The following is a 57,671-nucleotide window of genomic DNA, read 5'->3' on the forward strand; positions in this document are numbered from 1 at the left end:
GCCGTCGCCCGAAGTGGGGTAAAATATGATCAAAAATTAGCCTTACCTATTGTTTCTTAACACAGTTCATCCCGACGAAGGAGGGATCTTTGGGTAAGCCTGTAAAATTGCCATCACCCAAAGATCCCTCCTTCGTCGGGATGACAAAAACGCTATCAAATCAAAAGTTTAAACAGGTTCATTTTGAAAAAACGGTGCACGCCCAAGCCTGCACCGTTTTTTAGTTTGATCGGCTCCAACGCCACAAAGGATGGGCACACCGCAATCTATACAGGGAGTTCCTTAACGACCGCTTATAGCCGCGTTGGTCAATAGACTTGTTGTATCCATTTACTCTTTACTGATCAGATTCATTACGTCTTCGGAGATGCCGGTCATGGAGAAGCCACCGTCATGGAAAAGGTTTTGCATCGTTACCATACGTGTTAGATCGGAGAACAACGTAATAACGTAGTCGGCACACTGGTCGGCGGTAGCATTGCCGAGGGGAGCCGTTTTATCGGCAAAATCATAGAACTTGTCGAATCCGCCAATGCCGCCACCAGCCGTTGTTGGCGTTGGCGACTGCGAAACCGTATTGACACGTACTTTGTGTGACTTCCCGTAGCGATAACCAAAACTGCGGGCAATCGACTCCAGCACTGCTTTGGCATCTGCCATATCGGTATAGAACGGAAAAGTTCGCTGAGCAGCCATATAGGTTAAAGCAACGACCGAGCCCCACTCGCTGATGGCATCCAGCTTATACGCCGTCTGCAACATCTTATGAAACGATAGAGCTGAAATATCAATACTTTGCTTGAACCAGTCGTAATTCAGGTCCGTATACGCTTTGCCTTTCCGGATGTTCGGACTCATGCCAATGCTATGCAGCACGAAATCGACTTTACCACCAAGCACTTCCTGCGATTTTGTAAACAGATTTTCCAGATCCTCAACCGACGTAGCATCGGCCGGGATGATTTCGGCGTCGCACTGCTCAGCCAGTTGCTTGATCGCGCCCATCCGCATCGCAATCGGTGCGTTGGTAAGTGTGAAGGTGGCGCCTTCTTCTTTCGCTTTCAGAGCGACTTTCCAGGCGATTGATTTTTCGTCTAAGGCACCGGAAATGATGCCGCGTTTTCCGTTCAGTAATCCGTAAGCCATATAGTTTAGTGAAGAATGTAGAGTGAAAAGTGAAGAATAAAAAACAAAGAATAGTAGACTCAGATAGCTAAACTATTCTTCACTTTTCACTCTACGTTCTTCACTCATCGCCCCAAAGTTAGGTTATTTTTTCGTCGGATCGTCGTTGCGACGGAGAGCCACTACCGAAGTCGGTTCTGGAGCGGGTGGTAATTTCAATACGTCTCGCATAAATTTTTCGGTATGCTGATAAACACCACTTACGTCATCGGATGTAAAGTGCGAAGCAATCACGTGGGCGCCTGCATTCGGGAAATCGACTTTTTCTTTTTTGCTGGCTGGTGTGCCTAACTGGTCGAACATCTCCAGCATAGCCGGTACGGATACTACGTTGTCCTGATGCTCTTCGTCCTTATAATAGTAGCCCATAAAAACGGGCTGTTTCACTTGCTGAAATTGCTCCGGTGTCATGAATTCGTCAAGCATGGTTTGCAACGTAATCAGACCATTGCTATGGTATTTCGGCAACCAGTAGCGAATACGCCCTGGTTTATCATACGAATTAACAACGTGTTCGCCAGGAAATACCTGATCGAGAATTTGCTTACCCCATGGTTTCGTGACAAGCTTCATAGCTGGATTCGCTACAGCAATACAGGGGGAATAAAGAACCAAACCGTCAATCTCGGGATGATGAGCCGCCAGATATAGCGCTAACATACCCCCGGCTGATGTACCCATGACAATCACTTTCTCACCCAGCGATTTTCCAATGGCTAAGGCTCGTTCAGCCGAGGCAGCGTAGCTGGACGGGGTCAGTTCTTTGAGCGCATCTGGCGAATCGACACCATGTTCAGCCGTTCGGGCCAGGTAAAGATTACACCCGAAGTGCCTGGCAATCTGCTTATGCACCGGATCACCCTCGGCCCAGGTCGCTGAAAATCCGGGAATGTAAACGATACTATACGGCGTTTTGATTTTACGCAGGCTGTCGGCCCAAACGATTCGGGCTTCGTTGTCGGGCCGTAACCCTGCGTTACGTTCCGATTCGTCAAGGCTGGCTTCCAGCTTCACCAAATCGGGATCGAGGGTGATGGGTTCATTTTTTATAGCATCAGAATGCGCAGAGGGACCCAGCAGATAGCCAACTCCCATAACGGCCACTAACAGACCAGTGATGATAAAAAACCGCTTCATACGTACTCTTTAATGTCCATCCGGATACGCCAATCTTTTGGCAGGTAATTGTTAACCCGATTGCCAACGCCTTTCACCCAACCTAAATTTAACCCGTTGTATTGGGCTAACAACCAGCCTTTAACGGGTTCATCGAACACCAGGTTTTCTTTCTTAAAGAACCGTAACGCATCTTCCTTACTCAACGGCAAGGCCGGCAATGTTTGATTGATGGCCGTACTAAGTGCCAGTGCGTGCGAAGGAATAAAATCCTGCCCTTTAAACTGACCCATTTCGAGGCCAAAACCTTTGTTACGGATCGCGCTATCCAGAAACAGGAACGTTTTTTCTAATGACTTCGGCAAAGCCATTACGTCGCCATTGGGTTTTTCCCAGAACGAAAAATCGGTTGGACTCTGGAGCCATTTCGCAGCGGATGCAGCCTCGCGGGGACGTAACGCCCGAATGCTTCGGAACGTACGCGCGTCTAATTTCACCGAAGCGGTAAACGATGTTTTCTGAAAAACGCTGATAAAAAAGCCCTCACCCCGCACCCGATGCGGATAGCACTGGTAACCAACAGCATCGCCCGTCTTTTTTTCTACTACGTTCCAGTGAGGAGGTAAATCGAGCGAGCGATTCCGAAATCCGTTTTCTATCAGATATTGAACATTCTCGGTATTCTCGGCGTCATTATAGGTGCAGGTGCTGTAAATCAGTATACCTCCTTCATCCAGTAACGGCGAAGCAGCGGCCAGGATCCGTTTTTGCCGAGCTGAACAAAGCTGCACGTTGGCTTCTGACCACTCCTGAACCGCATCCGGATCTTTGCGAAACAGACCTTCACCTGAACAAGGCGCATCGACGACAACGACATCAAAAAAACCAGCCAGTTTGTCCATCTCTTCCGGATCATGGTTACTGATCACTACGTTCGGATAGCCCCATTTATCCATGTTTTCGCGAAGAACAGCGACGCGGCTCCGAATCACCTCGTTACAAATCAACAAACTATCGGGTGATAGGGCCGAAGCCAGCAAGGTACTTTTCCCGCCTGGCGCGGCACATAAGTCAAGAACCCGCACCGGACGGTTGAGGTTAACGGTTTGCTTCAGCGCTACGTTCAGCAGCATAGACGAAGCCTCCTGGACGTAATAAGCACCAGCTTGAAACAGCGGATCGAGGGTAAAACTGGGCCGTTCGGGTAAATAAAAACCGTCTGAGCACCAGGGAACCTGTTGCAGATTAGACGTATCATAATCGGCTTTACGTGGGTTCACACGAACACTTACGGGAGTGGGCTGCGTCAAGGCAGTTTCGAACTCGGGGAGAGCTGCACCCAACTGGGCTTGCATCTGCACCTGGAATGCGTCGGGCAATTCAGCCCTGGACAGGTTGCTGGGATTCATTTAGCAAAAATACGGAACAGTCGGGCCGTTTTCACTAAACTTGCAGCATGGCAGCACAACAAGACCAATTCAGGCAGATAAAGACCTTTATTTTTGATGTGGATGGCGTCCTGACCGACGGAAGTGTCAATCTGTTAGCGACAGGTGAACGATTCCGAACCGTTTACATTCGGGACACGTATGCTATCGAACAAGCTTTAAAAGCAGGATTCCGGGTAGGTATTGTCTCGTCTTCAAATGCAGATGGTGTTCGTAACTGGCTGATGAACATGAACGTAAAGGATATTTTCATGGGTGGCCCTTCTGATCAGAAAATCAATGCCTATCTTGGCTATATTGCCCGCGATGGTTTAAACGAATCCGAAACCCTGTACATGGGTGACGACCTTCCTGACTATCCCATTCTGAATCGCCCGGACGTATTGAGCACCTGCCCTGCCGATGCCGTCGATGAAATTCAGGCGATCTGCCGTTACGTATCGCCTAAATCAGGTGGCCGTGGTGCCGTTCGCGACGTAATTGAGCAAGTAATGCGAGCCCAGGATAAATGGACCCTCTAAAGCATTGCATTGGAGCTAAATTCAACGCATGCAGACCAAACATCACTAGAATCTATTTCTTGAATGAATACATTAGCAGAACGTGATCAGGCCGTAATCTGGCATCCATTCACGCAAATGCAGACAGCGCCATTACCCATACCAATTGTCAGGGGGAACGGTTCAGTGCTATACGGAGCCGACGGCCGTGAGTATTTGGATATGGTTTCGTCCTGGTGGGTAAATCTGCATGGACATGCGCATCCCTACATCGCCCAGCGCGTATCGGAACAACTAAATACGCTCGAACACGTCATTTTTGCCGGCTTTACCCATCAGCCAGCCGTTGAGCTAGCCGAGCGTTTACTCAAGATTCTTCCTCAAAATCAAGCGAAGGTTTTCTATTCGGATAATGGTTCAACGGCGGTTGAGGTAGCGCTGAAAATGTCGTTTCAATATTGGCATAATCTTGGCAAGCCACGTCGTAAAGTTGTTGCTTTAGAGAATGCTTACCACGGCGATACGTTCGGCGCAATGGCCGTTGGAGAACGTAATGCGTTTACCGCTCCGTTCGTACCCTTTCTGTTCGATGTTGATTATTTGCCGACACCACTAACCGGCCAGGAAACCGATGTTCTGAAACTGGCAGAGACCTTATTTACAGACGACGTAGCAGCGTTCATCATCGAACCCCTGGTTCAGGGAGCGGGGGGTATGATTATGTATGAACCTGACGTACTCGACCAGCTCATTCAACTGGCCAGACGTAACGGCATACTCATTATTGCGGATGAGGTAATGACTGGTTTCGGCCGAACAGGGCGTTTGTTTGCCTCTGATTATTTGCAGCAGAAACCAGATTTGATGTGCTTATCGAAGGGCATAACAGGCGGAACAATGGCCTTAGGCGTTACGACCTGCACGCAGGCTATTTACGACGTTTTTCTGTCTGACAATAAGCACAAAACTCTCTTTCACGGCCACTCCTTTACGGCAAACCCACTTGCCTGCGCAGCTGCGCTCGCCAGTATGGACTTGTTGTTGCTCCCCGAAACCCAATCGAATATCCAGCGTATTGCCGAGCAGCACGCTCAATTTGCGGGTCGGTTGGCGAATTGGGCAAACGTCTCATCAATACGTCAACGGGGCACGTTACTCGCCTTCGATTTAAAGGTCGGTGAGCAAACATCCTATTTCAATAGCATTCGCGACGTTGCTTATGCGTTTCTTTTGGAACGAGGAGTTTTGATGCGACCTTTGGGCAACACCCTGTACCTTATGCCTCCTTACTGCACAACCAACGAGCAATTGCTGTATTCATATCAGCAGGTAGACGAATTGGTAAACACCATCCCGTTCTAAATATCTTGACATTTTAAGTTTAATCATTCACCTTTGTTTTCCTAAGCGGGAGTAGCTCAGTTGGTAGAGCGGCAGCTTCCCAAGCTGCAGGCCGTGGGTTCGAGACCCATTTCCCGCTCATTGATTATCAGGCACTTATCCACAACGATAGGTGCCTTTTTCTTTAACAGTTTACACATTGGTTTACACATCTCTACAGCTACAATAAGCCGCTTCTAAGCCATTTGGAGCGGTATATATTAGGGCCGAGAATTGGCTGTACGATTTAAAAATTATTTTTTCGGCAAATAATCAATTCTACGACCACATATATACCTTGATTTGGGTGGTAATTGTAAAGGCCCTATATAGGAGTTTACCACCTTACCACCCAAGATCTGGTCTATTTCGAGCCTGACAACAACGAGTGTAAAACTTACCCATGAAGCAAATCCTACGACTGTCTATTGGCTTGCTATTAATTCTCTCGCTCGACCAGTGTAAGCAGCCCTCGGTTGATGTTCCCAGTAACACCACACCAACCAGAGACGATAACGTAGCCCTTGGTAATCCCGACGGAGCCAGGACCAGTGAGAACAGCCCGAACGCGTACCTGATCACCCGCCCTACTTATTCGCTTTCTTTCAACAACTCGACTGGTATTGCCAATTGGTGCAGCTGGCATCTGAGCGCAGCCTGGAAAGGATCAGCCACGCGGTACGCGGGTAATTTTATTCCGGAAACCCTATTGCCAACAGGCTGGTATGTAGCCAAGCACGCAGACTATACTAATACCGGTTTTGACCGTGGGCACCTCTGCCCTTCGGATGACCGGGACAGTACGGCCGATTATGGGCTCATCATGGCCTGCAATACTCCAACTTCTCCAACGCCTTCGCCCCGCGCTGTTCTTAACCAGGCCTACGTGGCTAGCACGTCCGATGCCGAGCTGCTCAGGCACTACGAAAACTATCGTGATGCGTTGATGCAGGTAGTCACGGCCGGGAGTGATCCATATGCTTATCAGGATTCACTGCGACTCATTAAAAACGTCGCGGTTACGGAAGCGGAAACATTAGCCCTGCTGGGTGGAGACGAAACCAGGTTAAGAGAGCTGATCCAGCTCAGCTATGAGCTGCTGCCACCCGATCTTTTTCAGGAGTAGACCGCTTGCCGAATTGACAGCAGTTAATCACGCTGATAGTGAGAATGTCATTAATTCAAACTAGCCAGTAGCTGCTCCTGCTGAATCCGAAATCGTTGCTCCACCAGCGTTCTATTTTCGGCTAACAGGAATCGGTTAGTACGCTGCAAATCCTCTAACTGATAGCGTTGTTTCTGGATAAGAAGCTTTAACTCATATTCAGCCTTACTCTGCCGGTTCAGTCCAGCTTGAAAGTGATTAGCTACCGCAGTGGCTACGATTAGCAGGCTTGATAGAACCAGCAAAAGGAGAAGCACAATAAATTCCATGAGATACTAGTCAGTTGAGCCTTAAACCGTGTGTGCAGGTCGTATTGTTTTCGCTACGCCCCCAGCCTATTTATTTATTTTGAAAACGCCTAGACGCCTACCCTACAAAACCTACAAAAGAGGGTATTATCCAGGGCGCGCAACACACTTCCTATGAAGCTAAAAATAGCTTACAGGTTCTGTCACCTGTTGATTGACAATAGGTACACCTGTCGATAAATCTACCGTTTAATCAATTACGTAGGTACTATTTAGACTGGCACACCAATGCTACTCTTGCCAGTCCGATTGAATAGATCACCCTAAATAGGAATATAGCACATGAGCTTCCTATTTTTTGTTTGTGTGGTGGTTGTCCTTACCACTGGCAAAGAGTCTGCCCCAAAACACCCTTCATGTTCTTGGTGCATAAGAGTAAAAAAGAATGTTGAGCCTGCACATGCTGCACTTCTTACACGTATTAAGAAAAAACCGGGTCATTGCCTGAAAGTATGACCTTCCGTCCGGTTCGTAGCCAAATTTGTACAAAGAACAACCGCTTTCACCCCCGGGTGGGACAAATCTTCGAGTATTTGGGTGAAATCTCCGAGTCACTCCCTGGATAAATCCCTAATCTTGCCCCGGTGATCAAGGGAGCCTTTAGCATCGCTACGCCTTGTGCACTTAAACGCAAAAGCTATGTTTTCACAAACCGCAATGACCAATCGTCGTAACTTTCTGGAACGCTCGATGTGGGGCTTTGGCAGTGCCTTTCTACTACCCAGCCTGCTGACGGGCTGCACCGATCACCTCATTTCCCCTACCGGTTCACCGGTTGAGCCTCCACCGGTTAGCGATTCAGATATTGATTGGAATGATGACGCGAAAGCACTCGTTGCTGCCGGGATTGGCACGATACCTGTAGCTGGTGGAGTTCTTGCCGCTTTACTTCGTATTCTTTGGCCCAGCACTCAGCAAGACATATGGGCCCAAATAAAAGCGCAGGTGGAAGCACTAATAAACCAAAAAATCAGTGATCTTGTCTACCAGCAGGTATCCGACGATCTGGGAGGCTTACAGAAGGTGCTCGTTCTTTATCTGGATGAACTCGAGGCCTATAATGATTCCGTCACGGAATACCAAAAGGATCCAACCAAACCTAAACCAGATCCAACTGACCTCCGATCGCAATGGATTGCCACGAGGACAGTTTTTGCTCAAGCGCTGCCCCATTTTCAATCCAAAGGATACGAGTCGCTGCTGTTGCCTTTATTCGCGCAATTTGTCAACATGTACCTGTCTGTGTTACGCGATGCGGTACTCGACGGGAAAAGCTGGGGTAGGAGCGATGCTGAACAGCAGCAGGACATTACCGACTTGAAACAGGCGATCAGTGACTTTACCTCTTACACCGATGTCACGTATACGAACGATTTGATTAATCTAGATAATGCTACACCGTTAGATCCCATCCTTTGTGAGCCTGATCGATCCCTTATTCGGTATACACGCCAGATGACGTTCACAGTACTTGACTTTGCGACTACCTGGGCGTACTATGATGTCACGGTATACCCTTCTGGACACAAGGTCGAGTTTACCCGCGAAATTTTCTCTGACCCTATTGGCGTCAACTCTACGGGCAGAAGAATAATTTTTCCATCTACTTTTCCATCTACGCCGGAGCAGTTCCCTACTCAGATAACCGTATGGGCTAATAGCGTTGTTACTGCTACTTCGGCCGTTCAGGTAACCTATCCGGCCGGTGGGGGACCTGGTGGTGTAACGACAACGCCCATAATGCCTCCGGGGGGCGATCAACGTGGCAGTCTTTATCCTCCTCATGGTGGTACAGTTACTTTTCCGCCTGCGGCCACTAACCCGATAGTTAAGTTCGGAGTGGGTATCCACCCCAGTGGGGCTGTCGCTGCTCTCTATTTTTACTATTATGACGGCACACACTCACCTGAGCTTGGCTACCCAGGTGTTGATTCGGGTAGGATCGGTTTCACCAATGAAGCACTGTGCCGTGTTCACATTAACGGAGCATACGAGATCATTGTACCCAATTATTACACCCGTATTGCCGATTGTGTGGTGTTTGGCTTTAAACACTGGCAAACGCCGGCATCAGCCTTGCGAGCCATTGGTACCCTCTACATAACAAGCCCCAAAGAGCGATCGGCGGCTGAGTTTGCCCCCGTCCTGCCAGCTCTTGCCAGCTTTTCGATCACCGACGAATTAAAGGCGGCTCGCGCTGCGCACTGGGCGAGTATTAAAGAGCAGGCTAAAGCGCTCAAATAGCCTGCCTTGTTTTAGGGGGCGTTTACAAGCCCGCTCAAAAAGTCGCGGCTCGAACCAACCCATACGCCGTAGTCCGAACGTCGGTCCGGCGGCATTCCGGCGCGGGACATTTAGCTAACCGGGCGGCCGATGCGGACCGATTTTTGAGCGTGGCTGTTCTCCCCGGCAATCCAAGCCATCAGAATTGGTTGTCGCTAACCCGACCTGGATTAAATCACCTATAACAAAAAGACCGGGCCCGATGAACGTAACCGCCGAATATAGGTATACTACTTGACTAAAATAAAAGGATTGTTTTTAGACCTGCACTTCCTGCACGGCTTATAGCTGCTAATTGTCCAGCCCATTGCCCAATAACTTTGCAACCAACGAAGGCCGTATAGTAAATATCCTGTTTATTTTTTGTTACGCAGTTGCCCCGTGAGAGTCTAACTAAGTAGATACATATCCGTATCTGATCCTTACTTATATAACCTACGTGAGAAAAGTAACGCCTGACGAGCAGATTATCGATCAATATCTGAGCCAGCAGCCCAATCATTGTTTCGAAGAACTCTACAAAAAGTACGTCGACAAGGTTTACCAGCGGTGTTTGTTCATGACTAAAGACGCTGACCAGGCTCAGGACTTCACCCAGGACGTGTTCATCAAAGCTTTCGGTAAGATGAACGACTTTGAGAACCGCTCCAGTTTCTCCACCTGGATCAACGCCATTGCCTACAACTACTGCGCCGATCAGCTACGCCTGGCGAAACGTCTACCGACTACCCCAATCGATGAGCGGCTGGAAGACTCCCTGGGCGATTCGGGTGAAGCCCGGGCCCAGGAGGAGAGTCAGGATCTGGCCCGTCAGGCACTGGCTAGTCTACCTATGAATGAGCAATTATTGCTGCGTCAAAAATACGAGCAAGGGTTAAGTCTGGAGGAGTTAGCCCAGATCTACCAGATCAAGCTGAGTGCGGTCAAGATGCGGCTCAAGCGGAGTCGGGAAAAGATTCAGCAGTATTACGCTCAGCAACAGGCCAGGTAAAGCTCGACTCGTGATCGTTACCGGGGTGTTTGTGGGTATACGTCAACCACGGACTCAACCCTTCGCTGCCATTTTAATCGTCGGTAAGCAAAAGCCAGGTCAATAGCAAAGCGACACCGATAAACAGCAGCGCGTACAAGCCAGCCCTGAGCCGAAGCCAGAAGGCTTGGTTTACGAAAGTCTCTCGAACAAAGGTGCTGGCCACTGTCAGCTGTACGAGTATGGTCAAACTCACCAGGAGGGTTGATCTCAAAATTAATGGAGTGATCGTGATAGGATTAGTAAACGTCCCGTTCCAACAGAAGCCGAATAACCTCAGCAAACGCTGGATCTGCCAGGTAATAATACATCCATTTCTCGCGCTTGTCACTCTTGAGAATGCCCCGGTCCCTCATCCTGATCAGATGGTGGGATATAGCCGACTGCTCCAGGTTAAGTACAGCCTGTAGAGCCGATACATTCAGAGTAGGCTGTTCGCTTAGCAGTAACAGGATTCGTAGCCGTACCGGGTGGGCGATTGTCTTGAGCAGTTCAGAAGCCAGTTGGTTATTGGTTGCTATTGCTTTCATAACGTGGTGAAAAGGGGGCTAAGTTACCCTTTCTTACGAATGAAAACTAGAACATTATAACTATTATTCATAGTAACATGTTATGGAGAAAATGTAGACGAAAAAAGATGTTTTTTAGACCTGCGTATTTTATATAAGCAGTTACTCCCAGATTGCCCAGCACCTCATCGCTGAAGGACTCCAGACCGCTCGGGGGTATAAGTTCTATGCTACGCAGGTAAGTCAGTGATTGGCCAAGGTGTGATAAAGTGTAACATCCCCAGCGTCTAAATTTTGGACAACTTTAGGAATCAGAATGTTACGCCGTTGTTTCAACGGCGCAGGTTTCCAATTGCACTCTTTATTGACTCGTGAGTAAATCTGTGCACTCCGTCCAGTAACTATGTCGACCGCATTGAGTCATTTGCTGTACTATTGCAGTCTATCTAAGCTTCTTCTCAATGAAACATCTCTTACTTACCTACTTACTCCTGCTAATTACGGCAACTACCTATGCTCAGGTGGGCATCGGCACCATCACACCCGACCCCAGCGCTCAGTTGGATGTAGTATCCTCCTCCAAAGGCCTTCTGCCCCCCAGGGTAACCAGCACGGCCTCGGTAACGGGGACACTGGCCGAGGGGCTGCTGGTCTATCAAACCACAGGCGCACAAGGCTATTACCTGTACACCCAGGGGGGCTGGCAGAAGCTTTCCACAGCAACAGAGGTCACCAGCGCGATCAATAGTGTGACCAGTGCCGCCCCCGGCAACACCTATGCCTATGCCGCCAATATTAATAACCATACTAGTGCGGCTAATACTTATGAATCCTTCCCTTATTTGCAGCAACAATCGGGTATTCTGAGCAATTCATCATTCTTCAGTATACAAACTCCCGGCGTCTATAGTATAAGCTATAGCCTTGCGGGGTCAACAGCAGCCAGTACGCAACTCTATAATTTCAATGACAATACAGCCATTGCGGGCACCTATGCTCAGGGTGCAGGGAATACTCAATTTGGCAATAACATTATTTTGCAGGTGACTAATCCGATCACTATTGGCCTCTATCATCTTAGCACGGCTATCATAAAATCCGCTTCCATAACCATCATCCGGATCAAATAGCTCTGTTGCAAGCGTACTGTATCCCATACTAAGTTATTTATGAGATGTTGCCATTTGCCCTTTTTGGCGAGGAGTAGCACAATATTTACGGGCCTGTTGCTTTCCCCACACTCTCAACTTATTTTTCGTTAAAACGCGTAGATGTGTTACCGGCAAAAGTGGATTCTTCGCAGAAACTTATTATCCATTGGCGCAGAAAAAAAAGATTGTTTTTGAACCTGCACAAGCGACACTTCCTACACAGTATAACTAGGGCTTGAGGCTGGTAGATGCTATGTTCGCCTGAGTACTCAGTAGCGCTTCCAGCCTAGCAACTTTCTTAGCTAACTCCTGCGTTGACGGCTGATCTTGCCGTGAAGTTTTCAGTTCCGCCCGTAGCTGCTCATTGTCCGCTTCCAGCTTTTCTACTTTCTTAATCAGGGCCTGAATAGCGATCAGGTTTACTCCATCAAAATCCGCTTGGTTGATGCTCTTGTCTTCCCCAATGACCCCCAGTTCATCATGACCGAAGGCAGCAAAGAACTCCTGAGCCATCGGGCCATAGTGCCGGTACTGTTTGGCATCTTGCCCTTTGTAATTCCAACTACCTAGGCGCATACGGGCAATCTTTTGCAGGAAAGAAGAACCGTCAGCGGCCAGGAAGTTCTCTTTGCGAGTCGAGTCAGAAAGCGTCTGCCAAGCGTTGCCACCACTACTCAGAGAGACCCCAATCGTCGCATTTGAATTGGTGAAAAGCTTGTAACCACCCTGGAAGCGCATCATCATCTGATTAGAGGCATCGTTACCGAGCGTACTCCAGATGGTGGCATCGCCAATGATAAAACTACCGTTCTGATCGTTAGTGCTCACGAAAGTACCCAAAGCCGTAGAATAGTCACCCGTCGCCTTGTTGCCGTTGCCCAGCGCCGTTGAGGCGACACCACCAGCAATATTGCCGTTGCCCATTGCCGTCGACAGGTATCCACTGGCCTTGACGTTGTAACCGGACGCAAACGAATACGCACCCACATTGGTGTTGTCATTCGCCGATGAGCGACTCCAATAGCTACTGACTGCACCACCCACCCGGAAAGCCCCCTGACTAGCGTACCAGATGAGTTTGTTTTGACTGCCTACCTGATTGGTATCTTCGCCAAACAGGACCGTTCTGCCGCGAATGACGTTAAAATAAGCTTTAGGTGTAGTTGTTCCAATTCCGACCTGAGCATAGCTGAAGGTGAATTTGAGGACTAGATAGAAAAGTAGAAGTAGCTTATTTCGCATGGCTTGGGGTTTGGTAAAATGAACACCCCAAGATAAGAAAAGGCCCCGACTCTTTGCCGGGGCCTTCTTATGAATGCCACTAATTAATAGAATCACCCGATAGGGTTATACAGCTCGGCCGATAAGGCGACTTTGTAGGGCGTTAAGCGGTTCGGTGAATTTGGATGAAGGGGTGACGCGTTGGCTCGGGTGCCCTTTGCTCCGGAGCAGGGTCCATTGGGTTAGCCATAGCCTCCAATAGCCGACGGTCATGGTTTACATAACGAATCAACTGCTTGGTTGAGGTCCAACCGGCCGCCATCTTGATCTGGGCATCGGAACACCCAGCCGCTACCAGCCGGAATATCCCCGAGTCCCGCGCATGACCAAACGTTAACGGACGATCCAGCTCAGCCGATTTTCCAATCTCTTTCAACACCCGGCCAATGTGAACATCGCTGCGTCTGGTGGATATCTTCTGACCGTAGCGGTTCCAGATGCGTTCAGCGCGAGCCGATACGTAGCAGACAATTTTAATCCCCCGGCCTGCTTCCTGTTTAGTCCGGTATTTTTCCAGGATCAACCGGCCATGGCTATCACGGGAGAAATGTTCCACGCGTAAGGCTTTATAGTCCGAATGATGCAGACACAATTCACGGGCCAGTAGCCAGCCGTCGCGTACTTTCATTTGATCGGGGGTCAGATAAGCTAGTGCTTCGATGCGGCAAACCTCCTCTTCGGTTAAATTGTAGGGTGGCTTTTCCGCCCCGCTGGCGCCCCGGAACCCCAGCGTGTGATAAGTTCTGATTAAACCTGTCAGTTTAGCCCAGTTATAGACTTCGGTCAGCAGTTTGGCGCACTTTGAGGCAAAAGCAGTCCCCATTTGAGGTAAGCACTTCAGATAAAAATGGTAGGCTTCCACAAACTGGGCATCTACTTTGTGAATCGGCAGTTTGGGATTGTGTTTGGCTTTTAGGTATTGACTGAGCCATTTACGCCGTATGCCGTAGGTGCGGAAGGTAGTAAAGCTGATTTGCCCAGGTTCGCGCCGGATGGCCTCGTCAGGATCGATCAGTTGCTTTTTGTAAGCGATGTATTTATCCATCACTTCTTCTATGGTGAGCAGGGGTTGTTTGGCGTAGCTTTTTTCGGCCATCAACTCCTGAGCGGTGATGGGCTCTCCGCGCTCAGTGAGCGTACGGGCCGCTGACTTTATGGAGTTTTCCCAGAGCACGAGCTGTTCGTTGAGTTCCTTCGCTGCTTGTGACTGGCGTGGAGCCGTGCGGTTCTTCCAGTCTTCGCGGGTAGCCCGAATACCGGTGGCAGTCCGCTCAATGCCTTGCCCCTCGACTTTAATGTAAGCGTAGATGCTTCCTTTCTCGTATAGTGAGTCGGTAGCTCGTGATTTGCGGAACTCAAAGCGAACGCGGTGGATGGAATAATAAGCGGGTTGATTACTCATGGCTTAAGCGGTTTTAAATGTTTTGATGAATGGATTGCCGACGGGGATTGCCCGTAATCGGATTGTACCCGCCTGTTGCTGGCGGGCCACCCGTTCCATATCATAATCGGTAGCCGAGGTGGTGACCTTGACATAGTGAGCCTCCGTGGTGCGAATGCTTGAGTGACCCAGCGCTTTGCTGACGGTGCTGGTTTGGTAGCCTTCCCGTAAGAACAAAGCCCCGGCCGTCTTGCGGAGAATCTTACTGGTTAGCGTTTTATCAAAGCCGATGGCGACCTGTAGCAGTTTAAGATGCCGGTTCAGATCAGCCAGCACCGGCGCGGGTGGTCCTTTGGGATACTCTGCAAACAAAACCTCTAGCTGCTCACCGATTTGCCCAATCAGGGGAATCTCGCAGGTATTACGGGGTGGCTTGGCCCGCTCAATGACAATCTTAACCCCTGCCGCATTACGTTTATGAAACTTCTCGGGATCTTGAGCGTAGCGAATGGCGTCAATGTAATCCAGTCCGGTAAAACACATCAGCTTGGCCCACCAGATCACGTAGCTGGCCTGTTGATCGGGCAGATCCAGTCCCAACAAACGCTCGATGTGCTCAGGCTCCAGAAAGTAAACTTCTTTGCCTTTGCCTCGCTTGGGGCGGAACTTTTCTAACGGATTTGTGGCCAGAAACCCCTCATCCACTGCGTAGTCTATGGCGTGCCGCACATCCGCTAGATATTTGTTAGCCGAATCCTTCTGCATGCGTCGTTTACCCGAATGGGGATGTATCTGTAGCCAGGCATGGAACCGCTTCGCCCAGCCCGTGTTCAGATCGGTCAGTAGGGGTGAACGGGCATCGATCTCCTTAGTTTCGGTAATGGTTTTCGGCTTGGGAAAAGGGGTAGGATCATACGAAGCTGGTGAGACGAACTGGCGCAGGTGATCGAGCGTTTTATACGCCCGGTCAATAGTCTTTTGAGCAAGTCCGTCCTCACTACCATGCAACGAGTCCAGATAGGACAAGTATCGTTTAAACCAGGAGGTCAAACAGGGTGAGGTAGAGCCGGGTTGTAAAAATTCCTGCTTAACCAGCTCTGCCGTAGGCCTGAGCCCTTGCCCCTGGCTGTGTTTACGTTTTAGCTCCCGTAGGATTTCCCGGTGCTGCAGTTCAACCTGAGCAAATTGCTCGTTAGTCTCATCGGTTAATTGACTGCGACCCGTCATGATTTGTTTTTCCTGACTCCACTTAGTTGGCCGGATCATAATGCCGGAGGAATAATCAGACTTAGCCACCTCACCATTAACCCTTAGGCGAATCATCAACGCCCGCGGGCGTTGATCGTGCTTCTGACTGTGGCGAATAAGAAAGTTGATTGTGAGTTCTTTTTTGCGTCTGGTAAACATAGCTTGTGCAGTTTAATGGATTGAAGGAATCAAGAATAACAGGCTTTTTAGCTAAAAACCCGGCTCTGGCTGTACTCGCAACAGAACCGGGTCTACCCTCTCTCATCAACTATCGTAGTTCCGGCAAGACCATCAGCTTCCTGGCCAGCTTGTATAACTCATCAATTTTGCCGTGCTGCTCAACCACCTTCAGGTAGCTCTCATCTTTCCCCTTGGCCGACGGTCCCGCCTGGGCGTACACGTTGAAGCCCTTACGCAGATCGTACTGCCCATAGAGCCATTTCCAGGTGTCGTGCTCTGTTTTGCGATCGGCAGCCGCGTAGCTGTTGACCAGACGCACCAGCAGGTTACGGGTTGTTGGTTCGGCCTGCGTCTCGGGTTGCGGTGCTGCCACCTGAACCGGTTCTTCGGGTAAGCCAACCGGAGCCAGACTCCATACGGCAAACGAGGCCTGCTGAAAGAAATACAGCACCGTGTTGACCTTCTTTTCCAGGATGTCAAACCGGCCCTCTACGCCATCGATACGCGTATCCAGCATCGTTAACAGCTCTGGTATTGTTCCGGACATTTCGGCGACTTTCTGGGCTTCATTGGCTTCGCGCTGTGCCTCTTTCTGGGCTTCCTGGCGTAGTCGTTCGGCTTCGTCCAAAAGTTGCTGAGAACGACTCTTTGGGGCAGACTGAGGCTCGGGCTTCTCTTCGGTCATTTGGAACTCCTGCGAGGGGGTAAGTGCCTGTTTTGCTTGAGCAGACGAACTAACCAACGGCGGAAAGATGCTGATAGAACCAGCAGCATTACTGGCGGACTCAGAAGCTAGTTTGTTTCTCCGCTTTAGGTCGCAGGCTAACTGATACTCTTTGATCCACTGTTCAACCACACCTGGCGTCAGATCGGATAGGTCTTTTACCAGCTTGTTGGTTGCAGGCTTGCCCCGATGCTGTACGTACTCAATATATCCTTTTTGATTCAATAAGAGCGCTATTTTATTGACGTAGTGTAAGGCTACGCCGGACGCCTGGGCAATGTCCCGGCGCTCCATCGGCACTTCTACCTGTAGCGGAAATGTTTGTTTTGCCCACTCCAAATAAGTGGCAATTGCCTTTAGGCGATCACTGATTAACTCCATTGCATTAGATTGTTTAGTTGTGAGAAAAAGCTATTGAGAGTAGTTCCGGCAGCCGTGGGAGACTGGCCACCGGAACCATAAGTCAGGACGCTATTCGATTGGTGTTTCCGGCTTTACCATTTCCAGAAAAGTCTTAAACCGACCCTCTTTGTCTTTGGGTAGATGGTCCATCCAGTTACTATAGCCGCCCGGATTGCTGGTGCTCTCGTCGGCGTAGTAGTTATTAATTGACACTAAGGCGGTTTCTCTGAGCATCTGATCAATCAGGTCATTGATTTCCTCCACGTTTTTCCAGTATACATAAGCGTTCTCGTAACTGCCTGCTCTTAGCTCCTCGAAAAAGCAGGAGATCAGACTATACCGGTGAGCAACCAGCGCTTCATGGACCAGGGCAATAGAGGATTGTCCGTAGCTGTTATTCGTGCTTAAGTCAATCGAAACGAGTAGTTCACGCTTGGGACCTGGGATGATTGCCGCGTTGGGGTTGGTGCTTTGATTGGTTTGATGATTTTGAGGGTGGTTATTGATCAGCAGTGGCGACAATCAGATTGGAGATAAATTCATCCAGATCCTGATACAACTTGGTTGCCTGCTCAATGCCCGGACCGTGAGCCACTTCATGGACGGGCAGATAACAGCAGAACCAGGACCGCAGGGCTTCCCGTACTTCGGACAGATACGCCGTGTCCGAAGTGGCTTCGATGAAGAAATTCGAGGGAATGACGACCGGCTCGTTAACGGACTTATAGGTTTGGTGAACGATCACAACGCCGTTGTTCTGCTTGAGGGCTTCTACTGCATTTTCAATCACGCAGGCCCGAGCCGACTCCTTGGAGTCAGTAGTTTGATTGTTGGTTTTCACGGGGGTAATAGCTAAAAAAGGTGAGCAGTTAGTCCAGGCCCTGAGTGGCGGGGTCAATCTCCAGGTAGTCTTTCAGAAAGCGACGATACGTAGAATCGTCACTAAAGCGGTTCTGTTCTTCGCCCTTGGTGGCTCTGTAGTTCCTGTCGGCCATATCGTTGGCCTTTAGCAGCATTTCAAGGATAGTCCAGTAGGCTGTTTGGGCATCGTGGTAATGGTTGTGAGCTACCTCAAACTCTCCGGCGCGAACCTCGTTAAATGCCTTTTTCATCCGGTCGTTATAGTACTCATCCAGCGCAAAAGCGATAACGTCTGCTCGTGAGGTACCACTACGCTGAAGGATCGACATATCAAGCCTGTAGCCAGTATCACCGCTTACAGGCTCTTTTGGCTTCGGCGCTGGTTTGGTCGGCACTTGCGTAGGAAAATGCTCATGTAAACGCTGTCCGGTCTTTAGTACCAGTTCGTCACTTGCCCCGCTTTTCTTCATGTGCTCAAGCAGGGTGCGGTTGAACTCCGAGAGTTTAGGCGACTTGAGAAACTCGCTGAGGGCTGAGGTTGCCGCTGGTGTGTCGGCACTTACCGCTGGGTTAGCAGAATTTGCCGTTAAATCGGGTTTTTGAGCCGATTGCTCAAGATTGTTTGCATGGGAGTCCCCCTCACCGTAACTTTGTACGGTCGTCATTTAGATATAATGTTTAAATGGTTGATAAGGAGCCCCGAACCGATAGCCGCCAAGCATTTACGGTCCGGGGTTTACTATTTTTTGGCTTACAACTCGTCCCATACAGTCCAGCGGGCAACCTCATCGGTACTATATCGCCTTTTCTGTTCCTTGCTGTAATATCTTGAATCAAAGTTATTCAATGTTGTAACTAATAGCAAGAATTGTAAAGAAAAAATTTTCATTGTTGCTAATAACTTGTGTTTTGTTACAACATTGATAACTTTGTTGTACAACTTTGAATGTATACAGATGCCAACTTTAAACCAGCGAGTGCAGATAGTCTTTGAGCGTTTAGATACTAATGCTCATGCTTTTGCTGAGGCACACTCGTTGGTTGCCTCTTCCCTTTACAACATTGTAAAAAATAATCGCAGGCCTAATTCTGAGACTCTTGAACGCATGTGTGCAGCAGAACCTCGAATATCTGCTGAGTACTTACTTCGTGGTGAGGGCGAACCGCTGCGGGATGCACGAATGATTTCAAACCTGTCGACGGTTGAGCAGTTGCGAAGCTTAAAAGAAGATATAGTTCAGTCGCTAGACAAGCGGATTTTGGAGCTAGGCGGCTAGCCAGCTACATACAGACTTTGTTATTGGTTAGGTAAAAAGCCCGGTGCTGATGGTGCCGGGCTTTTTGTAAAGTTGGGTATTGGGTATAGATTTGTTCGTAGAAAATTAGCTCGTATCAAAACAGAAAAGCCCCACCGCAAGGGTAGGGCAATAGACTAGGAGCAAGCCTATCGGTTGCAGCTTACAGCTACTTTACTGGCCAAAGTAGCTGTAAGCTGCCCGTAGCGTACCCCCCGGCCCCGTTTGCGTATGGGTCACCGGACGGCCCTGCTCATCATAGGAGTAGCTGTAACTTACCCGCTGCAACAGCTTCTCGGCCCCATCCGGGCCAGCCACGTAGGTCGCAATAGCGCCTGGATTATTGGCCTGCAGGACAACAGTGGGCAACAGAGGATAAAGTGTCCACAGCGAAGAAACGTTCTTTGAAGCGTCGTAGTCCGAATAGCGGGTTACCCACTGAACCCGGTAAGCACCGGTTTGGCCGTCTTTGATAGCTTCGATTACCTGCGTTACATTCCCTTTCGCATCATAGCCAAAGGTCTTACTGGTTTCAATCGCCCCCGCCCCTATGGCCTGCGTAGCGTCAATCCGGTGAAGCCGGTTATCGAGAGAATATAAATAAGTCTGGGTGGTGAGCAGCTTGCCCGCTGGCGAAAACTCCTGGGTGCGGCTTACTTGATCACCCTCGTAGCTATAGAGGACATAGGTGCCATTCGAAGCGTTGACCCGGGTTAACTGCTTATCCGAATAGATCAGATCGTGAATTACTTTGCGGACCTGATTGGTGCTCTGGGCGTAGAGATTCTGGCGGGTGTAACGAACGGGCGTCAGGCTGGCATCGTAGTCCACCTCTTGATAATCGGTATTGGACCAGCTTACCTTGGTTTTCTTAAAGACGCTAATTACCTCGTCGTTTGGCGTGGGCTTGTCCGACTTCTGGTTAGCTTCCCCGGATGGGTTCGCCGGTAGGTCAGGTTGAAACGCGTCTGGTTTGCAGGAAGCAAGTGCGGCTAGTAGAGCTAACGATAGCAGAGATGAATTGATTTTCATTGCATTTTATGGTTGTAGTGAATTGATCGAGAGTTGGAAAGACCAACTGGAGTCAAGACCGTAACGGCTAGTTAGGCGTTGGACAACGCGCAATGAGTTGATAGAAATGGCGTGTGTGTTGTTGAATCGTTGGGATGAGTTGACGGTAGGTGCCAATAAGAATTTACCCCAACAAAAAAGCCACACCTGGCGAGGTATGGCTATTGGTGAGGTTAGTACGACGAAGCACCATCCCTATTGCTTCACCCATCGCAGGCTACTAGACTTTCCATCCTGCGTCTTGACCTGAATCACATACACCCCGGCAGGCTGTCCTGTACTTACCCAACTCCAGCGATCAACAGCTTGGGTAAACTCATGCTGCTCAATCAGCGCTCCGGTTAAGGAGTGAATACCAACTGACTTTATACCCTTTTTATATTCCAATAGCATTGGTCCCGAACTAGGATTAGGTGATATTGTCAATGATTCCAGCGACTCATTACCGATCCGTACGGCAATGATTTGAGAATGGGTATACGTACCATCTAAATCGACTTGTTTAAGTCGGTAGTACCACAGACCCGAAGATGGGCCTTTGTCAACAAAACTGTAGCGCTGATTGGTACTGGAATTCCCCAAGGCTGCTACCCGCCCGACAGCCTCAAAGCTTATGGCATCGCTACTGCGCTCAATCAGAAAATGACTAGTCCCCTTTTCCCAGGAGGTGATCCAGGTAAGCTGATTACCCGCACCCTCTACCCATTTGCCATCATAAACAACAAATTCGACCGGTAGTGGGGCTGCCGGTGTTATTAAGTAATCCTCAACTTCACCTGAGTTAGCCGCCCCATACGGCTGAGCAACCTCGCTGGCAATAGTAGCAATCCGGAAACGGGCGAAGGTTTGCCCTACAACATAGCCCGATAGAACGGTCCAGCTAAGGATAGCTGATGTCGTCCCAGTTAGCACTATAACCTGTGCCCGTTCGTTATTGCTGAATGTTTCGTCATGATTGAAATCAATCCAGCCACTCAGGGTCGCATCCATTCCCGTGGTATTGGTAATGGCTATCGAAAGGCTATAAATGGTATTACTTTTACTTAGGGAAACAAAGGAGGTGAGTCCATCTTCGTCATCTATGCCGTTAACATCATCGCCAGTAGCAGTATAATCTAGTCCATTGGGGCCTGCTTGTCCACTTGCTTCAGCATCGATTAGACTCCCCAGCTTTAGGTTGTCGAGGATAGTATGGCGAGGCCCATTCGAATAATCCAATGCAACGCGGTAGGTGTTGGGCGCGTCCCCAAAGTCTATTTGAGATACAGTATCGCTGAAAGGTATAGTGACAACTGCCTGATTTTTACTTTCTACACCAGCCGCATCCACTGAACTATAGTTAAACCTCGTCGTAACGTTTCCGTCAGTGGGATCTACCGTTAGCTTTGAGGGATCGTAACTTAAAATAGTTTGCTTGTCTAGTATTGGAATGCCGTCGTAATAAAGTGTGCTGTAGCCAGGTCCGTAACCAAAATCACGATTAAAAGGATCTGTATAATGGTCAGGGTTATATAGATAAATGCGGACTCCATTGGCAGAAAGACCATCCTCTGGATCGGCACTCGTTAGTGTGGGTACTTGCACCCGCGATGTACCCAGGGGATTAGGCTGTCTGGCCACCGTAATATTACTTCCAATAGTCGGGTAGCGATCTACGCCAAAGTTAATGTCAGTTATGGGTTGATCCGCTACATTAATGGTAATGTACCCACCTGCCTCAAGCTCGCTACCAACCCCTGGCCCTATGTGCGCACCGGTTGTTTTAGCGTTTATTGGCTCGAAGGGCCCATAATACGGATAGCTTACAGGTAAGGAACTCTCTGTTATAAAAAGTCTGTAGGAAGTATTGGCAGATGCAGTAAAGCTAAACGTTCCATCAGAGGCTACCTGGGCTCTGACTGTAGCCATATTATAACGACCGTTATAGAAGAAAGTCCTTACCTCCAAAGGCAGTTGGTTTGACCAGGCATGGCCATTGACTATGTTGTCGGTCATGCCGTTAGCATCATTGAAAACTCTACCGGAGATCAAAACCGTCTGCGCTCGTGAGCTAAGGCTTATTAGTAACAGAATAAAAGGCAGAAGACGTTGATATTCCATAACTTAGCCAGGGTCAGAACAAGATAATAATAGAGAGGCAAAGTAAGGAAATTCCTCCTATTTCCCGGTTAGTATTCCTGACAATTTCCTCTGGAAAGCATTTTGTGTAATCACCCATACAACAGCGACTTAATGGAAGTCTACGGCATAGCGCCAGAGAACTCTCAGATAATCCAAATCAGCTTTGATATGCTTGAGCGTATATGCGCTGTAGAACCCCGTATTTCGGCCGAATACCTGCTTCGTGGTATGGAGACCCCTTGCGCAACTTAAGCGCCCCTACGGCCTAAATACGGTTCAGCAGCTACGCGAGTTTCAGGAGCAAATGAATACCTTTATTGAGACGAGAATCAAAGAATTGGAAAGCTAAACCGACTTTCTTATAGAGTGGGTATATGAAAACCCGGTGCTGATAGTGCCGGGTCTTTTTATGTAAAATCAGTAAGAGATATGTCCTTAGGAAACCAGTTGGTATCAGCGCACAACGCTCCACCCTACAGACAGGGAATTTGATGAGGGTGGCACGACGAAGAATCTACTCTATTGCTTAATCCAACGCAGGCTTGCAGACTTACTGTCCTGCGTTTTCGCTTCAATGATATACACTCCCGCAGGTTGACCACTTGCGGCCCAGCTCCACCGATCGACAGCCTGAGCGAACTCATGCTGCTCAATCAGTGTCCCGGTTACCGAATAGATTCGAACCGATTGTATTCCTTTTTTATACTCGATGAGCATCGGCCCTGAACTGGGATTGGGTGATAGAGTTAACGTTTCCAGTGGCTCGGTGCCGATGCGCACGGCAATGATTTGAGAGTGGGTATACGTACCGTCCAAATCCACTTGCCGAAGGCGGTAGTACCACAGGTTGGAAGCCAGATCCTTATCCACAAAGCTGTAGTGCTGATTGGCGTTCGTAGTGCCTAGGGCAGAAATCCGCCCGACGGCTTCAAAGCTTTTGGCATCGATACTGCGTTCAACAAGAAAATGGCTGGCCCCCTTCTCCCAAGAGGTTTCCCAGTCTAAGCTGACGCTGCTGTTTTGAGCCTTACCATCGAAATTAACCAGGGATACGGGTAAGGCAACAGGTGTATACAGCGTAGTCGCATATAGAATCAGTCCCTGATAGCCAACAGCGACTGGTTTACCAGTCGCGTAGATAATGTTACCAAAATAATAGTTCGTATTCGGCTGTGTTGACCAAACTGTAAAATCCAGCGTACTAACAATTCCCTTCTCATCATTGATGGCCAGCCATTGGCCCGCGCCGTAGGTTAGGGAACCAAAATTTCCAGGGGGGCGACGGTCAGAAACTACGTTTGTCCAGGTGATACCATCCGATGATTGAAGAAAGTAATTGTAGCCATACCGTCCCCGTACTTCGGCGAAGTATTTTCCTTCAACGAAGCTAACCCCAGTAATAAAGTCTCCAAAACCCAGGTATTTACGAGCGGTCCAAGTGACACCATCCGGGGACATTAGTACCGGTAGAAGAAATGACCGACTTGAATAAGTCGAACCAGCTATCCATTGCCCATTCCCATAACTGACCCAGATCTGCCCAGGAAAATTAGCGTTACTATACACTATACTCCAACTGATGCCATCCGCAGAGGACCAGAGCCTACCCTGGACATCGCCAGCTATCCACCGGCCATTGCCATAAGCGATGCTGCCAAAGCCCTGCGTAGCGGTGGAGGAGCGGGGAGTCCAACTGATACCATCAGGCGATGTTAGCACGGTTCCTCCACTACCAATTACCACCCACTGACCTTGTCCGTAGCTGCTGGCTATAAGAGTTTGAGTAACGCCTGATGTACGGGTCGTCCAGGTAATACCATCCGGAGAAGTTAGAATGGTGCCGACCTCGCCAACCGTTACAAATTGCCCTCCACCATAAGACACATGATTAAGGGTCTGATTCGTGCCAGAAACGGCAACCTGCCATTGGGATTGCTGGGCCAGGATGGGCTCAACAGCGCTCAGTCCTAGTAGCGTTAAACCCAGGACCCAGATGAAATGATGATAGCTAAGAGAAATAACGGATGATCGTATAGTTACTAATTTCATAAGCAGTAGAGTGGATTACATAAGACTAAAATTAAGAAGTCAATTTAAGCAAAAAGATACTTTCAAGAAGAAGTTATTAAGCGATCATATTTAGGCTTTAAAATCAATCTGGTATGAACAACTAAGCCCCGCCAATCACTTGAGCGGGGCTTGCTCATGTTTGCTCTGACGATTGGGAGTTGCCAACTAATCACACATAGCCATGACAAAATCCAGATGTGCTCATATAACGTAAGTTTAGGTTCATCAACGCAACTATGGATACGATTAATTTGCCTGGTTTTTCTAGACCTATCCTGCTGAATGATATTCTTTGGCTAAAAGGGGAGGCTACCTATACCCGGATTTATTACAAGGATGGCAGCTATGCCATGGTCACCAAGCCACTCAACTATTTTGATCAATACGTTGTGTTTATCCGGGTACACCGTTCGGCCATCGTTAATTCAATGTATGTACACGGAATAGTCAAAGATAATCCCCGCTCGATGAAGCTTCAGCTTTCAACGGGTGATCTAATAGGCGTATCGCGTGTTTATCATCAACTCATCAGTGATATGTTCTCCAGCAAATGATTGGCCTGGGGAGGCCAAGAGCCAGACGTGAGCAAAGTGGCATTAAAATGACATCATTTTTAAACATCTCTGCCGGCGCAAGCGGTTAGATACGGACTGGCTTGACTAACCCGCCAGTTTCCTAACGCTATGAAAAAAGTCATCATCATGGGAGCATTGCTACTGAGCGTAGCCGCTTTCAGCGCTCAGGCGCAAACACCTAACCCCGGTACGAGTGGGACTGGAAACGGAACCAATGGCTCCTCAACGCTGAGCGGGTCAACCCAGTCCAGTGCGAGTGGATCAAACTCGGACCGAATGAAAAGCTCGGGCAGTAAGGGCTCTAAAATGAATTCGGGCTCGATGGACAAAAGCTCGACCAACACAGACAACAGTTCAACATCCAGCCAGTCGGGCACAATGCCTTCCGACAAGACCAGCGGTCGCAAAATGAAGAGTGGTAGTGGCAGCTCAGGCAGCAGTTCATCGAGCGGCACCTCGAAGCCCTAGAAGCTGCGCTAAATGTACTGTTTGTTAAAAAGTCGGCCTCATAGGTGAGCCGACTTTTTTGTTTAAAAGCTATCCTATCACGAATCAGAACCATTACGCCTTTCTCGGTTCAAACTCCTTGAGTAGATCGCTCATGAGTTTGCTGTTGACCTCTGGCTACTTCATACTAAAATTAGTCAGTGCTGACATGGACGTGCTTTACCCGGCACTCGCGCCGAGCATGCAGGTAACGCCTGGATCGAATTTTAGCGAGCACGACTGGCTTAGACGCTAGGGCTCCTAGTTGAGCTTGCGGAGCAGACTCTATAACATTACCTTGAGTTTTTTTTCGGTCACATGCCGCGGCTAGGCGTCCCGGGTTGAGCTTGTCCAAAAGAGATTATTTTTACTGGACATGCTAATGACAAAGATTTGGCATGAGAGACTGTAATAAAATATTGGGCGTCAAGCGTTCCTAACTTGCCTTTCATCTAATTTATGGATCTGACCACTTGGGTCAACCACAAAGTAGCTGGTTTGGCCGTTCACGATATTCTTTATGATCTCAACCCTGAATTCACCAGTTTGGCCTTCTAGCACCTGTGCAGTTGGCTCTCCCTCTTGTGAATAATAAGAACGGGCTGTAATTTGTTCGAATGGAGCTATTCGGTAAATAAAATCAAAAACGACCTCTACTTTTTCTATTTGCACTAGGTAAGACTCCAATTGGGCTACATACGGCACCTCAGGAATAACATGTATTGGTATTGGAATAGTTACTGTTTTTTCGTCACCACTTATAGTCAATTTCCTAAAATCCTCGCCTGCAAATTTTAACAGCCCTTGAGCGAACCCCTCTTGCCTACTCATTGAGGAAATAAGGTCATACAACTTTACCGACTCTACACCTGGGCTTTGTAAGATTAGATCCGTGCTTAAGTTAGCCAACTCAGTTGATAGGTATCCAATAACCCCTCCACCATAAGTATGGAAGCGAATAGCTCCTATTTGATTCTTTTCAGGATAGGCAGTATAACTCCGCTCCCAACGAACCCAGCTTTTCAATAAATCGGCCGAAAACTCCTGAAGGTGATATAATTCAATATCATGTTGTTGAGCAGTACTGACAGCCCCTGATTGATAGCCATTGACTGCTACAAATATCTTTCTCGCTATACCCTTAACATCCGTACACCTAACGATAAAATCTCTGACCTCTTTTACTGGAACAGCCCCTTCATAATCCTTGCATTCAATGGCAATCATTACCGGGTACCCGGCCATTTGGCATCTAATGATTACATCAAACTGAGATAAATCACCGTTTATATTCCTGAGTTTTATATCATGCTCAACCTCAGCCAAAGAATTATCTTTCAGGGCTTCGTATATACGCGAGACAAGTTTTTCCAGCGCTTTACCATCCGGGGATATCCTATTAGGCATATAAGACAGCAGTTAGGCGTGTTGATCCATGAATCTTGAACAAATAAGCGGAGCCAAGCTAAATAGAGTCATTTCGAAGTGGTAAACTTCACTATCGGCAAAATGTCGTTTTAAGTGGTGAAGGACTTCCAGATAAAGTCTATACGTATTGTCCTTTTCGATTTCAGTCCAACCATGATCACCTACTAACTTCTTCCGTGGGTATTGATTGGTAAAGGCCTGAATCAATTTGTTTCGACTGGGGACATAAGGAAAATATACAGGCTTTTGTGTATCCGCAATCAGTTGAACGGCATTCAAGCAAGCGGCCACGCGCGCATCATAAATAGCATATTGGGTACAGCTCACCGCCGTAAGTATTTTAGAGTAGCTGGCTAGCCCTTGCAAAGGCCATGTACTATTCTCAGACAACACCCGGCTTAAGTGCGACTCCAAAGTTAAACTGCGGTTCGCTCGTACTCCACCCCAGTCAGCAACAATCCATTTTGCCAGTTCTGTCCTCTGGTCGGCATTGCTACCCACCCAGCTAGCCGTAAGATGATGTTTCAGGGCAACACATTCGTCGAAGCTCCCGGATTGTTCGTGCCACTGAAAGGTAGGCAAACCAGCTTTTGCTTTCATACCAACGGGCCAGTTGTACGTTTTGCTCAGGTTGGGGAGGTGCTTAGTAAAGAATGGTACAAAGGTCTCGGCAATGTTCTCAGTGCTGCTCATGATGCGATAATTAGGCTCGGGATAGTTGCTATTTTAGGAACTTTGCCAAGTTACCAACCACGGCATTATGGGACAGCCGAATTGATTTAACGGCAGGTAAAAAGAATGTTCTGTACTCCATAAAACTTACCTGCTTTTACGTCAAATGTGAAAGTACTATGATGTGAAAGTAAAGGGCGAGATATAGGATTAATGAGGGTTACATGCCTTAGAGTTGCTGATTTTTTTGTGAGTAATATTAATGAGGGGTAAGCTTACTTATTAAAAGTTAACTTGTTTCTTATGGCTATTCCATATCGTGTTTTTTTATCGTCTACTTTCAAAGACTTAGCTGATCACAGGACTACGGTTCAAGCTGCTATTCGACAACTCGGTATAACTGATGTTTCAATGGAAAACTTTGGCGCTAGAAACGAGTACCCGGCACAGGAGTGCATCGACATTATCAAAAATAAAAGCGAAATTTTTGTGGGTATCTATGCATTCAGATATGGGTTTTGCCCCGATGGTTCAGCCAAATCCATATTGGAAATGGAGTACGAAGCTGCCTCTGAGGCTAATCTTCCACGCTTTATCTACATCATAGACGATAATCAACCATGGCCGCCATTGCACACTGATCAAGGTGAAAATGCGCAAAAGCTTCGGGCGTTTAAAGATATTTTACTTAAGCGGCATATCTGTGCATGGTTTACAAACCAAGATCAACTTGCCACCAAAGTTGTAGCAGATTTGGGGCGCTACATAGCAACAAAAGACATTACTTATATTGACCCTTACAATCTACCATCTGCAGGTACTTCCCTGGCACCTGATAACGTTGGTGATTGGGGGCAAAAGCCGAGTCGCTTGAGAGGCTGGTTTTATTCGTTCAGTAAATATTCTAGAAAAAAGTTAAGGGAGTATGCCAAAGCATATCTCCAGACTTCTGTAGGTCAAGACCCACAAAAATGGAATCAACTTCTAGATTCCACAATGGAAGAAAAAAGAAAGATCTTTCTAACTCACTCCTTGCAACCTTCCTCAGTACTTGGACAGCGATTCGACGTTTTTATCTATTTGATCAAACATCAATCCGAAGATCTATCTGAAGTACTTTTTGCGGAGTTTTTTATGGGTCCTTATTGGCAGAATCACATCTTCAAATCAACTGCACACAATGGTTTCATCGGCATTAAAACAGCGGCATATGGAACTTTTCTGTGTATCTGCCGTGTAACTTTCCGCGATGGAAGCATAATCTATCTTAATCGATACATAGACTTTCAATAGCCTATAACCATTTCCCCTGATCAAGGAGCTATAGTCGGTTTGGGGACGTGAGTTTTCAAAATAAATAAGGCCCCCTGCAATGGAGGCTTCACAACGGTTGGCCCGGTCAAAAAAAATACAAGTGGTAAACGCCTAAAAAAATATGTATTACTGAGCCGATTATAAGAGTACTATGATATAAGAGTAACGGGTTATTTTAGCCCTACCCAGCCTACTTTTTAGCCAGTCGATTTCTCTGCTGCAAACTCGCCTGCCGCTCCCCGTACGCCCTGAGAATCGGCGCCCGCTCTTTCCTGGTGAGTCGGGTATAAAACCAACTCAAAGAACCGACCGCCGTGACCGCCTGCTCCAGATCCTGACCGCTATGAACCCGAACCAACACCTGATCGATGAGGTCCTGATTCGGGTTCTGTGCTTTGCTACTACCCATAGCTGGTTTACACAAACATACTATATTAACCATAACTGACCAAAAATAACGAAAGCAAAATAACCTTATTTTGCTGTATTTCAATGATTTATAATACTAACGCAAACTATCCAATATATACATCCTTATCTTCCCAAGCTGCAGGCCGTGGGTTCGAGACCCATTTCCCGCTCGAAGTTAAATTTTTCATTTACAGCCGGTTAACTGAATAGTTGATCGGCTTTTTGTTTAAAATTTTCACTTTGGGTACATCATAGGGTACAATATTTGTACAACTGATATAACCCTTTTGTGAGCTGCTTAGAGTGGTATATAGTAGGGCGAGGATTAGCTGTACGATTAGAAAAATTATTTTTTCCGCGAATAATCAATTCTAGGGCTGTAGATATAACTCTGTTTTCTAGCTGGTAATGTAATAGTAAAACCCTATATAGACTTTACCACCTTACCGCCCAGAAATTGATTGAAAAAAGTATTTGTTTGAGCTGTCACTTTCTTCACTTTCACCACTCGCTATGTAAGCTATCGGTTTATATGTGTACGATTTTGGCACATACTCCTTTTCCAGCCTTTGAGCGAACGGCCAACTAAGGATTGTATCTATCAAAGAGAATCGATTGACCCGCTAGCTTACCTTCAGGCAGAGACAAAGTGCAATATTAACTTACATGACTACGCTTGTGCAATGCTTACTATGTATTTACCATTCAATAAATAATTATTATTAACTTTTAATTTATTATATTAACTATAAATAAACCAATATTTAAATATTTCTTTAAAACATTCATTAATAGATATTGATTATAGCATACATTCATTGATTTATTCCTATGTAAACGTTTACTGTTATGAAAATAATGATTGTGTATGGACAAAAGTTTACTGTCTCCACCTGTTTTATTGTAGCCGCACTCAACGTACACGCTCAAATGACTATTGGCCCAAGCGCTAGCCCCACCAATGGTTCAGCGTCACTGGAGATTAAAGCAGGGCCTTATTCATCGGGTAGTTCCTACCGAGGGTTACTACCCCCAACGGTAACAACCACCCAGCGTGGCCAAATTCAAAACCCGGCTACTGGCCTACTCGTGTTTAATACTAGCACCCAGCAGATTGAAGTTAACACGGGTACACCCACTGGGCCTGTCTGGACACCGGGTGGAGTGGCTAGTACAAGTGGTAACGGAGCCTGGAGTATAACGGGTAATGCAGGCACAGGAAACACTAGTTTTCTGGGTACGACGGACAACGTGCCGCTTCGGTTCAGAGTAAATAATCAAAACGCTGGTCGTATTGATGCCACTCTTTATAATCTTGGCTTGGGCTATCTGGCGTTTAACCCTACTGCAACAGGTCAGGCTAATACAGCTATAGGAACCTACTCATTATATTATCTTACCAGTGGTAACTATAATACCGCTTCAGGCTTTCAGGCTTTACATAATACCACTACGGGTGCGGGTAATACCGCTTCAGGAGCTGCGGCCTTGGTATCTAACTCCACTGGCTCTGGCAATTCTGCTGTGGGCAACGTAGCATTACAAAGTAACACCAGTGGTAATAATAATGCCGCTCTGGGAATTAACGCTATGCAAAAAAACTCCACCGGGAACTATAACACAGCTGTAGGAGCGAGCGCTCTACAAAATAATACCACTGCTGATGCCAACACGGCCATCGGTCACAATGCTTTAGCTGTAAATACAACTGGATACGTTAACGTAGCTGTCGGCGAAGATGCTTTGAGTAGCAACATCGATGGACATGATAATGTAAGCGTAGGAAACACGTCCCTAGCTGACAATACACAGGGGCTTGGCAATGTGGCTGCTGGCAATGTTGCGCTACGTTCCAACACAACGGGTCAATATAATTCGGCTTTAGGGACCCAAGCCTTGTATTATAATACTACGGGCAACTTTAATACAGCATTGGGCTGTAATGCCGGACCGCTACAAGCAAACTCCAATCTGACTAATTCGACAGCCATCGGAGCTAATGCTAGGGTGAATGCCAATAACCAGATTGTGCTGGGAGATAATAATATCACCTCTTTACGCTGTAATGTACAGACTATTTCTTCCCTTTCAGATAAACGTATTAAAGAAGACATCAAAGCCAATGTACCAGGTCTGCGCTTTATCACAAAACTGACGCCGGTTACTTACTACATCAACAAGACGAAAGAGGCTAAACTGGTAGGTTATGCGTTGGAAAGTATCCACGAAGATAAAACGCTTCATAGTGGGTTCCTGGCTCAGGATGTCGAGGCAGCTGCGCAAGCAGTCGGCTATAATTTTGAAGGGGTTCGGCAAGAGGAGGGCGGCAAATATTATACACTGGGCTATACGCTGTTTGTCATGCCTTTAGTACAAGCCGTGAAAGAACTGAATGCCGAAGTTAACCAGCTTAAAGTGGAACTGGCTGCTGCCAAACAGATCGAGAAAGCCACGCAAGCCCGGCTTGACAAAATAGAAGCCCTGCTTCAGAACCCAGCCCCCCACGCTGCTATGTCTTTCAGCACTAAATAATACGGACTCATGAACGGTTATCTAACTGCTCTCGCCCTGCTACTTTCACTACCAGCAGTTGCTCAACTTTGGGTCGGTAGCGCGGGCATACGTATTGAGCCAGGGGCTACCTTAACGATCGATGGTCTCTCGCTTACTCCGTCGACTAGCCTAACTATTGCCAACAATAGTATTCAGAAAACGACTACGCCCGTTGCTGGAAGTCCTAGTATCAATCGGCTTTATCAGCTAGATTCACCCTTACTATTTACGGGAAGTGTTGGGATTAATTATCTAACTTCCGAGCTAAATGGCTATGCTGAGCCTATTTTACAAATAGCTCACGCACCCGCAGCGAATACGGCACTTACAGTCACCACCAGCAGCACAGTTAATACGGCTGCACATTACGTATCGAATTCGGTGACTAACCAGAACCTGTTTGTTATCACTGCCACGACTCTTTCCGACCTAACTCTGCTGCTTTATGCCCGTCCAACTACTATAAGCAGTATGAGCGAGTTGAATCTGGTGATCGATGTTGTGGAAATTAATTCAGTCGCTACGAATGGATTATTTACCGTTAGGGTCACCAAAGATGCCAAGTTGAATCTGAATTTCCCCCCCAATGCTACCCAGGTAGGTGGCCGCCCGGTGCAGAATAGCGCCTGGAGCTTTAGTAACACAGATCCGAACTACTATATACTGAGCACTTCGCAGAGTGTACCAGCGGGTGACAGACTCTCTTTCGGTCTAACAGGTATGCTAAGTCCAGGTGCTACAAATGGTGTGATATCGATCAGTACGATCTTATTACCCACAAATATTAAGGAGGCTAAGCTAACTAACAACAGTGACTCGGATAAAGTCGAATATTTTCAGCAGTGAGTAGTTGCTGGAATTGTATGAGCCCGTGATGCCATTTTGATTCGTAAACAAGAGGACGTCTTGCGCCGACACGAAGCCTGTAGTGAGTGTTACCATGGCCCCGTCAGGTTGGGGCTGTCAGCGTCACTTACCGTCAAGGTTCTGGTAATAACAGCAGCCGGACTACCCTCATTATAATTCAGGCTGGCGCTTTCGATGTTAGCCAGTACGGGGGCCGCCGTCGTAGCTTGAGTCCCGAACACGCGGATGTTATCGAAAGCCAGTTCTTCCGTACCGCCATTCTGGTCAACTTCCACTTGCACGCCCATCGTCGTACCAGAGTCATTCATATTAAAGGTGAAATCCTGGAAGTAGTTGTCAACAAAAGGCGACTGTGGCTCATCAGAGGAAGCGCCATTGAGGTTAGTATCCTGTCGCAACCGACCACCCACGCCCACGCCAGCATTATCTCCCACGAACTGGCCAATCGTCACCCAGTTGCCGCCACTCACGCGGACTTTAATCCGCACGAAGTCGTTATTTTCCCAGTTGTTAGTCCCCTGGCCTATTGTCGCACCACTACTGAGCCCGCGCGGGTCAGCCAGCAGTACCTTGACCTGGATGTTGCTTTTGCTGACAATGTTGATGTCACTCAACTACACGTACCTGGGAGCGCGATCGGGCGCATTGCCGACCTGTCCTCTCACGCCTTCGCCCGCTCAAAACCAACTCCCGTCGGCACCAGCAGCAGCAAAAGTGGTATTGAACCCCGTAACCGGCTGCTGCGCCCGCAAAAAATACTGGGCGGTAAGGGTTGGACGGCCGTCAAAAGTGTTCGAGGTGTAGCGGGTCCCCTCACCATCAGTTTCGAAGGATTCCTGCTTAAGAATCGTCTGAGCGTGGTGCTCCAAGATATAATGAAAAAGAAGAGTAAGTAAAGTTGATGTTTCATTAGTTTGGTAAAAAGAGGGTAAATGATGATTATGAATCGAACAGAGCAGCCCAGCTATTCATCTGGTCCTTAAAACTATCATTAAATATACCTAAAATATCATAGGTGCAGCAGAATAAGTAATCTAAGAATCAAAAGAAGTATATCAGTGACAATACGCATGACTAATACATGTTCGAAAAGTTCAGCCACTTTTTTATAGTCGTTTTCAATCCGAATAAAAATCGTCTAGCGGCTCAAGATGCCAGGTACTTACATGCCTTGTAAATATTACGTCTCGTCAAGACGCGGAACCGATTGGATTCGGGCAGTGACCTTTTACGAGTTTACCCGGCAACTGACGACTTATAGCGTCAAGCAGATTGTATATTTACCACAACGTATCCCCTGGTAGCCAGTGTCCTTTCGAAGAGCTGGAGAGTCTAATGCGCGTCATGAAGCAAGCTGTGGAAAGCATGTTGCAGAAACTCAATGTCGTTGAGCTTGTCACTCCTGATGAATCCAAGTACCAGAAGATGATCGCTCCTACTTAGCGGTTGAACCGATTGAATCAACGGGTTCAGATCATGTATTTTTCAATGACGCTCCCATTTTCGCAGTCGCCTGATTTTTAGTCTTCTTTAGAAAGTAGGACAGCATACATTTTACAGATAAACAGGCTCATTGCGTAGTCCCAACGCACAATTAAGAATACTTATTCCCGGACTCAATTGCGAAATCATTACCAAGGCATTCTGGAAGTATATTTAGCTCAGTTAGCGAAACTGAGTTAACTCAATTCATAATCGTGTAAGTAAGTTTACATTCTAATTCGCCAGTATCGCTTTTGCCAGCTTATATTCTGGAAAGCCTCCCTCGTCAATTTCCGTTACGTATAGCCTTAGTACGAGCGAGCGAAAAACAGTAGTTACAGAGTATACATATCTTCTAAAAAAGGTAGAGGCCATAAACAATCTATTGCCAGATAGCTCAAAAGATGCGTACTTCCAGTTGGTCTCGCATCCGATCAAAGCCTGTGCCAGCCTAAGTACGATGTCTTACTACGTAACACTGAATAAGCAGGTGTATGATAATAAACTGAAAGAGTTATATACCGACGAGTCACTGCTTATGGTGGAAGACCATCAACTGAATAACGGTAAGTGAAATCACTTGATGAGCCAGCCCCACATCGGCTATTACCTGTTGGCAACAGCCTAATCGAGAGGATATAGCAGCCGTGCAGCATACACCGTTCGACTCAACGGTAGTGGACATAGTCTTCAGTGTGCCATGATAGTGGATGGTGAAAGTTCACCATTCATCAGCCTTAACAAAAAAGACAAAGTCATCTGGAATAAATGGGTATCGAAGACTATTACTATCAAATCGACTATCCGTAAAATCATTAATTTCTGAAAGCACACCGTAAAATTCTGGATAGTGATCACAGCATTATTTTGGAAAAACTGATGCTGGATTTCAGCGATTTTGAGCAAAGTTACCTTAGTCAGAAAGAAGCATTAAAACGAATTCCAAAAAACAAGCAAATGTTATTCCGATTTACCTCTGCCGTTGGCCTGTGCCTCGCCAGTCTATTTCTAGCAACAGGCGTATATGCCCAACTACGTCTGCCCAAATTAATCAGCGATGGTATGGTGCTGCAACGGGACGTCACGCTCAAGGTTTGGGGATGGGCAACCCCTGGTGAACGAATCACCGTGCGTTTTAATAATAAGACCCATAAAACCGTAACCGAGACTAATGGACAATGGCAGGTAAAGTTGCCTCCTGTGGCATCGGGAGGGCCGTTTACGATGGAAATTGCGGGTAAGTCACGACTGGAACTAAAAAATATTCTAATTGGTGATGTGTGGTTTTGCAGCGGACAAAGCAACATGGTTCACCAGTTGAATATTCACGACGTAACGTATGCCAATGAAATTCGGGAGGCTAACTATCCGCAGATACGGCAGTTTTTAGTACCTACCCTAACAAATCTGCAAGTCCCTCAAGACGATCTTCCCAATGGGCAATGGAAAGCAGCCGTGGGCGAAGACGTTCGACTTTTTTCGGCAGTAGCGTATTTCTTTGCCAAAAAACTTTATGATCTCAATAAGATACCCATTGGAATCATCAACGCCAGTGTAGGCGGGACACCTATTGAAGCCTGGATGAGTGAAGAAGGACTTAAAGATTTTTCTGCCCTGAAAACGACAATAGAAAAAAATAAAGATACTACGTACATCAATAGTCTTACACGAAGACAATATACAACAACCCAACCAACCGCATCCGTCGATTTAGGGCTGACAGGGAGCACAAAATGGTATGACGTTTCGTACATTCCCAAAGGCTGGCGTCCGATTAATGTTCCGGGCTATTGGGAAGACCAGGGCATAAAGGATTTAAACGGTGTTGTGTGGTACCGAAAAGAAATCGATATACCCGCTTCGATGACAGGAAAGCCTGCCAGAATTTTTCTGGGACGTATCGTCGATGCCGATGAGCTTTATATTAATGGCAAACCGGTTGGAAAGACCTCCTACATGTATCCTCAACGTCGATACAGCGTTGCAGCTGACGTATTGAAAGCAGGCAAAAACGTTTTTGTGATACGAGTCGTTAACAACGCCGGTAAAGGAGGCTTTGTGCCCGACAAGCCGTACTGTATTTTCGCCGGAACCGATACGATTGATCTGAAAGGAACCTGGCACTATAAGGTGGGTACGGTTTACCGACCATTTGCGGGTGGCAGCTTGGTCAGTGGTCTCAATGCCCAGAATCAGCCAACGGCGCTATACAATGCGATGGTAGCCCCGGAAAGTAGTTATGCGATAAAAGGGTTTTGCTGGTACCAGGGTGAAAGCAATGCGGGCAAGCCACAGGAATACGTAACGCTATTACCCGCGTTGATCAATGACTGGCGAAGGCGCTGGAAACTGGGACCATTACCGTTTCTGTATGTCCAGCTCCCGGGTTTTATGGATTACAATTATCAACCGTCAGAAAGCAACTGGGCCATACTACGGGAAGCGCAATTTCAGGCTCTTTCGGTTCCGAATACGGCTATGGCTGTGGCGATTGACCTGGGCGAGTGGAATGATATTCACCCCGACAATAAGAAAGACGTGGGCGAACGGCTGGCTCTGGCCGCTATGAAAACGGCTTATAGGGAAAATCTCGTTTCTTCAGGCCCACTCTATCAATCAGTTGCGGTTGAAGGAAACAAGATCGTAGTTAGTTTTACGAATATCGGCGGGGGATTGCTAACTAATGATGGGGAGGAACTCAGTGAATTTGCCATTGCCGGTTCTGATAAAAAGTTTGTCTGGGCTAAAGCCAAAATCGAAAGCAACAAAGTAATCTTGTGGAGTGAGGAAGTGCCCAATCCTCAGTACGTGCGCTACGCCTGGGCTGATAATCCAGTTAATCCAAATTTGTACAATAAAGAGGGCCTGCCAGCCTCTCCTTTCCGAACGGACCAATAAACGGTTTCTCAAACCCTAAGGATCATGCAAAAATACTTGACGTTTGTGCTGGCTATAGCCCTGTATCACGAGGGCGTAGCCCAACAGGCTGTCATCGACAGTAGTAAGTACTCTCCACTCAAAACATTTTCGGCTATTCAGGATCAGGCGAATATGATGCAGCAGTTGGGGATCAGAAAGTTAAGGCCCGGTCCCAGTCCTAATGAGTCAGATTCTAACCATGCCAATTACGACGAAGCCCAGGCGGATCCCTGCCCGCAACTACCTGATATTCTCACAACCCGAAACGGAAAAAAAGTGACTACGTCCGATCAGTGGTGGAAAGTACGTCGCCCCGAGTTGGTCGAGGATTTTGAACGGGAAATGTATGGTCGAATTCCTAAGAATGTACCGAAAGTAACCTGGATCACAAAAGTTACGGACGACGAATTCGTAGGCCGGATTCCGGTGGTGGCTAAACAACTGATTGGTCAGGTTGATAACAGCGAGTACCCGTTGATCAGTGTGAATATCAACATGGTGTTAGTCCTGCCGCAGAACGTAAAAGGCCCGGTGCCGGTCCTCATGATGTTTGGCTTCCTACCCCCAACGTTACCAGCCCCTGCTCAGCCTTCGCTCGCCGACATGGAAAAAATCAATACGTCATTCAAGGAGTTGATGATCAGGCAAAATCCGGAGCTGAAGGCCGTTTTTGATCGATATCCAGCTTATGCTCCTATAACAAGACTGCCTGGCCCTAACTTCTTTGCACCATCTCCCACCGGCGATTCACCGCCAACTGAGCAACTATTAGCGGCTGGCTGGGGCTATTGCACCCTAGAGACAAGCACTATTCAGGCCGACAACGGGGCTGGCCTGACACGGGGGATTATTGGGTTAGTAAACAAAGGCCAGTCTCGTAAACCCGATGATTGGGGTGCCCTGCGAGCCTGGGCCTGGGGAGCATCCCGCGCGTTGGATTATCTGGAAACGGAACCACAGGTAAACGCGAAACAGGTTGGCATTGAAGGTGTTTCTCGATACGGAAAAGCAGCATTGGTTACTATGGCCTTTGATCAGCGTTTTGGTCTGGGGCTGATCGGTTCATCAGGAAAAGGAGGAGTTACGTTGCAGCGTCGGGTGTTCGGAGAAGCTGTTGAAAGTATTGCCAACAGTGGCGGTTATCATTGGATGGCCGGTAATTATCTGAAATACGCAACTGAGGAGTCATCATTTGGTCGTAAAACGGGTTGCGATTTATCGGTTGACTCGCATGAACTACTGGCCCTTTGTGCTCCACGTCCTACCTTCGTCAGCTACGGTATACCCGAAAAAGGAGACGCTAAATGGCTCGACCAAACCGGGAGCTATAAGGCCACGGTAGCCGCCGGATCAGCTTTTAAGTTACTTGGGGTCAGAGATTTAGGTGTAAGTAACGAATACACTACTGAAAAAATGCCTCCTGTACTGACTGGCCTGCTGGATGGTGAACTGGCCTGGCGTCAACATAATGGCGGCCATACAGATGCACCTAATTTTTACTATTTTATTCCCTGGGCCAGTAAGTTGCTGAAGTATGAACGAACGGCCAAGTAATAGTCGGTCAATTTCAGCCTGGCTCATTGATAGATTACTACCCGTTGAATTCAATAGTTTACGCTTACACTACCCTGAATTTCCGTTTTAGATGTCAGTGGTTATACGTATATACGATAGCCAAACCAAAGATCCCCCCTACAACCAATGGGTTATCAACGTTTAAGATGAAACAAAAAACGTTTCTCTCCTGGGCTTTTTGCTCCAGACTAATGTATGGTACGTTCTTCGTTTTTACAGCGATTATGTCCACTGTTGGTCAGGCCGTAAAAACTAATAGTACATCTGATGTCATTACGTCTATCAACAGAGAGCGTATAAAGCTCAACGAAGGTTGGCGATTTATGCGCTATGGCGCCGAACCCGATAAACTGCTCTATGATATTCGCCCACCTATACAAGAGGCAAATGACAGCAAAGTAGCCGACTCAAAACCTACTGAAGCGATCAAGTTAGAAGCAGGCGATGGCGTATTGAAAAAATGGATTCTACCAACGGCGAATGATTTTATCAAAAATCCCTCCCAAAAACATATACGGCCTGCTGGCGAGCCAGGCGCAGATTTTTCGTTTGTAAAAGAAAATTTTGCCGACAATACCTGGGAACAAATAACCTTACCCCACGACTGGGCAATCAAAGGCCCGTTTTATGATGGTGATAAACCAGAAGTAGGGGGCGGAATGGGACGACTACCTAGCCACGGGGTAGCCTGGTACCGCAAAAAAATAACTATACCGGCTACTGACCAGGGTAAAATCATTTACCTGGGTATTGACGGGGCTATGTCTTATGCCATGGTTTGGCTCAATGGACATTTGGTTGGAGGCTGGCCATACGGCTATAATTCGTTTCGTTTAAACCTCACGCCCTATGTGAACGTTGGCGGAGTCAATCAGATAGCGATTCGGGTAGATAATCCCAACCACTCGGCAAGATGGTATCCGGGTGGCGGAATTTACCGTAACGTATGGCTGACCAAAGTATCTCCCGTGCATGTGGCTCAGTGGGGGACGTTTATTACCACACCTAACGTATCAGTAACCGAAGCTACCATTCACGTATCGGTACAAATCCAGAACAAAGCGAAAACTGATCAGACTGTTGACGTAAAAACCGAAATTTACGTACTGACCGATATTGCCACTCGAACTCAAAAGCCTGTCGGTATATTCCCAGCTGAAAAAATCACCATAAAAGCTGGCGAAAGCGGGGTGAACGAACGACAATTGATTCTCAAAAATCCGAAACGCTGGGGGCCCTACCCATCGCAAAAGCCTAATCTATATATAGCTCGTACCCAACTTTTAAAAAATGGTAAGCTGATCGATGAATACGATACGCAATTCGGTATCCGAAAAATCGAGTTTAACCCAATCAAAGGCTTGCTGGTCAATGGTCAATCAGTCCGAATACAAGGCGTAAATCAGCACCATGATTTATGGGCGTTAGGCGCTGCATTCAACATACGGGCTGCCGAACGCCAGCTTGAGTTGCTACGTGAACTGGGTTGTAATGCCATTCGAATGGCCCACAATCCCCCCGCCCCCGAGTTACTTGATTTGACTGACCGAATGGGTTTTCTGGTCATTGATGAAATCTTCGATAGTTGGGAGCGAAAAAAAACACCTCATGATTTTCATTTGATTTTTCCCGATTGGCATGAGCCAGACACTCGGGCGTTTATTCGCCGGGATCGGAATCATCCGTCCATCATGGCCTGGAGCTTTGGCAACGAAGTGGGCGAACAATACACAGATACCGCCGGAGCAGCCATTGCCCAAAAATTACACGATATCGTACACGAAGAAGACCCCACCAGACCTGCGTCGGCCTCCGAGAACTATGCCAAGCCCGATATGCCGTTTTCAAAAGTAATGGACTTTATGAGTCTTAATTATCAGGGTGAGGGGATTAGAGATGCTCCTGCCTACGCTCACTTAAAAGGCATTCGAACATCACCATTATACCCGGCTTTTCAAAAAGCATTTCCGGATAAGATGATTGTGAGCAGTGAGACGGCCTCCGCCCTGAGTACACGTGGTTCTTACCTTTTTCCAGTGAGTACGGATAACTCGGCCCCAGTGGGCAACAGTACAGGAGGAAATCCTGAAACGAAAGAAGTAAGTGCCTATGAACTTTATACGGCCGCGTTTGGAGCATCTGCCGATAAGGTTTTTGCTTCACAGGATCGTCATCCCTACGTAGCAGGTGAATTTGTCTGGACGGGTTGGGACTATCTGGGTGAGCCAACACCCTACTACACCGCTCGTAGTTCCTATTCCGGCATTATTGATTTGGCTGGTTTCAAAAAAGATCGATTTTATTTATACCAATCGCGCTGGAGACCCGAGTTACCGATTGCTCATATAGTACCCCATTGGAACTGGCCCAATCGTGTAGGTGAAATCACACCTGTGCATGTGTTTACATCGGGCGATGAAGCTGAACTGTTTCTGAATGGGCAATCACTTGGTCGGAAAAAGAAAAACGAGTTTGAGTACCGTCTTCGCTGGGATGATGTCAACTATCAGCCTGGTGAACTGAAAGTAGTGGCTTACAAAAAAGGGGGAAAGTGGGCAGAGGAAATTGTAAGAACCACCGACAAAGCTGCGAAACTGCTAGCATCCGTTGATCATACGAAAATCAAAGCTGACGGTGAAGACCTGGCCTTTATAACGGTAAAAATTACAGATAAAAACGGTCGAATGATTCCCGACGCCAACAACAGGGTAAGCTTCCGATTGCAGGGTCCCGGAGAAATAGTAGCTACCGACAATGGAGACCCAGCCAACCTGGTATCTTTTGCTTCACACGAGCGTCAGGCCTATCATGGTATGGTGCTGGTGATTATCCGGGCAAAAAAAGGTACGGGAGGCCGCTTGTCTCTGACGGCAAAAGCCGATGGATTAGCACCAACTCAACTGGAAGTCTACAGCGAAAGCCTATGTCTGACGTGTACCCGAAAATTCCTGTAATGCTGTTGCTAAACAGCAATATTATACCCAATTCATATACGCAAACTTACCATTTAATTACTTCGGGCTGCCTGCGAAAGCTCAACGTAATGCAGAACATTTTACCATATTGAGCCTCTAATTCCAGCTTCATCACTAATGCTTCACCATAGGTTTTGTGACGCGTTGTAAAACGGAGCCCGTCAGCTACAATCACTAATAGATATGGGTACATCGATAAAAATTAGAGTGGTTGACTAAGTTGATCCAGTAATAAGCAAGATGAGTGTGGATCGTATATTAATGAGGATGTGTGTGAAAGTAGTGCTCTCAAAAATAATATAACCAAAATAGCATATGGCCAATTTGAAGACAACGCAAATCTACTAAACGGTTACCTATTTTATAGTAACACTAAATGGTTTTCTCAAACAAGAAGTAGTATATACCTGGTAAATTCTTTGAATAGAAGGCCAATAATACACCACTTAGTAAATCAGTGCATTAACTTAACCTATTTATAGTCAAGAGAATATCATGCGTAAGCACATACATTCATTTTTGACAATTATCTAACCTAAACGTAGGTATATGTCAAAAAAAAGTAACTAATTATGAAGAAATTATTCGTCAATACCTTTCTTAGAACACAATGAATGCTTTGAGAAACGTTATAGACGGTACGTCGACAAAGTTTACCAGCAGTGTTTATATATGATCAGAGACGCTGAACAGACCCAGGATTTTAACCAGGATGTATTTACGATAGCTTTTAGTAAACTGGAAGCCTTTCAAAAGCGGTCTAGTTTCTCTACTGCCCGGCTGGATCAACGCTATCGCCCATAATTGTTACTCCGATTAATTACGCTTGGTCAAATAACTCAACACAACTTCAATTGATGAAAGGCGGGAAAACTGCTTAAGTGAGCCAGATGAAATATTGGCAGAAGAGGAGCGCTTCGAACTAGCGCGTCAGGCATTGGAAAGTTTGCCAATCCAGGTTTAATACCTTTCGTAAAATCCTACCCAATTTACCGTCAGTCGTTGAACGGATTTACCACTCGTTGAAGCTAATAACGTAGCGAGCTTAGACCGAATCCCATCTCTAGGAAATACGGAAATATATCAAGGTGATACAGGAAGAGCCTTAGAGGTAGTCCGATTGATAGTTCTTTTTTTCAATTGTTGAGCGGATACAGTATGATCACCTCACGATGAACTCAGTTCTAAGCTAAGCTTTTGCCACCCTATTTTCCCTAATGCATTGGTTTATTTAATAATAACTTAACTGCTTCAGCAAAAGTCGTATCGGCTAAGCTATAATAGATTTCTTTCCCTCGTCTGACATTATTAAGCAGTCCTCTGTCTTTCATCTTGATCAAATGATGAGACAATGCCGATTGATCAATCTTCAATTGAGTTTGTAAAGTTGAAACATTAATAGAAGGCTGTTCAATCAGGACCAGTAAAACCCGTAATCGGATTGGATGAGCAATTGTTTTGAGCAATTCGGCAGCCTGCTCTGTGCTTTGAGAATTAGTTGACGGCATCGCAATAAAAGAGATTAAGCAAGCTACAATATCTGATGCATGAAAGCAACAACATTCGGTTCATTTTTATTTTACTATTCATCATTGTAATGTATTATAGTATGTTAATTAGTAATCAAAGGTTTTTATTGAAAAACAAAAACACAGTTACTCTATACTATTCGAGAAAAATATTCATTAGAAAATAGGGTAATTTGTACTACTATGCTCATTGTTGGAAATAGTCGATTTTGTCAGCGTCAACGTTATTGTTGACCCGGTTTTCTCCGCCACTACCCCCCAAAATGACTGAGCTCATCGTCAAAACACCCGTTGTCGCCCCTGGTGTTAACGTACCTGTGAAGCCAAAGGATAGCTTGTCACCTGCAGGCACAACTGAAGTAGTAGTTAAAATATAATACGTAGGATCCAGGCTATTGCATGTCCAGAGTGTATTTTGGACTGTTTTATTGTTAATTGAGGTGGCGTTAGTCGGAAATGAAAGACTGATTTTGGCATCTCGTGTTACCTTAACTGTAATAAGGCCATTGGTCGCTATTGAATTCAGTTCTACGACATCCACGACAACGGTAATTTCTGTTGTACCATAAATCGTTGAAGGGCGGGCGTAAATGATAGGGGTTAAATCGGGTAAAGTTTTAACACCGAAATTAACGTCTGTCACACTGTTCGTACTTACCGCTACTGAAATAACGCCGTCGGGAGTGCCATCGCTCCCCGAACCAGTACCAATGTGTTCACCAGTGTTAATCACTCCACCTGTGAGCGTAGTACTGGGAGGACCAGAGCCCACTACAGCGGGGTAATTGCTTAGTACTATCGAGTAAGAGGCATTAGGCGTAACATTTGTAAAAGCATAAGTGCCGTTGGTAAGCGTAGTCGTGGCTTTTACTTTTCCATCGGAGCCCACCAGACTGGCTGAGAACGTATTGCCCGAAAGAGTATTGACTGGCGTACCATTAACCGTTCCATCTGTCAGACCATTGCTATCATTAAAGACACTACCCGAAATAGTAATGGAGGAAGTTGTTGGGATGTTACCACTGAACGGGAAGAAATGCATCTCCCCGCCTGAGTGGACAAGAGAGTTGGCGATCAATTGGCCTTCTATATTTGCCTGATTGATCGTTTTAACCACATCTGCAAAAGGGGCCAAAACACTACCTGAAATTTGTGAATTACCTGCAATTTGAAGGTTCGTCGTGTTGTAAAAATTCCACAAAATATAAGGCGTCCCATTACCCATTCCCCCTTGGTTAGGCGTGTTCCAGACAAAGGTGGTTCCCGCAGCATCAACATTAATGACTAATACGCGATTTGCCGAAGGTTTTTTGTTACTGTCATTCGAATAGGTTAGAGTCTGAATCTTATTCAAATCAGATCCTTTTATATTCCAGACGTTAATACTATACTCTAGATTTACATAGACCTGACCAGGCATATTAGTAACATCAAGAGGATTGCCATTTGCATTGGTCAATGAAATGTTATCTGCCTTTTGGGACAAGCTTACCGAGTTAGCTTTCAACGTAGTAAAAGCACTAGCAAAAGCAACGATATTGTCTTTACAAACTGGTGTATTGGTTTCTGTTGAGCTATTGGCATTGGTATTGATCTGAATGTATGGCTCGCTATTGTAGCCAGCCGTCGATTTAGTCACTCGCATGGTCGAGTAAGCGTTATTATCATTCTGATACCAGACTTTCAGAACATCGCTAGACGTATTTCCCTGGCAAGCGCCAATTTTTGCGTACGTATTACTGTTGACCTGAAGAATACCACTTTGTAATTTAACGCCCTTACCAACGACTAGACCAACTGGATAACCATTAACCATAAAGGAGCTGCCATGAGTAGCTACCTGATAATAACCGGCTACAGTCAGGTTGCCACCTATCGCCACCGGCCCATCACTTTCGTTCGTAGACAATGTGGCATCATTTGCCAGAAACACATTAAATTTATCAGCCAGGGCAAGTGGATTTTGGGCTAGTGTCTGTGAAAACTGTCCTACACTTAGAAAACAAACAAGTACTAAAGCGCGATAAATTTTCGAAAATGAATAAGTAAATGACGATAAGCTAATCAGCGAATAATTCGACTTGGTATGTTGAGCAGCATTTTTATCAGATAGAGACTGCTTAGCTTTTGCTGTATGCGTATAAATATATTCAGAGTAAGCACTAGATATAATTGTGGATAGAAACAATTTAATAGTCTTCATCGAGCCTGACTTTGTTTAATGGTATATGTCTACAAAATCCTACAGATTATGCTTGATTCGTAGTTGCAACCTGGACTTTATAAAAACCCGAAAGTCACTCGTTACACCAAAAACAGTCGACTTATTATTATTCAATTAAACTCAAACAGCTTCCTTAGTTTAAACTTCTATTATACAGACACATACAATTAAAAAACATAATACTCAGCTATAAATATTTACATTTATAAAAATAGATTTCTTTTTGGTTATCAGCCTTTATTTATATTTAAATTTTAGTTTATCTTTAGTAATAATCAATTAAAATGTGATTCATAAATTTAATATATTACACATTTTGTTACCGCCTTATTATTTACTCTGACGAGGTATATTTCAACTACTCATCTTGAAGAATAAAAAATTGCTGGCGGTAGCACAACCTATCCATTTCTAATTGAAAATTCATAAATAAGATATACCGTATAAGCATACTTTACTGAACGAATGAACAGCCATTAGAGTAGAAAAATAGTGAAAACGTTGGCTATTTTAAAGTGGAAGAAGTATATGACAATTGTATAATTTTACTTAAAAGTTATACTAAAATACTAATATCATTAGTAATAGACTTCGTCGTCGTTCCTTAGTTACCTATTGTGAATTTGTATCATGTATAGCCAGCGGGTCAACAGTAAGATGAATATACGCAACTGGCTTCTTGGGGTATAGCTTCTAAACCTAAGCTATACCCCAGGAAGCCAGTTGCGTATAGATCAATAACCAGAGAAGCAGCTTTTCTGATAAGATCAGAATGTGTTCATGTTCGTTTAATTAATCGCTTTTTGCTTACAGTAGATGATACGTTATACTGATGATGCACTTTGTCCACATACCGCTCATAAAGCAGTTTAAAATAATCAGGTGATCTGTTGAGCCGGTATTGAGCAATAAGTTCCTGGTTGGTTAAGAAAGAGTCGTTAGAACGTGACATATTGGGTAAGAGTTATGGATTATTCAATGTGAAAGCTAACTACCCAACGTGTCTGAATTGTCGGGGCAAAGCGTAATCGACCAAATTTAAAATCCGCTGGCAAGTAACGCTCATACCCATTGATTCGCTAACACTCTCGTTGCATTCTTTAACGCTCTCGTTGCATCTGAAGGAAAAGTCTACAGTTCAGGTTTCCTGAAGAAGTTGTCGTGTTGATATAAAGGACGGGATGAATGCAGATAAGCCATCCAGCAGATGACCTGGCTAAGTGTGCTGGAACGGATCATTTATTAGCCAGAAAATTAGTTAGCCTATTTATACCGACCCTAAAAGATTTTAGCGATTGAGGTCAGTCTTTCACATATAAATTGTATTTTACACATCTTTTATTAAGTTTATTCAATTGTAGATTTTCAACAATCAGGTTGTTTATAAGCAACAGTGGCCAGTTTACCTACCTTTTGGATTCATTCGACCGATCAGCAGCTTTGGCAGGGTCTTTGCGAAGGAGATGATGCTGCTTTGACGGCTATTTTCGACCGTTACCATGTTACGTTATATAATTATGGCCGTAAACTCTCTTCCGATTCAGATTTAATCAAGGATGCAGTTCAGGAGGTCTTTATTGATATCTGGCGCATGAGAGCCACTCTATCGAGAGAAATTACGTCTATCAAATTTTATCTGTATCGTGCCTTACGTCGTCGATTGCAGCGAATCCAGGGAAAATATCAGCTCGGCGAAGATATTCAGGAGATCTATGATGACGAAACTACTTTAACCGTCATTAATGAAGAAACGGTGCAAATTGAAGAGGAGTCCCGCGACTTGCTACGTCGTCGTTTGCAGGAACTCCTCACGCAGTTACCCAAGCGGCAAGTAGAAGCCCTGACTCTATACTACTACGATGATTTTGGCATTCGCGAAATCGCTCAGATTATGGATGTCAACGAAAAATCCGTCCGGAACTTCCTCCATCGAGGCCTTAAGGCGCTTCGCCACAATCGGAACTGGCTTATCGGTTCGCTATTAATTCTCTTGTTTTTAATCAATCAGTGAAATCTTCTCGAAAAATAGTTAGCTGGTAAAGAGGTCATCCGATGGTTTAGTGCATCTTTCTAATTAAAGGAGAATAATTCTATATCTTCTTGTGTGGGTGCCGTTTTCTTGACACTATGAAACAAGCTTCGTATTCGCTGATAGACTTTCTGAAAGACCCTGACTTTCGGGATTGGGTAAAGCATCCTGATGAAGCACAGGATATATATTGGCAGCAGTTTCAGGAGTTACACCCAGACAAGAAACCCGTATTGGAGCAGGCCCGTCAATACGTATTGGTATTAGCCGAACAGACAGCTCAGGATAAACCGTCAATGGCCGAAAGCCAGTTGATGCGGCAAACCATTCAGCAGCGAATTCACGAAACGACTATTCCATTTACGCCTTCGGTAGCCTACAACTGGTCGTGGACTCGCATAGCCGCTTCAGTAGTGCTGGTATTAGGACTAGGTATAACGGCATATTGGTATAGTCAAAACGAAAAACAACCTCAAGGCTACCAGCGCTTTATTCAATCGGCTCCTCAGGGAACAGCATTGAGTGAAACCCGTAATAATGACACCAAACCGCTGACCATTTTTTTAAGCGACGGTAGTTCGGTTGTGCTCCAGCCAGGAAGTCGCTTGAGTTATCCGAATACGTTAACGAAGCGCGAAGTATATCTGACGGGGAAAGCCTTTTTTGAAGTCGTGAAAGACCCTGCAAACCCGTTTTTGGTATATACGCGGGGAGTAGCCACGAAAGTCCTGGGCACCAGTTTTTCCATTGACGCTCCTGAGACAAATCAGCCTATCAAAGTGGCGGTTAAAACTGGGAAGGTAGCGGTTTATTCACTCGATGAGACTACTTCTCTTTACCCGGAATCGACAGATTCAGAACAGAATAGTCTGGTATTGACCCCCAATCAAAGTGCTGAATACGTAGCTGATAGCCACCATTTAGTTCGAAAAACAGATACTGTTTCTACGTTCCTCCAGCCCGGTACGTTGATCGTTGCCAAGCAGTCGTTTGATTTTGATGAAACGCCCGTGTCGGACGTGTTCCGTACGCTTGAAAAAGCCTATGGTATCGATATCGTTTATAATGAATCGGCATTGGGCAAATGCTCACTGACGGCATCGCTGGTCGGCCAGCCTTTTCACGAAAAATTATCGGCAGTCTGTAAGGCCCTTGATGCTCACTACTCTATACAGGGTAATCAAGTAGTGATTACAGGTGGTCAGCGTTGTCAATAATCGTTACTATTCCTAACCCTAATCTGAAACACCTTAAACCCAGCTACGACCACAAAAAAGGCCAGCCATGTTGCCGCACGACTGACCTCTGAAACTCCCCTACTTACTGACCTGACGATCTAAAGTCATTCACTGATAATGAATGGATTAGGGGGACTTTGTCGAATTTTTCGCTCACCCAACAAGCCGTAACAAATGTATGCAAAAACTACCACTGGCACATGACCGTCTGTTAACAATCATGCGTATTACCTTCATCCAATGGTTTTTGGTGTGTGCGCTAGCCGGAATGTCATGGGCACGTGATGGAAGAGCGCAACAACTTCTCGACCAGAAAGTTACAATTCAGGTCGAAGGACAGCATGTAAAAAAAGTACTACAACAGATTGAAAAACAAGTTGATGCACGATTCGTTTTTAGTCCGCAACTGATTCAATCCAACCGTAAAATAACCGTACGCAGTCAGGCAGAGCCACTTGCGGATGTCCTGAATCGTATCCTGAAACCACTTCAACTGACCTACGAAGTCAGCGGGAATAACATCATTATCAAGCCCGAACACACTGCTAAATCGGCTCAGAACGGCGAGATTAAACCCGTAGAATCTACGACTCTTGACGTAGCTGTACGTACCATTACCGGTATCGTTGCAGACGCGGGTGGCGAAGCTTTACCAGGCGTAAACGTTCTGATAAAAGGAACACAAAAAGGCACAACGACTGACGCGACAGGCCAATTCAGAATCGATATGGCCGATACCGAAACAACGTTGGTTTTCAGCTTCGTTGGCTATCTGAAACAGGAAGTTGCTGTCAGCAGCCAGACATCCCTATCGGTAACGATGACCGCCGATACCAAGTCACTGGGCGAAGTGGTCGTGGTCGGTTACGGTACGCAGAAACGCTCTGACGTAACGGCGGCCATCGCTTCAGTGCCGATGAGCGAAGTGAAAGACATGCCTGTATCGAACGTAGCAACGGCCTTACAGGGAAAAATTCCCGGCGTTGTTATTCAGCAGAGCAGTGGCGCACCCGGCAGTACGCCAGCAATCAAAATCAGGGGATTCGGATCGATCAGCGCGGGTAACTCACCTCTGGTTGTAGTCGATGGCAATATTGTTGGTTCGAACGTATTTGGGTTATTGAACAGCATCGACATTGAAAGCATCGACGTATTGAAAGACGCTTCGTCTACAGCCATCTACGGCTCAAAAGGGTCGAACGGGGTTTTGCTGGTAACGACGAAACGCGGAAAACCTGGCCGGACAAGCGTTAATCTGGATGTGTATACGGGTTTTCAGGTGGTGACGAAAAAAATCGACCTGTTGAACTCACAGCAGTACGCTGAATTCGCCAGAGAAGCCGCTAATACGGCTTATGTGGAGAACGTAGCAGGTGGTAAAGCAACGGATCCCAACAGCGTTCGGCCAGCCAGTTATCTACGCTACCGCTACCCGAGGGGCGATCTGTTCGACTGGTTCAATTACGACGATCCAACCAACGTAGCAAACCTACCCTATACCGATTTTCAGGATCTGATTTTCCGGAAGGCTAAAATGAGCAGCTATCAGCTTTCGGTTTCGGGCGGTAACGAAAAAGCCCGTTTTTTGGTCAGTGGCAGCTATTTAAAGCAGGATGGTATCATTCTGAAATCGTCACTGGATCGGTACATTTTCCGGGCTAATGTCGAAGTCAATCTTTTACCCAGACTTAAACTTGGGTTTAATCTTAATCCTTCCTTCCGAACCCAGCAGGAAGTCATTGCTGAAGGTCAGTGGTTTAACGGCGGAATCATCACTGCAGCGTTAGCAGCCATACCGATGGCCCCAATTTATGCTGCGGACGGTTCTTACTCGTCTCAACTGGCGTTAGGTGCGCCTTATAACTTGCCGGGCGTTACCAACCCACTGGCCAATATTACCGAATACAGCAGCCCCTATCAATCCTCAAATCTGCTGGGTAATCTCTACGCCGAATACAGTTTCCTGAACGATTTTACGTGTCGGGTGTCGGGTAACATCAATTTTAGCGGCAATCGACGGAATACGTATCGTACGTCGAGAATGCCACTGAGTAACGTATTACCGCCTACAACCGCAACAGGCAGTGCTTACTCGGATCAGGGAATAGGGTGGTTGTTTAATCAGGTGCTTACGTACAACAAGACAATCAGGTCAGTTCACAATTTCGAGGCTTTAGTCGGCATGGAATCAACAACGTCGAAAGTAGAGTCGAGCAGTACGTCGGCGAGTGCTTTTGCCAATGATGTGGTTGAAACCTTAAACGGAAGCGCCCAGGGATCGACAACAACGGCCTGGTCATTTAGAACCGAAAATGCGTCGGTTTCTTATTTTGCCCGGGCCAATTACAACTTCAAAGGTAAGTATCTGGTCAATCTATCCGTTCGCCGGGATGGGTCGTCCATCTTCGGCCCAGACAATCGTTGGGGTACGTTCCCAGCGGGTTCGCTAGGGTGGCGTATTAGCGAAGAGTCATTCATGAAAGGAATACGTACCGTGTCCGAAACAAAACTTCGGGCCAGCTATGGGCTTTCGGGCAATAACGCGTTCGCTGATAATTACCCGTACGTGGCCGTTCTAAGACCTGACAACTACAGTTTCAATAATAATCTGGTCAATGGATTAGCGCCATCTTCGCTGGCCAATTCCAGGCTGGGGTGGGAGAAGAATCAGCAGTTTGATATCGGTATTGATGTGGGTTTGTTCAATAACCGCGTCTATCTGATTGCCGATTATTACCACCGAATCACAAAAGACCTGCTCTTATCGGTCAATGTTCCGTCGCTCACGGGCTTCACGACAGCGTATAAAAACATTGGCAAGATGGAAAACAAAGGCTGGGAGTTTTCGCTGAATACACGTAACACCACCAAAGGTCTTGTCTGGACCACCACAGCTAATCTTTCGTTCAATAGAAACAAAGTGTTGGCATTGGGTCCCACAGGTGACCCGATCCGGACGAGCAATGGTAGCATCAGCGAGATTAACATTACCGAGATTGGTTCACCCATCGGTAGTTTCTATGGCTACAAACAAATCGGTATCTTCCAGAATCAGGCCGATCTGGACGCCAATCCCCACGACATTACGTCCCGACCAGGCGACGTGAAATATGTGGACGTAAACGGCGACGGTAAAATTACGGCAAACGACCGAACCAACATTGGCAACAATCAGCCCGATTTTATTTACGGACTGACCAATTCGTCCAGCTACAAAGGTTTCGACCTGAACGTCGCGATTCAGGGAACACAGGGCGCTAAGGCACTTAACTTAGGACGGCGTTTTTTTGATAATGTCGAAGGGAATCAGAACCAGCTGACGACCGTACTAAACCGCTGGCGTTCAGAAAGTGAGCCTGGCGATGGCATAACTCCTCGCGCTAACGCCCGCACAACGGGTATCAATAACGTAGTGTCTTCTCGCTGGGTAGAAGACGCCAGCTATTTACGAATTCAGAACGTTAGTCTGGGCTACCGGCTTCCAACTGATTTGATCAATAAAGTCAAACTACAGCAGGTACGGATTTATGTATCGGCACAAAATCTTTACACCTGGACGAAATACCTCAATTATAATCCGGAAGTAAGCAATTATGAAGGCCCGTTATCGGCAGGTATTGATTATGGAACGTACCCGTTGGCGAGAACCGTTACGTTCGGTCTCAGCGCAGGATTCTAATGATCTACACCCATTACGTTAGTCGTTGATTAACAGACAAATATTGATTAGATTAGTCTTAACCGTCGAAAGATGAAGACATACAATACCCTTATTACCTTGTTGCTCCTGCACTTGCTCAGCGCGTGTAGCCAGAGTTATCTGGACCTAAAACCTATATCATCTCCAACCTCTGATAACTTCTATAAAACAGCCGACGATATCCGAAACGCTGTAAATGGTAGCTACGCAGCCTTGCAGGCCGATGGTATTGCAGGATTCAGTTACGTTTTTGCTGAGATTGCTTCTGACAATACTGTACCCGTAGCGTCGGGCTCGGTAACGGATCAGGATGAGTTCGACCGATTTTACATCCGTACCACGAACCCCTACATTTCCGGGCGCTGGAATGATAGTTACAGCGCCATTGCCCGCTTTAACAACATTTTGGATAAAGTTGGCGGAATCACAATGGATGCAACCCTTAAGAAACGATACACTGCTGAAGTTAAGTTTTTGCGGGGACTGGTCTATTTCAACCTGGTTCGTACGTTCGGCGATGTTCCACTGGTTACGAAAACCATCAATGACCCCGACGAAGGCTATGCATACACACGCAACCCCAAAACCGAAGTATACGCTCTAATCGAGAAAGATCTCACCGAAGCCGAAGCTGATTTACCTGCTACGTATACGGGCGCCGATATCGGCAGAGCTACGAAAGGGGCGGCTAAAGCGCTACTGGGTAAAGTATACCTGACTCAGAAGAACTATTCACAGGCAGCTGCCAAACTAAAAGAAGTGATTAATCTGAATGTATATGCCCTTTTACCCAGCTATGCCGATGTCTTTAAAGTGAGCAATAAAAACCATAAAGAATCGGTATTCGATGTACAGTATAAATCGGGGGGAGCGGGCGAAGGCAATAACTGGCCTAACTCATTCGCCCCTCAGAATTCTGGCAATGCAGTCATTAACTTCAGTGGTGGAGGCAACAATCAACCGACGGACGATCTGGTACGAGCTTTCGAAGTGGGAGACGTTCGCAAAGACCTTTCCCTGGCTACGTCTTATGTAAGCACGAGCGGACAGTTTGTTCCGGGTAACTACGTTAAAAAGTATTTCGATACTCCCGTCGTCAATAACGATAACGGCAACAATATCCCGATCATTCGTTACGCAGATGTCTTATTGATGTATGCAGAATGCGTGAACGAAGCAGGTTATCAGCCAACGGGCGAAGCCTTTACGTACCTGAATCAAATTCGGACGCGGGCGAGTCTGAAACCAAAAACCTCAGTCGATATTCCCGATCAGCAGTCATTTCGGCTGGCGATGGAGCAGGAACGGCGAGTCGAACTAGCCTTTGAAGGGCATCGATGGTATGATCTGGTACGTACCGGGCGGGCCGTTACGGTTATCAACAGCAAAAAAGATCAGATCCGTCTGGTCAATACGTTGACAGACAATAATCTGGTGTTTCCGATCCCACAAAGCCAGATTGACATTAATCAGGACAAAATCAAGCAGAATCCAGGGTATTAAACCGATTCGGGAGCCTTTTACGTAAAGCCACGTAATGAATTGCCAAAAAAAGAACAACTATACGTACTCACTAAACGAATGAACAGACGGGAAGCAGTAACACGAGTCGCCTGGATACTGGGCGGAACCTTTTCGGCACCTACCTTACAGGCGATGAGCCGATGGGAGGAACTGGCAACGAAAGGTAAACTACAGCCTCAGGCAGGGTCGTTTCTGACCGAAACCCAACAGGCCATTGTGGCACGAGTGACCGAACTCATCATCCCCAAAACCGATACCCCCGGTGCGCTGGATGCCGGTGTGCCGGATTTTATGGAGGTGATGCTTCGCGACTGCTACAAAAAACCAGCGCAGGATACGTTTTTGGCCGGCGTTGTTGACCTGGAACGGAAAGGATTCCTGAACCTTCCGCCCGATCAGCAAACGACAACGCTGAAGCAGATTGAAACCGAAGCGCAGAAGAGCACTAGTCCAACGTTCTGGCTCATCACCAAAGAACTGACCCTGCTGGGCTATTTCACCTCGGAAGTCGGGGTTAAAGCGTCGTTTGATTACCAGCCCATTCCGGGACGATTCGAAGCTATTAAAATTAAGCCGGGGCAGAAAGATTTTATGTACGGCAATCAGGCATAGAGCGAAAATCAATCGCTCGTTCACTCATTAATTGATATGAATCTCAATATAAAATCAGAAAAAGCCCAGACCTACGACGCTATTGTGGTGGGATCAGGCATGACGGGAGGCTGGGCCGCCAAAGAACTCACCGAAAAAGGTTTAAAAGTACTGATGATCGAACGGGGCTACGAACTCAAGCACGTCGAAGATTACAAAACAGCGATGAAAGATCCCTGGGAGTTTGAACACCGGGGTAAAATCTCCAACGTAGCGGCCGAAGAACATTACGCAACGATGTATTTTTCGGCCAAAGAAGGTTCACAGCATCTCTACACCAACGACAAAGAACATCCGTACGTCCAGAAGCGCCCGTTCAACTGGATTCGGGCGTACCATACGGGTGGGAAATCGTTGCTGTGGGGTAAGCATACGTATCGCTGGAACCAGGAAGATTTCCTGGCCAATGCCAAACAGGGTATCGGTATCGACTGGCCGATTCGCTATGAAGATCTGGTTCCGTGGTATTCCTACGTCGAAAAGTTTGTGGGTGTCAGCGGCACGCCTGAGAAATTAGCGGTTCTGCCGGATAGTCATTTCCTACCCGGTATGGCGATGACTGCCCCTGAACTTCATTTGAAAAAATCCGTGGCGCAGAAGCTGAATCGACCCATCACGATTGGGCGGGTCGCCCACCTGACCAAAGCGCAACCGCAACATCTGGCCGTGGGTCGAACGGATTGTCAATTCCGGAACCGGTGTTCGCGCGGATGTCCGTATGGGGGTTATTTCAGTTCGTTAGCTGCTACGTTGCCCGCTGCTCGAAACACGAACCGGCTGATGATTGTGCACAATGCCATTGTGAAAGAAATTCTGCTGGACGATAAAACGCAGAAAGCGAAAGGGGTACGAGTCATTGATCAGAACACAATGGAGGTGCGGGAGTTCTACGCCAAAGTGATTTTCCTGAATGCAGGCACCGTCGGCTCTACATCGATTCTGATGAACTCGAAATCGGCTCGTTTCCCCAATGGTCTCGGAAACGACAGTGATCAATTGGGCCGTAATTTAATGGACCATCACCTGGCGATTGGCGCAAGAGCAGACATCGACGGGTTTGAAAATGATTACTTCTTCGGGGCGCGTCCCGGAAGTTTATACATTCCGCGATTCCGCAACTGGGGAAATGATAAGCGGAACTACCTCCGGGGCTTTGGCTACCAGGGTGGCGCTACTCGCGCTGACTGGTCGCGGGGGGCAACAGAAACGGGCTTTGGTGGCGATTTCAAACAGAAAATGACCCAGCCTGGCCCCTGGAAAATTAATCTCAGCGGCTTTGGCGAAGTCCTACCCAATCCGGACAACCGCTTCTACCTCAGCGACGACCAGAAAGACAAATGGGGTCTGCCACAGGTTGTGTTCGACGCTGATTTTGGCGAAAACGAACTAGCCATGCGAAAAGACATCATGAATGACGGCGCCGAAATGCTGGAAGCCGCTGGCTTTAAGAACGTAGTGGCTTACGATAATCCCGTTGCGCACATGGGCCTGGGTATTCACGAGATGGGAACGGCTCGTATGGGAAAAGATCCTAAGACGTCGGTCCTGAACAAGTTTAATCAGGTGCACGCCTGTAAGAACGTATTCGTAACGGATGGATCAGGCATGACTTCGGCCTCAAATGTCAATCCATCATTGACATATATGGCCCTTACAGCTCGCGCAGCAAACCATGCCGTCGAGCAGTTGAAAGCGCGCAGTCTTTGATAGTCAGTTGATTTGGTGAGTTGCTGAATATAGTCTCTGGCTACACTCAGCAACACGAATTCGTTATGCAACGACAATACACGTTTTTCTGGCTGTTCCTTTTGATTTCTTTTCCCCGATCTGTCTTTGCACAAACGAAGGGGGAAAAGAAGCAGCCTATTGTCGTTGCCTTCGATACCACCAACAAACCAATACGTTTTGGGGTAAGCCATCTGGAAAAAGCGCTTCAAAAAGCTGGGCAGTCAGTGAAGATCATGCCGATTAGCTCAGGCAGCTCCAGTGACGCTATTACGTTACGTATCCTGCCGATGAAAAGCGAACCATCGCTCCGGGAAGAAGGCTATCGGATCAGTTACCAGACTGACAGACTTCTGATTACCGCTATTAATGCTACGGGGGCGATGTATGGCGCTATGGATGCAGCGGAGCAGATTCAGATGGGCAAGCCCTGGAAGAAACTACCACCAAAAACGGTTAATCCACATTTTACAGTCCGGGCTTTGAAGGTGAACTTACCATGGTCATCCTATCGAACCGGGCCAGCGATGGAGGTACACAACGAGGTTTGTCGGGACTTAACGTACTGGCAGCGGATGCTGGATCAAATGGCAGAGAATCGCTTCAATGTGCTATCGCTCTGGAATGTGCATCCGTTCTCGTTCATGGTAAAGCCGACTAACTTCCCCGAAGCAAACAACTTTTCAGATAAGGAAATGGCCGACTGGAAACACTTCTGGACGGACTTATTCCGGATGGCAAAAGAGCGCGGGATTGAGCCATACATTGTAAACTGGAACATTGCCGTATCGCCCGAATTTGCGAAGCACTACGGTGTTCAGGAGCGAAACGATACGTCGGCGGTTGTTAAGCGCTATACGCGCGAAGTTGTTACGCAGGTCATTAACGAATATCCCGAATTGGCAGGTATTGGCATTACGTTGGCCGACTGGATGAGCAACTTCAAAACTGACGGTTCAACGCTGCCTGATATGACACCGAAAGATCGGGAAGACTGGCTCGAAGAGACAATTGTAGCTGGAATCAAAGCGGCCAATCGACCCGTTAAGTTTCTGCACCGTTCTGTTCTCTCCGCCGATCCAGGA

At 46.8% G+C, this 57,671-nt stretch carries 46 protein-coding genes and 1 tRNA gene (1 of these 47 running past the window's edge); 23 read left to right on the top strand and 24 right to left on the bottom strand.

The window, feature by feature from the left end; genetic code table 11:
- Positions 1 to 330 precede the first annotated feature (330 nt).
- From IC230_RS30025 to IC230_RS30035, 3 genes are all read right to left on the bottom strand, one after another.
- On the bottom strand, positions 331 to 1,146 hold the full coding sequence (locus tag IC230_RS30025) for an enoyl-ACP reductase FabI (protein WP_191042779.1): 816 nt from the start codon (positions 1,144 to 1,146) through the stop codon (positions 331 to 333).
- Positions 1,147 to 1,269: 123 nt separating this feature from the next.
- Positions 1,270 to 2,322, bottom strand: coding sequence for an alpha/beta hydrolase (locus IC230_RS30030; protein WP_191042780.1), 1,053 nt, complete (start codon positions 2,320 to 2,322; stop codon positions 1,270 to 1,272).
- A complete protein-coding gene (locus IC230_RS30035) occupies positions 2,319 to 3,710 on the bottom strand; it encodes a methyltransferase RsmF C-terminal domain-like protein (RefSeq protein WP_191042781.1) in 1,392 nt (463 codons plus the stop codon). Before IC230_RS30035 ends, IC230_RS30030 begins: the two co-directional genes overlap by 4 nt.
- 47 nt (positions 3,711 to 3,757) lie before the next feature.
- Here IC230_RS30035 and IC230_RS30040 point away from each other — a divergent pair, with 47 nt between their 5' ends.
- The 4 genes from IC230_RS30040 to IC230_RS34235 all read left to right on the top strand — a co-directional run bounded on the left by IC230_RS30040 (position 3,758) and on the right by IC230_RS34235 (position 6,755).
- The gene (locus tag IC230_RS30040) at positions 3,758 to 4,270 is read left to right on the top strand and encodes a KdsC family phosphatase (RefSeq protein WP_191042782.1); all 513 of its coding nucleotides are present in this window, start codon (positions 3,758 to 3,760) and stop codon (positions 4,268 to 4,270) included.
- Between the two features lie 63 nt (positions 4,271 to 4,333).
- A complete protein-coding gene (gene bioA, locus IC230_RS30045) occupies positions 4,334 to 5,611 on the top strand; it encodes an adenosylmethionine--8-amino-7-oxononanoate transaminase (RefSeq protein WP_191042783.1) in 1,278 nt (425 codons plus the stop codon).
- Positions 5,612 to 5,656: 45 nt separating this feature from the next.
- Positions 5,657 to 5,729, top strand: a tRNA-Gly gene (locus IC230_RS30050).
- Positions 5,730 to 6,032: 303 nt separating this feature from the next.
- Positions 6,033 to 6,755, top strand: a complete 723-nt coding sequence (locus IC230_RS34235) for a DNA/RNA non-specific endonuclease (protein ID WP_223860946.1) — start codon at positions 6,033 to 6,035, stop codon at positions 6,753 to 6,755.
- 50 nt (positions 6,756 to 6,805) lie between these two features.
- On the opposite strand, the gene IC230_RS30060 is transcribed toward IC230_RS34235, so the two are convergent.
- The gene (locus tag IC230_RS30060; protein WP_191042784.1) at positions 6,806 to 7,063 is read right to left on the bottom strand and encodes a hypothetical protein; all 258 of its coding nucleotides are present in this window, start codon (positions 7,061 to 7,063) and stop codon (positions 6,806 to 6,808) included.
- A 678-nt stretch (positions 7,064 to 7,741) separates the two neighbouring features.
- Between IC230_RS30060 and IC230_RS30065 the strand changes: the two genes are divergently transcribed.
- Both IC230_RS30065 and IC230_RS30070 read left to right on the top strand, forming a co-directional pair.
- Complete coding sequence (locus IC230_RS30065) at positions 7,742 to 9,346, top strand: insecticidal delta-endotoxin Cry8Ea1 family protein (RefSeq protein ID WP_191042785.1); 1,605 nt, start codon at positions 7,742 to 7,744, stop codon at positions 9,344 to 9,346.
- Positions 9,347 to 9,824: 478 nt separating this feature from the next.
- Complete coding sequence (locus IC230_RS30070; protein WP_191042786.1) at positions 9,825 to 10,376, top strand: RNA polymerase sigma factor; 552 nt, start codon at positions 9,825 to 9,827, stop codon at positions 10,374 to 10,376.
- A gap of 278 nt (positions 10,377 to 10,654) precedes the next feature.
- Here the strand turns inward: IC230_RS30070 and IC230_RS30075 are convergent, their stop codons facing one another.
- Positions 10,655 to 10,945, bottom strand: coding sequence for an ArsR/SmtB family transcription factor (locus IC230_RS30075; RefSeq protein WP_191042787.1), 291 nt, complete (start codon positions 10,943 to 10,945; stop codon positions 10,655 to 10,657).
- 440 nt (positions 10,946 to 11,385) lie between these two features.
- Between IC230_RS30075 and IC230_RS30080 the strand changes: the two genes are divergently transcribed.
- Positions 11,386 to 12,054 carry a hypothetical protein gene (locus IC230_RS30080; RefSeq protein ID WP_191042788.1) on the top strand — a complete coding sequence of 223 codons (669 nt, stop codon included), beginning with the start codon at positions 11,386 to 11,388 and terminating at the stop codon, positions 12,052 to 12,054.
- Between the two features lie 249 nt (positions 12,055 to 12,303).
- On the opposite strand, the gene IC230_RS30085 is transcribed toward IC230_RS30080, so the two are convergent.
- From IC230_RS30085 to IC230_RS30130, 10 genes are all read right to left on the bottom strand, one after another.
- Complete coding sequence (locus IC230_RS30085) at positions 12,304 to 13,317, bottom strand: tail fiber domain-containing protein (RefSeq protein ID WP_191042789.1); 1,014 nt, start codon at positions 13,315 to 13,317, stop codon at positions 12,304 to 12,306.
- Between the two features lie 142 nt (positions 13,318 to 13,459).
- Positions 13,460 to 14,758 carry a site-specific integrase gene (locus IC230_RS30090; protein ID WP_191042790.1) on the bottom strand — a complete coding sequence of 433 codons (1,299 nt, stop codon included), beginning with the start codon at positions 14,756 to 14,758 and terminating at the stop codon, positions 13,460 to 13,462.
- A gap of 3 nt (positions 14,759 to 14,761) precedes the next feature.
- A complete protein-coding gene (locus IC230_RS30095; protein WP_191042791.1) occupies positions 14,762 to 16,144 on the bottom strand; it encodes a tyrosine-type recombinase/integrase in 1,383 nt (460 codons plus the stop codon).
- 109 nt (positions 16,145 to 16,253) lie between these two features.
- Positions 16,254 to 17,270: a hypothetical protein gene (locus tag IC230_RS30100; protein ID WP_191042792.1), complete on the bottom strand. Its 1,017-nt coding sequence runs from the start codon at positions 17,268 to 17,270 to the stop codon at positions 16,254 to 16,256.
- A gap of 90 nt (positions 17,271 to 17,360) precedes the next feature.
- Positions 17,361 to 17,813: a hypothetical protein gene (locus IC230_RS30105; RefSeq protein WP_191042793.1), complete on the bottom strand. Its 453-nt coding sequence runs from the start codon at positions 17,811 to 17,813 to the stop codon at positions 17,361 to 17,363.
- A complete protein-coding gene (locus tag IC230_RS30110) occupies positions 17,791 to 18,132 on the bottom strand; it encodes a hypothetical protein (protein ID WP_191042794.1) in 342 nt (113 codons plus the stop codon). Before IC230_RS30110 ends, IC230_RS30105 begins: the two co-directional genes overlap by 23 nt.
- 28 nt (positions 18,133 to 18,160) lie before the next feature.
- The gene (locus tag IC230_RS30115) at positions 18,161 to 18,817 is read right to left on the bottom strand and encodes a hypothetical protein (RefSeq protein WP_191042795.1); all 657 of its coding nucleotides are present in this window, start codon (positions 18,815 to 18,817) and stop codon (positions 18,161 to 18,163) included.
- 804 nt (positions 18,818 to 19,621) lie between these two features.
- A complete protein-coding gene (locus IC230_RS30120; RefSeq protein ID WP_191042796.1) occupies positions 19,622 to 20,479 on the bottom strand; it encodes a hypothetical protein in 858 nt (285 codons plus the stop codon).
- A gap of 234 nt (positions 20,480 to 20,713) precedes the next feature.
- Positions 20,714 to 22,618 carry a GEVED domain-containing protein gene (locus tag IC230_RS30125; protein WP_191042797.1) on the bottom strand — a complete coding sequence of 635 codons (1,905 nt, stop codon included), beginning with the start codon at positions 22,616 to 22,618 and terminating at the stop codon, positions 20,714 to 20,716.
- Positions 22,619 to 23,158: 540 nt separating this feature from the next.
- A complete protein-coding gene (locus IC230_RS30130; protein ID WP_191042798.1) occupies positions 23,159 to 24,688 on the bottom strand; it encodes a T9SS type A sorting domain-containing protein in 1,530 nt (509 codons plus the stop codon).
- 257 nt (positions 24,689 to 24,945) lie between these two features.
- Between IC230_RS30130 and IC230_RS30135 the strand changes: the two genes are divergently transcribed.
- Positions 24,946 to 25,263 (top strand): LytTR family DNA-binding domain-containing protein, encoded by a 318-nt coding sequence (locus IC230_RS30135; RefSeq protein ID WP_191042799.1) that lies wholly within the window; start codon positions 24,946 to 24,948, stop codon positions 25,261 to 25,263.
- A gap of 129 nt (positions 25,264 to 25,392) precedes the next feature.
- Complete coding sequence (locus IC230_RS30140) at positions 25,393 to 25,752, top strand: hypothetical protein (protein ID WP_191042800.1); 360 nt, start codon at positions 25,393 to 25,395, stop codon at positions 25,750 to 25,752.
- Positions 25,753 to 26,196: 444 nt separating this feature from the next.
- Here the strand turns inward: IC230_RS30140 and IC230_RS30145 are convergent, their stop codons facing one another.
- Positions 26,197 to 27,177 carry a restriction endonuclease gene (locus IC230_RS30145; protein ID WP_191042801.1) on the bottom strand — a complete coding sequence of 327 codons (981 nt, stop codon included), beginning with the start codon at positions 27,175 to 27,177 and terminating at the stop codon, positions 26,197 to 26,199.
- 12 nt (positions 27,178 to 27,189) lie between these two features.
- Positions 27,190 to 27,798 carry a hypothetical protein gene (locus tag IC230_RS30150; RefSeq protein ID WP_191042802.1) on the bottom strand — a complete coding sequence of 203 codons (609 nt, stop codon included), beginning with the start codon at positions 27,796 to 27,798 and terminating at the stop codon, positions 27,190 to 27,192.
- A 375-nt stretch (positions 27,799 to 28,173) separates the two neighbouring features.
- Between IC230_RS30150 and IC230_RS30155 the strand changes: the two genes are divergently transcribed.
- A complete protein-coding gene (locus tag IC230_RS30155; protein WP_191042803.1) occupies positions 28,174 to 29,163 on the top strand; it encodes a DUF4062 domain-containing protein in 990 nt (329 codons plus the stop codon).
- Between the two features lie 211 nt (positions 29,164 to 29,374).
- On the opposite strand, the gene IC230_RS30160 is transcribed toward IC230_RS30155, so the two are convergent.
- A complete protein-coding gene (locus IC230_RS30160) occupies positions 29,375 to 29,593 on the bottom strand; it encodes a hypothetical protein (RefSeq protein ID WP_191042804.1) in 219 nt (72 codons plus the stop codon).
- A gap of 851 nt (positions 29,594 to 30,444) precedes the next feature.
- On the opposite strand from IC230_RS30160, the gene IC230_RS30165 reads away from it, so the two are divergent.
- Positions 30,445 to 32,127 (top strand): tail fiber domain-containing protein, encoded by a 1,683-nt coding sequence (locus IC230_RS30165; RefSeq protein ID WP_191042805.1) that lies wholly within the window; start codon positions 30,445 to 30,447, stop codon positions 32,125 to 32,127.
- A 9-nt stretch (positions 32,128 to 32,136) separates the two neighbouring features.
- On the top strand, positions 32,137 to 32,994 hold the full coding sequence (locus tag IC230_RS30170; RefSeq protein ID WP_191042806.1) for a hypothetical protein: 858 nt from the start codon (positions 32,137 to 32,139) through the stop codon (positions 32,992 to 32,994).
- Between the two features lie 89 nt (positions 32,995 to 33,083).
- Here IC230_RS30170 and IC230_RS30175 read toward each other — a convergent pair whose 3' ends face one another.
- Positions 33,084 to 33,629, bottom strand: coding sequence for a hypothetical protein (locus IC230_RS30175; RefSeq protein ID WP_191042807.1), 546 nt, complete (start codon positions 33,627 to 33,629; stop codon positions 33,084 to 33,086).
- A gap of 63 nt (positions 33,630 to 33,692) precedes the next feature.
- Positions 33,693 to 33,884, bottom strand: coding sequence for a hypothetical protein (locus tag IC230_RS30180; RefSeq protein WP_191042808.1), 192 nt, complete (start codon positions 33,882 to 33,884; stop codon positions 33,693 to 33,695).
- 998 nt (positions 33,885 to 34,882) lie between these two features.
- On the opposite strand from IC230_RS30180, the gene IC230_RS30185 reads away from it, so the two are divergent.
- From IC230_RS30185 to galB, 4 genes are all read left to right on the top strand, one after another.
- Positions 34,883 to 35,071, top strand: a complete 189-nt coding sequence (locus IC230_RS30185) for a hypothetical protein (protein WP_191042809.1) — start codon at positions 34,883 to 34,885, stop codon at positions 35,069 to 35,071.
- 383 nt (positions 35,072 to 35,454) lie between these two features.
- Positions 35,455 to 37,395, top strand: coding sequence for a sialate O-acetylesterase (locus IC230_RS30190; protein WP_191042810.1), 1,941 nt, complete (start codon positions 35,455 to 35,457; stop codon positions 37,393 to 37,395).
- A gap of 24 nt (positions 37,396 to 37,419) precedes the next feature.
- A complete protein-coding gene (locus tag IC230_RS30195) occupies positions 37,420 to 38,970 on the top strand; it encodes a glucuronyl esterase domain-containing protein (protein ID WP_191042811.1) in 1,551 nt (516 codons plus the stop codon).
- Positions 38,971 to 39,137: 167 nt separating this feature from the next.
- Positions 39,138 to 41,945 (top strand): beta-galactosidase GalB, encoded by a 2,808-nt coding sequence (galB, locus tag IC230_RS30200; protein WP_223860947.1) that lies wholly within the window; start codon positions 39,138 to 39,140, stop codon positions 41,943 to 41,945.
- A gap of 46 nt (positions 41,946 to 41,991) precedes the next feature.
- Here galB and IC230_RS30205 read toward each other — a convergent pair whose 3' ends face one another.
- From IC230_RS30205 to IC230_RS30220, 4 genes are all read right to left on the bottom strand, one after another.
- Positions 41,992 to 42,159 carry a hypothetical protein gene (locus IC230_RS30205; protein ID WP_191042812.1) on the bottom strand — a complete coding sequence of 56 codons (168 nt, stop codon included), beginning with the start codon at positions 42,157 to 42,159 and terminating at the stop codon, positions 41,992 to 41,994.
- A 1,021-nt stretch (positions 42,160 to 43,180) separates the two neighbouring features.
- Positions 43,181 to 43,474: an ArsR/SmtB family transcription factor gene (locus tag IC230_RS30210; RefSeq protein ID WP_191042813.1), complete on the bottom strand. Its 294-nt coding sequence runs from the start codon at positions 43,472 to 43,474 to the stop codon at positions 43,181 to 43,183.
- A gap of 208 nt (positions 43,475 to 43,682) precedes the next feature.
- Complete coding sequence (locus IC230_RS30215) at positions 43,683 to 45,698, bottom strand: choice-of-anchor A family protein (RefSeq protein WP_191042814.1); 2,016 nt, start codon at positions 45,696 to 45,698, stop codon at positions 43,683 to 43,685.
- Between the two features lie 799 nt (positions 45,699 to 46,497).
- Positions 46,498 to 46,671 carry a hypothetical protein gene (locus IC230_RS30220; protein WP_191042815.1) on the bottom strand — a complete coding sequence of 58 codons (174 nt, stop codon included), beginning with the start codon at positions 46,669 to 46,671 and terminating at the stop codon, positions 46,498 to 46,500.
- 441 nt (positions 46,672 to 47,112) lie between these two features.
- On the opposite strand from IC230_RS30220, the gene IC230_RS30225 reads away from it, so the two are divergent.
- The 7 genes from IC230_RS30225 to IC230_RS30255 all read left to right on the top strand — a co-directional run.
- Complete coding sequence (locus IC230_RS30225; RefSeq protein ID WP_317171869.1) at positions 47,113 to 47,730, top strand: RNA polymerase sigma factor; 618 nt, start codon at positions 47,113 to 47,115, stop codon at positions 47,728 to 47,730.
- 116 nt (positions 47,731 to 47,846) lie between these two features.
- Complete coding sequence (locus IC230_RS30230) at positions 47,847 to 48,965, top strand: FecR family protein (protein WP_191042816.1); 1,119 nt, start codon at positions 47,847 to 47,849, stop codon at positions 48,963 to 48,965.
- 199 nt (positions 48,966 to 49,164) lie between these two features.
- Positions 49,165 to 52,665 (top strand): TonB-dependent receptor, encoded by a 3,501-nt coding sequence (locus tag IC230_RS30235; protein WP_223860948.1) that lies wholly within the window; start codon positions 49,165 to 49,167, stop codon positions 52,663 to 52,665.
- Between the two features lie 72 nt (positions 52,666 to 52,737).
- A complete protein-coding gene (locus tag IC230_RS30240; RefSeq protein WP_191042817.1) occupies positions 52,738 to 54,189 on the top strand; it encodes a RagB/SusD family nutrient uptake outer membrane protein in 1,452 nt (483 codons plus the stop codon).
- A gap of 78 nt (positions 54,190 to 54,267) precedes the next feature.
- Positions 54,268 to 54,822, top strand: coding sequence for a gluconate 2-dehydrogenase subunit 3 family protein (locus IC230_RS30245; protein ID WP_191042818.1), 555 nt, complete (start codon positions 54,268 to 54,270; stop codon positions 54,820 to 54,822).
- A gap of 36 nt (positions 54,823 to 54,858) precedes the next feature.
- On the top strand, positions 54,859 to 56,568 hold the full coding sequence (locus tag IC230_RS30250) for a GMC oxidoreductase (RefSeq protein WP_191042819.1): 1,710 nt from the start codon (positions 54,859 to 54,861) through the stop codon (positions 56,566 to 56,568).
- Positions 56,569 to 56,633: 65 nt separating this feature from the next.
- Positions 56,634 to 57,671, top strand: partial view of a hypothetical protein gene (locus IC230_RS30255; RefSeq protein WP_191042820.1) — the start only. 1,152 nt of this gene lie beyond the right edge of the window; 1,038 of the gene's 2,190 nt are visible here — the first part of the coding sequence; the start codon lies at positions 56,634 to 56,636; its stop codon lies beyond the right edge, outside the window.

This window comes from Spirosoma validum (assembly GCF_014699035.1).
Lineage (GTDB): Bacteria > Bacteroidota > Bacteroidia > Cytophagales > Spirosomataceae > Spirosoma > Spirosoma validum.

Excerpts from the sequence above, each read along its gene's own strand:
- IC230_RS34235 (WP_223860946.1), top strand. The coding sequence starts at position 6,033 with ATGAAGCAAATCCTACGACTGTCTATTGGCTTGCTATTAATTCTCTCG.
- IC230_RS30040 (WP_191042782.1), top strand. The coding sequence starts at position 3,758 with ATGGCAGCACAACAAGACCAATTCAGGCAGATAAAGACCTTTATTTTT.
- IC230_RS30140 (WP_191042800.1), top strand. The coding sequence starts at position 25,393 with ATGAAAAAAGTCATCATCATGGGAGCATTGCTACTGAGCGTAGCCGCT.
- IC230_RS30130 (WP_191042798.1), bottom strand. The coding sequence starts at position 24,688 with ATGAAATTAGTAACTATACGATCATCCGTTATTTCTCTTAGCTATCAT.
- IC230_RS30030 (WP_191042780.1), bottom strand. The coding sequence starts at position 2,322 with ATGAAGCGGTTTTTTATCATCACTGGTCTGTTAGTGGCCGTTATGGGA.
- IC230_RS30065 (WP_191042785.1), top strand. The coding sequence starts at position 7,742 with ATGTTTTCACAAACCGCAATGACCAATCGTCGTAACTTTCTGGAACGC.
- IC230_RS30125 (WP_191042797.1), bottom strand. The coding sequence starts at position 22,618 with ATGGAATATCAACGTCTTCTGCCTTTTATTCTGTTACTAATAAGCCTT.
- IC230_RS30135 (WP_191042799.1), top strand. The coding sequence starts at position 24,946 with ATGGATACGATTAATTTGCCTGGTTTTTCTAGACCTATCCTGCTGAAT.
- IC230_RS30210 (WP_191042813.1), bottom strand. The coding sequence starts at position 43,474 with ATGCCGTCAACTAATTCTCAAAGCACAGAGCAGGCTGCCGAATTGCTC.
- IC230_RS30195 (WP_191042811.1), top strand. The coding sequence starts at position 37,420 with ATGCAAAAATACTTGACGTTTGTGCTGGCTATAGCCCTGTATCACGAG.
- IC230_RS30100 (WP_191042792.1), bottom strand. The coding sequence starts at position 17,270 with ATGGAGTTAATCAGTGATCGCCTAAAGGCAATTGCCACTTATTTGGAG.
- bioA (WP_191042783.1), top strand. The coding sequence starts at position 4,334 with ATGAATACATTAGCAGAACGTGATCAGGCCGTAATCTGGCATCCATTC.
- IC230_RS30165 (WP_191042805.1), top strand. The coding sequence starts at position 30,445 with ATGAAAATAATGATTGTGTATGGACAAAAGTTTACTGTCTCCACCTGT.
- IC230_RS30215 (WP_191042814.1), bottom strand. The coding sequence starts at position 45,698 with ATGAAGACTATTAAATTGTTTCTATCCACAATTATATCTAGTGCTTAC.
- IC230_RS30145 (WP_191042801.1), bottom strand. The coding sequence starts at position 27,177 with ATGCCTAATAGGATATCCCCGGATGGTAAAGCGCTGGAAAAACTTGTC.
- IC230_RS30035 (WP_191042781.1), bottom strand. The coding sequence starts at position 3,710 with ATGAATCCCAGCAACCTGTCCAGGGCTGAATTGCCCGACGCATTCCAG.
- IC230_RS30240 (WP_191042817.1), top strand. The coding sequence starts at position 52,738 with ATGAAGACATACAATACCCTTATTACCTTGTTGCTCCTGCACTTGCTC.
- IC230_RS30190 (WP_191042810.1), top strand. The coding sequence starts at position 35,455 with ATGTTATTCCGATTTACCTCTGCCGTTGGCCTGTGCCTCGCCAGTCTA.
- galB (WP_223860947.1), top strand. The coding sequence starts at position 39,138 with ATGAAACAAAAAACGTTTCTCTCCTGGGCTTTTTGCTCCAGACTAATG.
- IC230_RS30230 (WP_191042816.1), top strand. The coding sequence starts at position 47,847 with ATGAAACAAGCTTCGTATTCGCTGATAGACTTTCTGAAAGACCCTGAC.
- IC230_RS30155 (WP_191042803.1), top strand. The coding sequence starts at position 28,174 with ATGGCTATTCCATATCGTGTTTTTTTATCGTCTACTTTCAAAGACTTA.
- IC230_RS30090 (WP_191042790.1), bottom strand. The coding sequence starts at position 14,758 with ATGAGTAATCAACCCGCTTATTATTCCATCCACCGCGTTCGCTTTGAG.
- IC230_RS30115 (WP_191042795.1), bottom strand. The coding sequence starts at position 18,817 with ATGACGACCGTACAAAGTTACGGTGAGGGGGACTCCCATGCAAACAAT.
- IC230_RS30245 (WP_191042818.1), top strand. The coding sequence starts at position 54,268 with ATGAACAGACGGGAAGCAGTAACACGAGTCGCCTGGATACTGGGCGGA.
- IC230_RS30220 (WP_191042815.1), bottom strand. The coding sequence starts at position 46,671 with ATGTCACGTTCTAACGACTCTTTCTTAACCAACCAGGAACTTATTGCT.
- IC230_RS30060 (WP_191042784.1), bottom strand. The coding sequence starts at position 7,063 with ATGGAATTTATTGTGCTTCTCCTTTTGCTGGTTCTATCAAGCCTGCTA.
- IC230_RS30250 (WP_191042819.1), top strand. The coding sequence starts at position 54,859 with ATGAATCTCAATATAAAATCAGAAAAAGCCCAGACCTACGACGCTATT.
- IC230_RS30120 (WP_191042796.1), bottom strand. The coding sequence starts at position 20,479 with ATGAAAATCAATTCATCTCTGCTATCGTTAGCTCTACTAGCCGCACTT.
- IC230_RS30075 (WP_191042787.1), bottom strand. The coding sequence starts at position 10,945 with ATGAAAGCAATAGCAACCAATAACCAACTGGCTTCTGAACTGCTCAAG.
- IC230_RS30025 (WP_191042779.1), bottom strand. The coding sequence starts at position 1,146 with ATGGCTTACGGATTACTGAACGGAAAACGCGGCATCATTTCCGGTGCC.
- IC230_RS30205 (WP_191042812.1), bottom strand. The coding sequence starts at position 42,159 with ATGTACCCATATCTATTAGTGATTGTAGCTGACGGGCTCCGTTTTACA.
- IC230_RS30235 (WP_223860948.1), top strand. The coding sequence starts at position 49,165 with ATGCAAAAACTACCACTGGCACATGACCGTCTGTTAACAATCATGCGT.
- IC230_RS30160 (WP_191042804.1), bottom strand. The coding sequence starts at position 29,593 with ATGGGTAGTAGCAAAGCACAGAACCCGAATCAGGACCTCATCGATCAG.
- IC230_RS30085 (WP_191042789.1), bottom strand. The coding sequence starts at position 13,317 with ATGCGAAATAAGCTACTTCTACTTTTCTATCTAGTCCTCAAATTCACC.
- IC230_RS30150 (WP_191042802.1), bottom strand. The coding sequence starts at position 27,798 with ATGAAAGCAAAAGCTGGTTTGCCTACCTTTCAGTGGCACGAACAATCC.
- IC230_RS30095 (WP_191042791.1), bottom strand. The coding sequence starts at position 16,144 with ATGTTTACCAGACGCAAAAAAGAACTCACAATCAACTTTCTTATTCGC.
- IC230_RS30080 (WP_191042788.1), top strand. The coding sequence starts at position 11,386 with ATGAAACATCTCTTACTTACCTACTTACTCCTGCTAATTACGGCAACT.
- IC230_RS30170 (WP_191042806.1), top strand. The coding sequence starts at position 32,137 with ATGAACGGTTATCTAACTGCTCTCGCCCTGCTACTTTCACTACCAGCA.